The sequence below is a fragment of the Bradyrhizobium sp. DN3 genome (assembly GCF_041357655.1).
Lineage (GTDB): Bacteria > Pseudomonadota > Alphaproteobacteria > Rhizobiales > Xanthobacteraceae > Bradyrhizobium.
In genome coordinates this window covers 170,009-225,575 of record NZ_JAULLN010000011.1, presented here as the reverse complement: position 1 = coordinate 225,575, position 55,567 = coordinate 170,009, and the positions used below count along the sequence as shown (strand labels likewise).

57 protein-coding genes and 3 pseudogenes (2 of these 60 cut by a window edge) are annotated in these 55,567 nt (G+C 64.4%); 41 read left to right on the top strand and 19 right to left on the bottom strand.

Annotated features, from left to right (window positions below; all coding sequences use genetic code 11):
* The 8 genes from AAE027_RS18680 to AAE027_RS18645 all read left to right on the top strand — a co-directional run.
* On the top strand, positions 1-549 hold the 3' portion of the coding sequence (locus AAE027_RS18680) for a flagellar motor protein MotB (RefSeq protein WP_370986728.1). It extends 282 nt beyond the left edge of the window; only the last 549 of its 831 coding nucleotides appear in the window; its start codon lies beyond the left edge, outside the window; it ends in the stop codon at positions 547-549.
* A 172-nt stretch (positions 550-721) separates the two neighbouring features.
* The gene (locus AAE027_RS18675) at positions 722-2,620 is read left to right on the top strand and encodes a potassium transporter Kup (RefSeq protein ID WP_370986729.1); all 1,899 of its coding nucleotides are present in this window, start codon (positions 722-724) and stop codon (positions 2,618-2,620) included.
* A 139-nt stretch (positions 2,621-2,759) separates the two neighbouring features.
* Positions 2,760-4,688: a potassium transporter Kup gene (locus AAE027_RS18670; protein WP_370986731.1), complete on the top strand. Its 1,929-nt coding sequence runs from the start codon at positions 2,760-2,762 to the stop codon at positions 4,686-4,688.
* Positions 4,689-5,028: 340 nt separating this feature from the next.
* Positions 5,029-5,355, top strand: a complete 327-nt coding sequence (locus AAE027_RS18665) for a rhodanese-like domain-containing protein (RefSeq protein WP_027571677.1) — start codon at positions 5,029-5,031, stop codon at positions 5,353-5,355.
* 8 nt (positions 5,356-5,363) lie between these two features.
* Positions 5,364-6,542 (top strand): aminotransferase, encoded by a 1,179-nt coding sequence (locus AAE027_RS18660; RefSeq protein ID WP_370986732.1) that lies wholly within the window; start codon positions 5,364-5,366, stop codon positions 6,540-6,542.
* Between the two features lie 7 nt (positions 6,543-6,549).
* The gene (locus AAE027_RS18655; RefSeq protein ID WP_370986733.1) at positions 6,550-7,662 is read left to right on the top strand and encodes a polyamine ABC transporter substrate-binding protein; all 1,113 of its coding nucleotides are present in this window, start codon (positions 6,550-6,552) and stop codon (positions 7,660-7,662) included.
* A gap of 82 nt (positions 7,663-7,744) precedes the next feature.
* The gene (locus tag AAE027_RS18650) at positions 7,745-7,975 is read left to right on the top strand and encodes a DUF433 domain-containing protein (RefSeq protein ID WP_091888676.1); all 231 of its coding nucleotides are present in this window, start codon (positions 7,745-7,747) and stop codon (positions 7,973-7,975) included.
* Positions 7,944-8,333, top strand: coding sequence for a DUF5615 family PIN-like protein (locus AAE027_RS18645; protein ID WP_244551153.1), 390 nt, complete (start codon positions 7,944-7,946; stop codon positions 8,331-8,333). Before AAE027_RS18650 ends, AAE027_RS18645 begins: the two co-directional genes overlap by 32 nt.
* 9 nt (positions 8,334-8,342) lie before the next feature.
* On the opposite strand, the gene AAE027_RS18640 is transcribed toward AAE027_RS18645, so the two are convergent.
* From AAE027_RS18640 to AAE027_RS18615, 6 genes are all read right to left on the bottom strand, one after another.
* The gene (locus AAE027_RS18640; RefSeq protein WP_370986734.1) at positions 8,343-9,275 is read right to left on the bottom strand and encodes a lipid A biosynthesis lauroyl acyltransferase; all 933 of its coding nucleotides are present in this window, start codon (positions 9,273-9,275) and stop codon (positions 8,343-8,345) included.
* Between the two features lie 8 nt (positions 9,276-9,283).
* Positions 9,284-10,561, bottom strand: a complete 1,278-nt coding sequence (locus AAE027_RS18635; protein WP_128934463.1) for a beta-ketoacyl-ACP synthase — start codon at positions 10,559-10,561, stop codon at positions 9,284-9,286.
* 17 nt (positions 10,562-10,578) lie between these two features.
* Positions 10,579-11,784: a beta-ketoacyl-ACP synthase gene (locus AAE027_RS18630; protein WP_370986735.1), complete on the bottom strand. Its 1,206-nt coding sequence runs from the start codon at positions 11,782-11,784 to the stop codon at positions 10,579-10,581.
* Complete coding sequence (locus AAE027_RS18625) at positions 11,781-12,251, bottom strand: 3-hydroxyacyl-ACP dehydratase FabZ family protein (protein ID WP_370986736.1); 471 nt, start codon at positions 12,249-12,251, stop codon at positions 11,781-11,783. The genes AAE027_RS18630 and AAE027_RS18625 overlap by 4 nt, the downstream gene beginning before the upstream one ends.
* Before the next feature lie 10 nt (positions 12,252-12,261).
* Positions 12,262-12,549, bottom strand: a complete 288-nt coding sequence (locus AAE027_RS18620) for an acyl carrier protein (RefSeq protein ID WP_007592476.1) — start codon at positions 12,547-12,549, stop codon at positions 12,262-12,264.
* 221 nt (positions 12,550-12,770) lie between these two features.
* Positions 12,771-13,109, bottom strand: a complete 339-nt coding sequence (locus tag AAE027_RS18615) for a hypothetical protein (RefSeq protein ID WP_091888663.1) — start codon at positions 13,107-13,109, stop codon at positions 12,771-12,773.
* Positions 13,110-13,413: 304 nt separating this feature from the next.
* On the opposite strand from AAE027_RS18615, the gene AAE027_RS18610 reads away from it, so the two are divergent.
* From AAE027_RS18610 to AAE027_RS18600, 3 genes are all read left to right on the top strand, one after another.
* Complete coding sequence (locus tag AAE027_RS18610) at positions 13,414-14,037, top strand: ParB-like protein (RefSeq protein WP_091888661.1); 624 nt, start codon at positions 13,414-13,416, stop codon at positions 14,035-14,037.
* Positions 14,038-14,180: 143 nt separating this feature from the next.
* Entirely contained in the window at positions 14,181-14,324 is a 144-nt protein-coding gene (locus AAE027_RS18605; protein ID WP_164934455.1) for a hypothetical protein, read from the top strand.
* A gap of 253 nt (positions 14,325-14,577) precedes the next feature.
* Positions 14,578-14,745 (top strand): hypothetical protein, encoded by a 168-nt coding sequence (locus AAE027_RS18600; RefSeq protein WP_164934456.1) that lies wholly within the window; start codon positions 14,578-14,580, stop codon positions 14,743-14,745.
* Between the two features lie 34 nt (positions 14,746-14,779).
* On the opposite strand, the gene AAE027_RS18595 is transcribed toward AAE027_RS18600, so the two are convergent.
* The 3 genes and pseudogenes from AAE027_RS18595 to AAE027_RS18585 all read right to left on the bottom strand — a co-directional run bounded on the left by AAE027_RS18595 (position 14,780) and on the right by AAE027_RS18585 (position 17,364).
* Positions 14,780-15,277 carry an MgtC/SapB family protein gene (locus tag AAE027_RS18595; protein WP_370986737.1) on the bottom strand — a complete coding sequence of 166 codons (498 nt, stop codon included), beginning with the start codon at positions 15,275-15,277 and terminating at the stop codon, positions 14,780-14,782.
* A gap of 10 nt (positions 15,278-15,287) precedes the next feature.
* Positions 15,288-15,371 (bottom strand): annotated as a pseudogene (locus AAE027_RS18590) (peroxidase-related enzyme); the annotation flags it as partial.
* 253 nt (positions 15,372-15,624) lie between these two features.
* Positions 15,625-17,364, bottom strand: coding sequence for an ATP-binding protein (locus tag AAE027_RS18585; RefSeq protein ID WP_370986738.1), 1,740 nt, complete (start codon positions 17,362-17,364; stop codon positions 15,625-15,627).
* A gap of 418 nt (positions 17,365-17,782) precedes the next feature.
* Here AAE027_RS18585 and AAE027_RS18580 point away from each other — a divergent pair, with 418 nt between their 5' ends.
* Positions 17,783-18,751 carry a catechol 2,3-dioxygenase gene (locus AAE027_RS18580; RefSeq protein WP_370986739.1) on the top strand — a complete coding sequence of 323 codons (969 nt, stop codon included), beginning with the start codon at positions 17,783-17,785 and terminating at the stop codon, positions 18,749-18,751.
* Here AAE027_RS18580 and AAE027_RS18575 read toward each other — a convergent pair.
* Positions 18,748-22,278, bottom strand: coding sequence for a molybdopterin cofactor-binding domain-containing protein (locus tag AAE027_RS18575; RefSeq protein WP_370986740.1), 3,531 nt, complete (start codon positions 22,276-22,278; stop codon positions 18,748-18,750). The genes AAE027_RS18580 and AAE027_RS18575 overlap by 4 nt on opposite strands.
* Positions 22,278-22,760 carry a (2Fe-2S)-binding protein gene (locus AAE027_RS18570; protein ID WP_091888651.1) on the bottom strand — a complete coding sequence of 161 codons (483 nt, stop codon included), beginning with the start codon at positions 22,758-22,760 and terminating at the stop codon, positions 22,278-22,280. The genes AAE027_RS18575 and AAE027_RS18570 overlap by 1 nt, the downstream gene beginning before the upstream one ends.
* Positions 22,761-23,004: 244 nt before the next feature.
* On the opposite strand from AAE027_RS18570, the gene AAE027_RS18565 reads away from it, so the two are divergent.
* The 8 genes from AAE027_RS18565 (at position 23,005) to AAE027_RS18530 (ending at position 31,178) form a co-directional block, all read left to right on the top strand.
* Complete coding sequence (locus tag AAE027_RS18565) at positions 23,005-24,462, top strand: 6-hydroxynicotinate reductase (protein WP_370986741.1); 1,458 nt, start codon at positions 23,005-23,007, stop codon at positions 24,460-24,462.
* A complete protein-coding gene (locus AAE027_RS18560; RefSeq protein ID WP_370986742.1) occupies positions 24,459-25,355 on the top strand; it encodes a UPF0280 family protein in 897 nt (298 codons plus the stop codon). Before AAE027_RS18565 ends, AAE027_RS18560 begins: the two co-directional genes overlap by 4 nt.
* Before the next feature lie 26 nt (positions 25,356-25,381).
* The gene (locus AAE027_RS18555) at positions 25,382-25,966 is read left to right on the top strand and encodes an amino acid synthesis family protein (protein ID WP_370986743.1); all 585 of its coding nucleotides are present in this window, start codon (positions 25,382-25,384) and stop codon (positions 25,964-25,966) included.
* 79 nt (positions 25,967-26,045) lie between these two features.
* Positions 26,046-27,248: an ABC transporter substrate-binding protein gene (locus AAE027_RS18550; RefSeq protein ID WP_370986744.1), complete on the top strand. Its 1,203-nt coding sequence runs from the start codon at positions 26,046-26,048 to the stop codon at positions 27,246-27,248.
* Positions 27,249-27,318: 70 nt separating this feature from the next.
* On the top strand, positions 27,319-29,208 hold the full coding sequence (locus AAE027_RS18545) for an ABC transporter permease (RefSeq protein WP_370986745.1): 1,890 nt from the start codon (positions 27,319-27,321) through the stop codon (positions 29,206-29,208).
* Entirely contained in the window at positions 29,205-29,996 is a 792-nt protein-coding gene (locus tag AAE027_RS18540; protein ID WP_128938569.1) for an ABC transporter ATP-binding protein, read from the top strand. The genes AAE027_RS18545 and AAE027_RS18540 overlap by 4 nt, the downstream gene beginning before the upstream one ends.
* Positions 29,993-30,697, top strand: coding sequence for an ABC transporter ATP-binding protein (locus AAE027_RS18535; RefSeq protein WP_370986746.1), 705 nt, complete (start codon positions 29,993-29,995; stop codon positions 30,695-30,697). The genes AAE027_RS18540 and AAE027_RS18535 overlap by 4 nt, the downstream gene beginning before the upstream one ends.
* A 25-nt stretch (positions 30,698-30,722) precedes the next feature.
* Positions 30,723-31,178: a MarR family winged helix-turn-helix transcriptional regulator gene (locus AAE027_RS18530; protein ID WP_370986747.1), complete on the top strand. Its 456-nt coding sequence runs from the start codon at positions 30,723-30,725 to the stop codon at positions 31,176-31,178.
* A 275-nt stretch (positions 31,179-31,453) separates the two neighbouring features.
* Here the strand turns inward: AAE027_RS18530 and AAE027_RS18525 are convergent, their stop codons facing one another.
* Entirely contained in the window at positions 31,454-32,650 is a 1,197-nt protein-coding gene (locus AAE027_RS18525) for an amidohydrolase family protein (RefSeq protein WP_091888636.1), read from the bottom strand.
* A 157-nt stretch (positions 32,651-32,807) separates the two neighbouring features.
* Here AAE027_RS18525 and AAE027_RS18520 point away from each other — a divergent pair, with 157 nt between their 5' ends.
* The 8 genes from AAE027_RS18520 (at position 32,808) to AAE027_RS18485 (ending at position 36,823) form a co-directional block, all read left to right on the top strand.
* Positions 32,808-33,581: a ferredoxin--NADP reductase gene (locus AAE027_RS18520; RefSeq protein WP_370986748.1), complete on the top strand. Its 774-nt coding sequence runs from the start codon at positions 32,808-32,810 to the stop codon at positions 33,579-33,581.
* A 208-nt stretch (positions 33,582-33,789) separates the two neighbouring features.
* Positions 33,790-34,116, top strand: coding sequence for a hypothetical protein (locus AAE027_RS18515; RefSeq protein ID WP_128946495.1), 327 nt, complete (start codon positions 33,790-33,792; stop codon positions 34,114-34,116).
* 102 nt (positions 34,117-34,218) lie between these two features.
* Positions 34,219-35,487: a cytochrome P450 gene (locus AAE027_RS18510; RefSeq protein ID WP_370986749.1), complete on the top strand. Its 1,269-nt coding sequence runs from the start codon at positions 34,219-34,221 to the stop codon at positions 35,485-35,487.
* A gap of 144 nt (positions 35,488-35,631) precedes the next feature.
* Positions 35,632-35,817: a hypothetical protein gene (locus tag AAE027_RS18505; RefSeq protein ID WP_091888822.1), complete on the top strand. Its 186-nt coding sequence runs from the start codon at positions 35,632-35,634 to the stop codon at positions 35,815-35,817.
* 14 nt (positions 35,818-35,831) lie between these two features.
* Positions 35,832-36,032 carry a hypothetical protein gene (locus AAE027_RS18500; protein WP_091888628.1) on the top strand — a complete coding sequence of 67 codons (201 nt, stop codon included), beginning with the start codon at positions 35,832-35,834 and terminating at the stop codon, positions 36,030-36,032.
* A gap of 48 nt (positions 36,033-36,080) precedes the next feature.
* Entirely contained in the window at positions 36,081-36,263 is a 183-nt protein-coding gene (locus AAE027_RS18495) for a hypothetical protein (RefSeq protein ID WP_245471220.1), read from the top strand.
* A gap of 15 nt (positions 36,264-36,278) precedes the next feature.
* Positions 36,279-36,542, top strand: coding sequence for a hypothetical protein (locus tag AAE027_RS18490; protein WP_370986750.1), 264 nt, complete (start codon positions 36,279-36,281; stop codon positions 36,540-36,542).
* 38 nt (positions 36,543-36,580) lie between these two features.
* The gene (locus tag AAE027_RS18485) at positions 36,581-36,823 is read left to right on the top strand and encodes a hypothetical protein (RefSeq protein WP_370986751.1); all 243 of its coding nucleotides are present in this window, start codon (positions 36,581-36,583) and stop codon (positions 36,821-36,823) included.
* Between the two features lie 38 nt (positions 36,824-36,861).
* Here AAE027_RS18485 and AAE027_RS18480 read toward each other — a convergent pair whose 3' ends face one another.
* Positions 36,862-38,106 carry a DUF763 domain-containing protein gene (locus AAE027_RS18480; RefSeq protein WP_370986752.1) on the bottom strand — a complete coding sequence of 415 codons (1,245 nt, stop codon included), beginning with the start codon at positions 38,104-38,106 and terminating at the stop codon, positions 36,862-36,864.
* Positions 38,107-38,233: 127 nt separating this feature from the next.
* On the opposite strand from AAE027_RS18480, the pseudogene AAE027_RS18475 reads away from it, so the two are divergent.
* Positions 38,234-39,372: pseudogene (locus AAE027_RS18475) on the top strand (mechanosensitive ion channel family protein).
* Positions 39,373-39,378: 6 nt separating this feature from the next.
* Here the strand turns inward: AAE027_RS18475 and AAE027_RS18470 are convergent.
* From AAE027_RS18470 to AAE027_RS18460, 3 genes are all read right to left on the bottom strand, one after another.
* Complete coding sequence (locus tag AAE027_RS18470) at positions 39,379-40,302, bottom strand: PepSY domain-containing protein (RefSeq protein WP_370986753.1); 924 nt, start codon at positions 40,300-40,302, stop codon at positions 39,379-39,381.
* A 190-nt stretch (positions 40,303-40,492) separates the two neighbouring features.
* Positions 40,493-40,933, bottom strand: a complete 441-nt coding sequence (locus AAE027_RS18465; protein ID WP_370986754.1) for a type 2 periplasmic-binding domain-containing protein — start codon at positions 40,931-40,933, stop codon at positions 40,493-40,495.
* A 22-nt stretch (positions 40,934-40,955) separates the two neighbouring features.
* Entirely contained in the window at positions 40,956-41,936 is a 981-nt protein-coding gene (locus AAE027_RS18460) for a tripartite tricarboxylate transporter substrate binding protein (protein ID WP_370986755.1), read from the bottom strand.
* A gap of 116 nt (positions 41,937-42,052) precedes the next feature.
* Between AAE027_RS18460 and AAE027_RS18455 the strand changes: the two genes are divergently transcribed.
* From AAE027_RS18455 to AAE027_RS18420, 8 genes are all read left to right on the top strand, one after another.
* The gene (locus tag AAE027_RS18455; RefSeq protein ID WP_370986756.1) at positions 42,053-42,763 is read left to right on the top strand and encodes a TetR/AcrR family transcriptional regulator; all 711 of its coding nucleotides are present in this window, start codon (positions 42,053-42,055) and stop codon (positions 42,761-42,763) included.
* Positions 42,764-42,834: 71 nt separating this feature from the next.
* Positions 42,835-43,794 carry an amidohydrolase family protein gene (locus tag AAE027_RS18450; RefSeq protein WP_370986757.1) on the top strand — a complete coding sequence of 320 codons (960 nt, stop codon included), beginning with the start codon at positions 42,835-42,837 and terminating at the stop codon, positions 43,792-43,794.
* Between the two features lie 4 nt (positions 43,795-43,798).
* On the top strand, positions 43,799-44,677 hold the full coding sequence (locus AAE027_RS18445) for an amidohydrolase family protein (protein WP_370986758.1): 879 nt from the start codon (positions 43,799-43,801) through the stop codon (positions 44,675-44,677).
* Complete coding sequence (gene dctA, locus AAE027_RS18440) at positions 44,674-45,975, top strand: C4-dicarboxylate transporter DctA (protein ID WP_370986759.1); 1,302 nt, start codon at positions 44,674-44,676, stop codon at positions 45,973-45,975. The genes AAE027_RS18445 and dctA overlap by 4 nt, the downstream gene beginning before the upstream one ends.
* A 67-nt stretch (positions 45,976-46,042) precedes the next feature.
* Complete coding sequence (locus AAE027_RS18435; RefSeq protein WP_027517331.1) at positions 46,043-46,756, top strand: PIG-L deacetylase family protein; 714 nt, start codon at positions 46,043-46,045, stop codon at positions 46,754-46,756.
* Positions 46,753-47,436, top strand: a complete 684-nt coding sequence (locus AAE027_RS18430) for a 4-carboxy-4-hydroxy-2-oxoadipate aldolase/oxaloacetate decarboxylase (protein ID WP_370986760.1) — start codon at positions 46,753-46,755, stop codon at positions 47,434-47,436. Before AAE027_RS18435 ends, AAE027_RS18430 begins: the two co-directional genes overlap by 4 nt.
* A gap of 21 nt (positions 47,437-47,457) precedes the next feature.
* Positions 47,458-48,327, top strand: a complete 870-nt coding sequence (locus tag AAE027_RS18425) for a substrate-binding domain-containing protein (protein WP_370986761.1) — start codon at positions 47,458-47,460, stop codon at positions 48,325-48,327.
* On the top strand, positions 48,324-49,247 hold the full coding sequence (locus AAE027_RS18420) for a DUF1932 domain-containing protein (protein WP_370986896.1): 924 nt from the start codon (positions 48,324-48,326) through the stop codon (positions 49,245-49,247). Before AAE027_RS18425 ends, AAE027_RS18420 begins: the two co-directional genes overlap by 4 nt.
* Here AAE027_RS18420 and AAE027_RS18415 read toward each other — a convergent pair whose 3' ends face one another.
* The 3 genes from AAE027_RS18415 to AAE027_RS18405 form a co-directional block, all read right to left on the bottom strand.
* Positions 49,248-49,568, bottom strand: coding sequence for a hypothetical protein (locus AAE027_RS18415; RefSeq protein WP_370986762.1), 321 nt, complete (start codon positions 49,566-49,568; stop codon positions 49,248-49,250). It abuts the gene before it with no gap.
* Between the two features lie 240 nt (positions 49,569-49,808).
* Complete coding sequence (locus tag AAE027_RS18410; RefSeq protein WP_370986763.1) at positions 49,809-51,050, bottom strand: amidohydrolase family protein; 1,242 nt, start codon at positions 51,048-51,050, stop codon at positions 49,809-49,811.
* 336 nt (positions 51,051-51,386) lie between these two features.
* On the bottom strand, positions 51,387-52,739 hold the full coding sequence (locus tag AAE027_RS18405) for an MFS transporter (protein ID WP_370986764.1): 1,353 nt from the start codon (positions 52,737-52,739) through the stop codon (positions 51,387-51,389).
* 129 nt (positions 52,740-52,868) lie between these two features.
* Here AAE027_RS18405 and AAE027_RS18400 point away from each other — a divergent pair, with 129 nt between their 5' ends.
* The 4 genes and pseudogenes from AAE027_RS18400 to AAE027_RS18385 all read left to right on the top strand — a co-directional run.
* Complete coding sequence (locus AAE027_RS18400; protein WP_370986765.1) at positions 52,869-53,783, top strand: LysR family transcriptional regulator; 915 nt, start codon at positions 52,869-52,871, stop codon at positions 53,781-53,783.
* A 69-nt stretch (positions 53,784-53,852) separates the two neighbouring features.
* A pseudogene (locus AAE027_RS18395) lies at positions 53,853-54,053 on the top strand (transposase); the annotation flags it as partial.
* A gap of 192 nt (positions 54,054-54,245) precedes the next feature.
* The gene (locus tag AAE027_RS18390) at positions 54,246-54,665 is read left to right on the top strand and encodes a nuclear transport factor 2-like protein (protein WP_370986766.1); all 420 of its coding nucleotides are present in this window, start codon (positions 54,246-54,248) and stop codon (positions 54,663-54,665) included.
* A 176-nt stretch (positions 54,666-54,841) separates the two neighbouring features.
* A protein-coding gene (locus AAE027_RS18385) for an amino acid ABC transporter substrate-binding protein (RefSeq protein ID WP_370986767.1) crosses the window boundary here: on the top strand, positions 54,842-55,567 show its 5' portion. It continues 183 nt past the right edge of the window; 726 of the gene's 909 nt are visible here — the first part of the coding sequence; the start codon lies at positions 54,842-54,844; the stop codon falls past the right edge of the window.

Genomic DNA, 55,567 nt, shown 5'->3' with positions numbered 1-55,567 from the left:
ACGCCCGACCACGAGGACCGCGACCGAACCTCGGGGGCGAAGATCAAGGTCGACCGCAATTTCGCGCTCGCTGCGGCCTCGCTGCGCCAGGCGTTGCAGGACATGCCGGAACTGACCGAGATGTCCAAGCACATCATGTTCGAGGAGACCAAGCAGGGCCTCAACCTTGAGATCGTCGACCAGGACGGCCGCTCGATGTTCGCCGACGGCTCCAAGGTGCCGTATGACCGCACCCGCCGCCTGGTCGAGAAGCTCGCTGTCCCGCTCAAGGCGACGCCGCTGCGCGTCTCCATCGCCGGCCACACCGCGGCGGGTTTCGTGCCGGTCCGCAGCGACTACGGCGCTTTCGATCTGTCGGCCGATCGCGCCAATGCCGTGCGCCAGATCCTCGAACGCGAGGGCCTGCCGCCGTCGCACATCTTCGCTGTTTCCGGCAAGGCGGACACCCAGCCGCTGTTTCCGGACGATCCCTCGCTCGCAGCCAACCGGCGGGTGACCATCACCCTGATGCGCGAAGATCCGCCACTGCCGCCGAATCTGAAGCCGTAGGCCCCTTGCGCTACCATCTTACCTGAGGCATGTCGTTGCGCAGGTGACGGCGTGGCCGCGCCGTCACAGCATCCGCCCCGGCGCCTGCTAAGGTGGGGTGCCGATTGACAGGCACGCCGGAAGCGTCAAAAGGCGCCGGATCAAATTCAGGGACGAAGCGTTTTCCACCCTCATGACGGCGAGCATCACATCGGCTGAGACCCAGGAAGGGCCGGTCACCGCGGGCTTTTGGTCCCTCACGCTCGGGAGCATCGGCGTCGTCTTCGGCGACATCGGCACCTCGCCGCTCTACGCATTCCATGAGGCCGTCAGGGGCGCGGCCCATGGCGAGCCGGTCTCACGGGTCATGGTGCTCGGCGTACTCTCGCTGATCCTGTGGGCGCTGCTGATTGTCGTCACTGCCAAATATGTCCTGCTGCTGCTGCGCGCCGACAACAACGGGGAGGGCGGCACGCTCTCGCTGATGGCGCTCGGCCAGCGCGCGCTGGGGCGACGGAGCTGGTTCCTGCTCGCGCTCGGCGTGGTCGGCGCCTCCATGTTCATCGGCGATTCCATGATCACGCCGGCGATATCGGTGCTCTCGGCGGTCGAGGGCCTCAAGCTCGCAACCCCTGCGTTCGAGCACTATGTCGTGCCGCTCACTGTTCTCATCCTGGCGCTGCTGTTCGCGGTCCAGAGAAGGGGTACAGCGCTGGTGGCCTCCGCCTTCGGGCCGGTGATGGTGGTCTGGTTCACCTGCCTTGCGGTGATGGGCGCCGTCCACATCGCCGACGATCCCTCGGTGCTGGCAGCGATCAATCCCTACTACGCGCTGCAATTCCTGCTGTCGCACGGCACGATTGGCCTTGTGACGCTCGGCGCCGTGTTCCTGGCGGTGACCGGCGGCGAGGCGCTCTATGCCGATCTCGGGCATTTCGGCCGCAAGCCGATCCAGTCGGCCTGGATGTTCTTCGTGCTGCCCGCGCTCTTGATCAACTATTTCGGGCAGGGCGCGCTGGTGCTGTCCGATCCCAGCGCGATCGAGCATTCCTTCTATCGCATGGTGCCTGAAGGTCTGGTGCTGCCGCTGGTCGGGCTTGCGACCGCCGCCACGGTGATCGCGAGCCAGGCGGTGATCACCGGCGCCTATTCGCTGGTCTATCAGGCGGTGCAGCTCGGCCTGCTGCCACGCTTCGAGGTGCGCTACACCTCCGAGACTCACGCTGGCCAGATCTATCTGCCGCGCGTGAATCGGTTGCTGCTGATCGGCGTGATGCTGCTGGTGCTGCTGTTCCACACCCCCAGCAATCTGGCTTCGGCCTATGGCATCGCGGTCTCCACCACCATGGTCGCCGACGGCATCATGGGCTTCATCGTGATCTGGAAATTGTGGAACTGGCGCGCCGCCACTGCCGCTGCCGTCATCGTGCCCTTCGTCGTCGTCGATATGAGCTTCTTCAGCGCCAACCTGCTCAAGCTGCTCGAAGGCGCCTGGGTGCCGCTGCTGTTCGGCGTGCTCATGGCGGGGACGATCTGGACCTGGCGGCGCGGCTCGGGAATCCTGATCCAGAAGACGCGCCGGATCGAGGTGCCGCTGGACGATCTGATCCGGAGCCTGGAGAAGCGGCCGCCGCACATCGTCAAGGGCACCGCGGTGTTCCTGACCAGCGACCCTGCCTTCGTGCCGACCGCGCTGCTGCACAATCTCAAGCACAACAAGGTGCTGCACGAGCACAACGTGATCCTGACCATCGAGACCGCGCATACGCCGCGGGTCGACCTGTCGGAGCGGTTCCGCATGGAGAAGATCAGCGACAAATTCTCGAAGGTCCGCCTGCGCTTCGGCTTCATGGAGCAGCCGAACGTGCCCAAGGCGCTCGCGATCGCGCGCAAGCAGGGTTGGCAGTTCGACATCATGTCGACGTCGTTCTTCGTGTCGCGGAGGTCGCTGAAGGCCTCGGCGCAATCGGGCATGCCGCTCTGGCAGGACCATCTCTTCATTGCGCTGAGCCGGTCCGCCAATGACGCTACCGACTATTTCCAAATTCCCACCGGGCGGGTGGTTGAAGTCGGCACCCAAGTCACCATTTGACCGCAATTGGCGGACCTATGCTAATTTGCATGGTAAGGGCCCAGAATCGGGCTAGGCTATGCCAGCAGCGCAGGACTATAAGCCCGCGCGCTCTTCCGCCGTTGTGCAGTGAAGCATTTTGAGGCCATCGGGCTCTCCCATGACCAGTGACGTAGCAGTTCCCGCCCCGGAGACGGCGGCGGCCAACGGGCATGGCGACGCCCACACCACAGCCGGCTTCGGCGCGCTGACGCTTGGCAGCATCGGCGTCGTCTATGGCGACATCGGCACCAGCCCGCTCTACGCATTCCGCGAGGCGGTGATGGCCGCCTCAGGCGCGGAGGGGGTGCCGACGCCTGCGGCGGTGCTCGGCGTGCTCTCGCTGATCCTGTGGGCGCTCATCATCGTGGTGACGCTCAAATATGTCGTGATCCTGCTCCGCGCCGACAACAATGGCGAGGGCGGCACGCTCGCGCTGATGGCACTGGCCCAGCGCGCGGTCGGCACGGGCGGGGCGACCATTGTCCTACTCGGCATCATCTCCGGCGCCCTGTTCTACGGCGATGCCGTGATCACACCAGCGCTCTCGGTGCTGTCGGCGATCGAAGGCATGAAGGACGTCACCCTGACGTTCGAGCCTTACATCGTTCCGCTGACCGTCGTGATCCTGGTTTGTCTGTTCGCCGTGCAGTCACGCGGCACGGCGCGCGTTGCGGCGTTCTTCGGGCCGATCATGTGCGTCTGGTTCGCAGTCCTCGCGGCGGCGGCGATCCATCCGATTATCCAGCAGCCGCAGGTGCTGCTCGCGTTGAACCCCCTCTACGCCGTGTCATTCATGCTGCACCATGGCATCATCGGCTTCATCACGCTGGGTGCGGTGTTTCTGGCTGTGACCGGCGCCGAGGCGCTCTATGCCGACCTTGGCCATTTCGGCAAGCGACCGATCCAGACCGCCTGGCTGTTCATCGTGCTGCCGTCGCTGGCACTGAACTATCTGGGGCAGGGCGCTCTCGTGCTCGGCGATCCCGGCGCGATCGTCAGCCCGTTCTTCCAGCTGTTTCCGCAAGGCTTTTTCCGCGGCAGCATGGTCGTGCTGGCCACCATGGCGACCGTGATCGCGAGCCAGGCGGTGATCACCGGTGCCTATTCGCTGACGCGCCAGGCGATCCAGCTTGGGCTGCTGCCGCGCTTCGAAATTCGCCATACGTCGGAAGCCCATTCCGGCCAGATCTTCATCCCGCGCATCAACCAGTTGCTGCTGGTCGCGGTGGTGCTGCTGGTGCTCCTGTTCCGCTCCTCCAGCGCGCTGGCGTCGGCCTACGGCATCTCCGTTACCGGCACCATGGTGGTCACCGCGATGATGGGCTTTGTGGTGATCTGGAAGGGGTGGCGGTGGTCGTCGCTCGCCGCTGGCGCGCTGATCGCGCCGTTCTTGTTCCTCGATCTGACCTTCCTGACTGCGAACCTCTTGAAGGTGTTCGAGGGCGGCTGGGTGCCGCTGGCGCTCGGCGCGCTCATGATCCTCCTGATGTATACGTGGCGGCGCGGCAGCCGGCTGCTGTTCGATAAGTCACGCAAGCTCGAGTTCCCGCTTGCCGACCTCGTGGCAATGCTGGAGAAGCGGCCGCCCCAGCGCGTGCCGGGCACCGCCGTGTTCCTGACCTCGGACCCGCTCAGCGCGCCGACCGCGCTGATGCATAGTCTGAAGCACTACAAGGTGCTGCACGAGAAGAACGTCATTCTCACCATCGAGACCGCGCAGACCCCGCGCATCGACCCGGCCGAGCGGGTGAGGCTGGAGCAGATCTCGCCGACCTTCTCCAAGGTGACGCTGAAGTTCGGCTTCATGGAATCGCCCAACGTGCCCAAGGCGCTGGCGATCGCCCGCAAGCTCGGCTGGCAGTTCGACATCATGTCGACCTCGTTCTTCCTGTCGCGGAGGGCGCTGAAGCCCGCCGCGCATTCCGGTATGCCGCGCTGGCAGGACCGGCTGTTCATTTCGCTGAGCCGCTCGGCGAACGATGCCACTGACTATTTCCAGATCCCCTCAGGCCGCGTGGTCGAGGTCGGCACGCAGGTGACGATCTAGCGTCTGAGCTGGCGCCTCGTCCGCGCTGTCATCGCCCAGCCTTGTGCGCACTTGCGCACTGGACCGGGCGATCCAGTATTCCAGAGACGGTGCGGCTAGAACCGAGGAGCCGCGGCGTACTGGATTCCCCGCCTTCGCGGGGAATGACACCGAATGCGTGGCGGCAGTTGAAGCAGGAGCTTCCAGCATCTGAAACCCGCACTTCAAGTCGCTGCGATTTAGCTTTAACTTGCGCCGCGCGGCTCAAGCCTTTGTAGCGCTTGATTTTCGCGTCCCGAGAGGCGAGGTTGCCCGCCGGCCGGGGGCGCCCCGGTATATGCCTGCGACGTTGGAGGATGATGTGGCAAATCAGGTACAGGATCTGACCCCGGACGAGGTCTCCAAAGGTGTCGCGGAAGGGCGCTATCTGCTTGTCGATGTCCGTGAGCCGAACGAGGTTCAGGCCGAAGCCTATCCCTATGGCGTCGTGGTTCCGCTCTCGACCTTCGATCCCAAGGCGATCCCTGATCCGCAAGGCAAGGAGGTCGTGTTCGCCTGCCGCTCGGGCAAACGCTCGGTGACGGCCTCGCTGGCCGCGCAGGCGGCGGGCCTGCCTTACGACAAGCATCTGGCCGGCGGCATGCTGGGCTGGAAGGCGGCCGGTCTTCCCAGCAAGGTCGGTGGCTAACCCACCCGATGACCAAGAGCTCTTCGCTGAACAAGGTCTTCGCCGACCTTCCCGTCACCATCTTCGAGGCGATGTCGCAGGCCGCGCGCGACAATGCCGCCATCAATCTCGGCCAGGGCTTTCCTGACGATCCCGGCCCCGAGGACATCCGCCGCGCCGCGGCCGAGGCCTCGCTGAACGGCTACAATCAGTACCCCTCGATGATGGGCCTGCCGGAGCTGCGCCAGGCGATCGCGACCCATTACGGCCATTGGCACGGGCTCAAGCTCGATCCGATGAGCGAGGTGATGGTGACCTCCGGCGGCACCGAGGCGCTGACCTCGGCGATTCTCGCGGTGGTCCAGCCTGGCGACGAGGTGGTCTGCTTCCAGCCGGTCTATGATTCCTATTTGCCGATCATCCGCCAGGCCGGCGGCATTCCGCGCCTCGTCCGCCTCGAGCCGCCGCATTGGCGGTTGAATGAGGACATGCTGAAAAGCGTCTTCAATTCAAAGACCAAGGCGGTGCTGTTCAACAACCCCTTGAATCCCTCCGCGGTGGTGTATCCGCGCGAGGACCTCGAACTGCTGGCGCGCTACTGCCAGGAGTTCGACGTCATCGCGATCTGCGACGAAGTCTGGGAGCACGTCACCTTCGACGAGCACAAGCACATCCCGCTGATCACCATTCCCGGCATGCGCGAGCGCACCATCAAGGTCGGCTCGGCCGGCAAGATCTTCTCGCTGACGGGCTGGAAGATCGGCTTCGTCTGCGCCGCGCCGCCCCTGTTGCGCGTCGCTGCCAAGGTGCACCAGTTCCTGACCTTCACCACCGCGCCGAACCTGCAGGCCGCCGTCGCCTACGGCCTCGGCAAATCCGACGACTACTTCCTGTCGATGCGCAAGGATTTGACGCGGAGCAGGGACCGTCTGACCAGGGGGCTGGAGAGCCTCGGCTTCCCCGTGCTGAAGTCGCAAGGCACCTACTTCCTCACCGTCGACCTGTCGCCGCTCGGACTCAACGAGAGCGACACCGAGTTCTGCTGGCGGATCGTCAGGGATTACAAGGTGGCGGCGATCCCGGTCTCGGCCTTCTACGAGCAGGACCCGGTGACATCCGTGGTGCGCTTCTGTTTTGCCAAGAAGGACGAGACCCTCGACACCGCACTGGAGCGGCTGTCGGACGCGGTGCGCGGCCGCAAGAGGTAGATTTGAGATGACAAACGTCGGCCGCTCCAGGCTTTGCCTCGGTCTTGCAATCGCCGCAGCGCTGACGTTGCTCTCCGCTCCCGCCAAGGCCGAGGAGCGGGTCGTCAACTTCTACAACTGGTCCAACTACATGGCGCCGGATGTCCTTGAGGCCTTCACCAAGGAGACAGGCATCAAGGTGGTCTACGACACCTTCGATGCCAACGAGACGCTGGAGACACGCCTGATGGCCGGCAAGTCCGGCTATGACGTCGTGGTGCCCACCGCCTATTTCCTGCAGCGCCAGATCAAGGCCAACATCTTCCAGAAGCTCGACAAGTCGAAGCTGCCGAACCTCGCCAATGCCTGGCCGATGGTGACCAAGCATCTTGCGACCTACGATCCCGGCAATGTCTACGCCGCCAACTACATGTGGGGCACGACGGGCATCGGCTACAACGTCGCCAAGGTGAAGCAGATCCTGGGACCGGACGCGAAGATCGACAGCTGGGACATCGTCTTCAAGCCGGAGAACCTCGCCAAATTCAAAGACTGTGGCGTGCACATGCTCGACTCCGCCGACGACATCTTTCCGGCGGCGCTGAACTATCTCGGGCTCGATCCGAACTCGACCAAGCAGGCCGACCTCGAGAAGGCCGCCGACGCCGTCGCCAAGGTCCGCCCGTCCGTGCGCAAGTTCCACTCCTCCGAATATCTAAGCGCACTCGCCACCGGCGAGATCTGCTTCGTGGTCGGCTGGTCCGGCGACATCATGCAGGCCCGCGCCCGCGCCGCCGAAGCCAAGAGCGGCGTCGAGATCGGCTATGCGATCCCGAAGGAGGGCGCGCAGATGTTTTTCGATAATTTTGCGATCCCCGCGGATGCCAAGAACATCAATGAGGCCTACGCGCTGATCAACTATCTCTACCGGCCCGACGTCGCCGCCAAGAACTCGGACTTCCTGTCCTACGCCAACGGCAACCTCGCCAGCCAGAAGCTGGTCGATCCGAAGATCCTGAACGACAAGAACATCTATCCGGACGAGGCGACGCTCTCAAAACTGTTCGTCATCACGGCGCGCGAGCCGGCGACCCAGCGCATCATCAATAGGCTCTGGACCAAGGTGAAGACGGGAAGGTAGATCGAAAGGCAGGTTCCAAATTCGCTATCCCGCCCGAATTGGTGTATTATCTGCCTCAGCTGAACAGACTAGGCCTTGAGCAATGACGGATCATCCTCGCATCTCGCTTGCGCCTGATGTGCTTGCCGGCAAGCCGGTGATCACCGGGACGCGCATTGCGGTGGAGTTCATCATTGGGTTGATGGCGGACGGCTGGAGCGAGGCCGACATCTTGGCCAATTACCCCGGCATTTCACGCGACGACATTCTTGCGTGCCTGGCTTACGCACGCGATTCGCTGAGTGTCGAAAGGGTTCATCCAAGCGCTGCCTGAGATGCGCTTCCTGGCCGATGAGAATTTTCCTGGTTCCGCAGTAGCCGCACTTCGTGCGTCTGGTCATGATGTCGTCTGGATCAGGACGTCTGCACCCGGCAGCAGCGACCACGAAGTGTTGGCGCAAGCGTCGAAAGAAAGACGAATCTTGCTCACCTTCGACAAGGATTTTGGGGAGCTGGCGAAAGCGTCTTCGCTTCCCTCCACATGCGGCATCGTGCTCTTGCGTGTTCCTCCGCCTGCTCCTGGGCGGATCGGCAAAGTGATCGCCGATCTGGTCTTGGGTCGTGACGATTGGGCGGGACATTTCTCGGTGATCGAGCCCGGTCGAGTCCGAATGCGACCTCTTGCCAAGTAACGTCCGCGCCTACCGCCACCTTCTATGCAACCACAGCCACTGCTCGGGATGCTCGCGCACCCAGCTTTCCACGACGCTCGTGATCGCCTGCGTCGTACCCTGGATGTCGATCTTGCCGTCAGCATCGCGGACCGGTTTGATCTCCTCGGTCAGCTCGCCGCGAAAGCGGCCACCGGGCAGGCGTATGATGCGGACGCCGTGGATCGGGCATTCGATCTGGCGCAGCAGGCGGGCCAGCATCGGGTTGGCGCGGGTCTTGCGCCCGAAGAAGGTGACCTCGACGCCGGCGGTGAGGTACTGGTCGATCAGCATGGCGACGTGCTTGCCGTCCTTCAGCGCCTGCGCAAGGCGAAGCGGCGCGTCGCGCCCCGCAGGGATCAGCGTGCCCATGTTGACCTGACGCATCTCCTGGATGATGCGGTCGGCAGAGGCGATGTTCGGCCGGCGATAGAGGATCGCGGTATCCAGCCCATGCGCGACGGCGGCGAGCGCCGGCAATTCCCAGTTGGCGAGATGCGCGGCGAAGATCAGCGCAGGCTTGCCGTCGTCGCGGATCTGGTCGAACAACTCGATGCTGCGCGGCGACAATTCGATCCGGCTCTTTTCCGGGTGATCGCGGTCATAATCCCAGACATGGTCGATATGGGCGAACTCGGCGCCGACGCGGCCGAGATTGTCCCACACGCCCATCAGGATATTTTCGATCTCTTCCGGCGACTTCTCGGGGAAGGCCGCGGTGAGGTTGGCGCGGCCGATGCGATGCTCGCGCAGGCGCGGCCCGATCATTTTCACGACGCGTGCGAAAAAATCCGAGGTCTTGGCCGGATCGAAATAGCGCGTGGTGCGCAGCAGGCCGACCGTGGCGGCGCCGATCAGGCTGCCTCCGATCGATTTGGCAGCCTCCCGCGCGCGGGCTTTCGTCCTCGCAGTCAGCAGCGCCATGCGTCCGGTCAGGCCGGTTCGCGAGTCAGGATCAGCGAGGCGTTCTGGCCGCCGAAGCCAAACGAGTTCGACATCACCGCAGTGACGCGGGCATCGCGCGCCTTGTTGCCGACGACGTTGAACAGGATTGTCGGATCCGGGGTCTCGTAGTTGATCGTCGGCGGGATGCGCTGGTGCTCGAGCGTGAGCAGCGAGAAGATCGCCTCGACCGCGCCTGCCGCCGAGATGGTGTGGCCGACCATCGACTTGTTGGAGGTGACCGGAATCTTCTGCGCGAGCTCGCCGAACACGGCCGATGTCGTGTTGAACTCCATCTTGTCGTTTTCGGGTGTCGAGGTGCCGTGCGCGTTGATGTGGTCGATCTGGTCCGGCGTCATGCCGGCATCGGCCAGCGTCTTGTTCATGCAGCCGATGATCGGCTTGCCGTCGGGCGAGGAGCGGGTGCGATGGAAGGAATCGGTGAGCTCGCCGCAGCCGGCGATCACGCCGAGGATCTTTGCGCCGCGCGCAGTCGCCGCCTCGTAGCTTTCGAGCACCAGGGCGCCGGCGCCTTCGGCCATCACAAAACCATCGCGGTTCTTGGAGAAGGGGCGGGAGGCCGCCTGCGGCGGATCGTTCTGGGTCGACAGCGCCGAAAGCAGCGAGAAGCGCACCAGCGCTTCCGGGTTCACGGTACCGTCGGTCGCGACGCACAGCGCGGCGTCTGTCTCGCCGCGGCGGATCGCCTCGACGCCGAGCTGGATCGAGGTCGCGCCCGAGGCGCAGGCCGTCGACAGCGAGATCGGCGAGCCCTTGGTGCCGAACGTCTCGGCGAGATGCGCGGCGACAGAGCCGAACATGAAGCGATGATGGTAGGCGCTGTACTTGCCGCCGCCGGAAATGCGCAGCAGATCGTCATAGGTGATGTCGAGCTGGCCGACGGCGCGACCGAGTTCGCGACGCTGCGGCCATTCGACCTCGACCGGTGCAACCGCGAGGAAGAGGGGACCAGGGAAATCCGCCTTGGCGCCGATGCCGGCCTGCTCGAGCGCTTCCTCCGTCACCAGCTCGGCCATCCGCTCCGAGAGCGCGGTGGAGGAGAACGGATCGACGCTGACGAAATCCACCGTACCGGCCATCGTGGTCCTGAGGCCGTCGATCGGAAAGCGCGTGATGGTGCGAATACCGGATTCGCCGGCGACCAGCTTCGCCCAATTGTCGGCCTTGCCGGCGCCGAGCGAGGTCATGATGCCCATGCCGGTGACGACGACGACGGGACGCCCGAATTTGTCGCGTGGTGCAGTCATGTCGTTCCCCGCTTCAGCTAGCTCACTGCCTCGACCAGCGCCATGCCTTCGCCGCGCCAGTGTCCGGCCCCTACCACCACGATCTGGGTGGGTGCGCCCTGCATTTCAATCTCGGTCCCCGTCGAATCATTCGGCGGGAACAGCGCGCCGCGCGAGATCGACAGTGCGGCGAGGGCAATGCCGAGCGGGAATTGCGTTTCCATGGTGTGACCGAACATCGTGCCGGTCGAGCGCACCGGGAGCTCGGCATGGTTCTTCAGGAAGCTGCGCTCTTCCGAGGTCGCGGGCTCGGCGCCGGTCGCGCCCGATATGATCGCGCCCTTGCCCGCGCGCTTGGGCAGCTTTTCCCAAAGCTTCTCCAGCGTCGCAGTCATGTCGCCACCCTGCTTGCGCCGGGCGAGGTCGGCAACGACGCTCGACAGCTTCGCGAACGGCTTGGCGCCGCGCGCCTCTGCATGCGCCCGCGATTCCAGCACCAGGAAGGCGCCGGCCGAACCGAGCGCGAAGCCGGGATGGTCCTTGCGCGCCCAAACCGGAGCGAACTTGTCCTTCAGGTTGAAGTCGCCGAATTCGTAGAGAACCAGCAGGTCCTTGCGCTCGCCATTGTGCGAGCCGCCGACCAACGCGATGTCGCTCTCGCCCGAGGCAATGCGCGCGAGCGCAATGCGGGCGGCGTCGGCGCCGGCGACCTCTTCACCCATGAAGGTGCGCGAGGTGCCGCCGAGACCATGGACGATGGCGATGTTGCCGGCGAGTAGGTTGGAAAGCTGGGCCAGGAACAGGGTGGGGCGCAGATCGCTCATCAGCCGCTCGTTGAGGAAGCCGGGCGCGTTGGCGCCCTTGGCCTCGGCCGTGAGCACGCCGGTGTCGACGTTGAGGTCGCGCTCGCCGCCGCCGGCGGCGATCACCATGTCGATCTTCGACAGGATGTCCTTGTTGCCCTTGATCCCGGCGGAATCGAGCGCAAGGCCCGCGGCATAGGTGCCGATACGCTGCCAGGCTTCCATCTGGCGCTGGTCGCCCTTCTTCGGAATCTGGCTGTCGAAAGAGACCGGCATCAAGGGATGCACGATGTAGGGCGCAAAGCCCTTCTCGTCGACATTGATGCGCTTCTCCTGGAGCGCGGCCCAGTTGGCGTCGAGCCCTTCGCCGAGCGAGGTGGCAAGGCCAATGCCGGTGATCCAGACTTCCGTCTGGGTGGGCTTCGAAGCAGTCTCAGTCATGGCGATACAGTCTGTTGCGGAAAGCCGATGCGCTTGGCGAACGCGTCCATGTAGCTGCGCATATCCGCATTGGGGAAGGGGATCAGTGTGAAGGTGAGTGCCGAGTTTGCGCGCAGCTTGCCGCCGACCCTGATCTTGGCTTCGGTCATGGCATAGCCCGAGCCTTCATGGGTAAGGCTCGCTTCGATGCTCATGAGATCGCCCGGGTAGACCGAACCGCGGACCTTGGCCTCCTTCACGGCGGCCAGGATCGGCATGCGCTCGAACTTGAACACGCCGAGCTGAAGCCAGCCGGAGGCTTGCGCCATCGATTCGATCAGGAGCACGCCGGGCATCAAGGGATAACCTGGGAAGTGCCCCTCGAAGACGGTGCTCTCCTTCGGGACTTGGGCCTCGACGACGATCGTCTTTTCGTCGACCTTGAGGTCGACGATACGATCGATCATGTGGAAGTATTCGAGTTGCATGGCCGCGCGCTTAGGCGCTCGCGCCCTTGGCCGCGACGAGCTCGTCGATGCGCGCGCACAGGTTCTTCAGCACGAAATACTGCTCAGTGGTCGCCTTGCCGTCGTTGACCTCCTGGGTCCACTTTTCCAGCGGCAGCTTGATGCCGAACTGCTTGTCGATTGCGAAGGCGATATCAAGGAAATCGAGGCTGTCGATGCCGAGATCATCGATGGCATGACTATCCGGCGTGATCGTGTCGCGCGGGATGTCGCAGGTTTCAGCGATGATCGTGGCGACCTGATCGAATGTGGAAGACATCACTAAGCCTTTGATATATTGCAGGTATTTGTCAGATTTCCAGAGTGGCGCGGTGGGTGGGCATCGCGCCCCTGATGACGCCCTCAAACCCCCCTCTGGCCGGGTCGAAAGCCCGTATATCGGAGCGCCGCCCTGAGTTCAATGGAGCCGGGTAGGCGAGCAGACAGGGCTGGGGATGCCCGCCACAGCCCGTCCGCCGAGGGATGGGCGGCGAGCCGGGCCTAGATGTGCGGCGTCGTGATCTTGACGCAGTCGCGGCGGCCCATCAGCACGCAATCCTGGGTCCGGCGCAGGTCGGCGATGCTCACGGCGAGCCAGATCCCGATCGCGGTCAGCGCAATGGTGAAGGCGAGCGCTGCGATATTGGCGAGCATGCGGTGGCGGAAATCGTCCGGCTCTGTGCGGGGCTGCTCGTAGCGGGTCAGGTCGAGTGGCTCGGGTGCGCGCAATTGCTGCACGGTGCCGTTGCCCCGGCGAACCACCGGGGAAGGCGAGGTGCGCGGCCTGAACTGGAGCACCCGGTGCTCGTCATCAGAGCTTATGGGCCGCTGGGTTGTCATGGGGCGGGGGATCACTCCGAAGCAGCGATTTTTAGATAGCACACACGACGAACCTGTTGCAGAAAATCTTCTCAACGCGTAGCTGCATTTCCTGTTCGCACTATTCTGCATAGGCGCTGTCAAAAAGCCGGCCGCGACGCGGTCAGGAATGCGCGGATTGCGTTGCAACAACGGCCACGGAGCTCATGCCCGCGTCCACATCGGCTTGTGATCTCCGCCTGCAGCCCGACGCATTTTGCCTCCCCACGGACCATGGCATAGTCCAGGGAACCTGTTTCCACCAATTGCAAGGGACCGTTCGACCATGACCAATACGCGCGAGCCGAGAGTGCATCCAGTCCCGATCCTGTCGCTTCGGCCGACGCAGATGACGGTCGGCATGCGCGAGGTCAAGGAGAAGCGCAAGCGCTGGCGCCAGCGCGACAGCAACAAGCAGGCCGACCTGCTCGGCAAGCACATGATCCCCGTCGTCTACGGTCCGGACCTGCGCTATTACGTGATCGACCATCATCATCTCGGCCGCGCGCTGCATGACGAGGGCGTCAAGGACGTGCTGGTGACCATCGTTGGCGACCTCAGAATGGTCGAGCGCGAGGCCTTCTGGGGCGTCATGGACAACAAGCGCTGGGTCTATCCGTATGACGCCAAGGGCGAAAGGCGGCCGTTCCGCGACCTGCCGAAATCGGTGGCCGACCTCAAGGATGACCCGTTCCGCAGCCTCGCCGGCGAGCTCCGCCGCATCGGCGGCTTCGCCAAGGATACGACGCCGTTCTCCGAATTCCTGTGGGCCGACTATCTGCGCCGAAAACTCTCGCGCAAGGTGATCGATGCCGATTTCGACAAGGCGCTCGAGAAGGCCCTGTCCTCGGCGAGAAGCAAGGATGCGATCTATCTGCCCGGCTGGTGCGGGCCGGCGGACGATGATTAGGCGCGCATCTGTACCGCATGAGGTACCGCAATCCGGACCTCATCACAGCCTCTTGAGCGAAATCATTTTCCGCCCGCATGAAGCGCTCCTGAAACAGAGCCGTCCCATTTTTTGAGGCAATCGGGCTCACACAGGAGGCAGGAATGCGCCGTCTGTTTTTCGCTGTTGCCTTGCTCGCCCTCGCGTCAGCAGGGGTTTCGGCCTCGTTTGCCGCAGTTCACCACGCCAAGACATTGACGTTCGCCGAGCGCTTTGCTCCGGCACTCGAGTTGATGGCAAAGCACTAGCGGCATAGCGCTTCGCAGCCGCACGCAACGCATCGGTCGCGCGATCAGTTCGGGCCTCGCGCGCTGGAGAGCGGCGGCGAGCCGCATCCGCGGGTCCTTAGTCCTGCGTCCTGACGGCGCGCGGGTCCTTGATATGTCGCAAATCCTGTCTGGCGCAGGCCGCTAGGGTCACGATGCATGAGGGGCGAACACGCATTGTGTCCAATGCGCAAGGCTAGTGGGCTCCGGATCATGCCGACCCGGAGACGCGGCGATGAGCCTGATCCTTCGCATTCTGTTTGTTGTCGCCGGAGCCATCACCGCGCTGTTCGTCGCGCGGGATGCGCTGAACTTCACCATCATCCAGACCTTCGTCGCCATCCTGCTCGTGACCGCCGTCCTGCTCGCCGGGAGTCTCTGGAGCCTGCGGCGCAAGACCTGAGCGGCGCGGAGAGTGCGAGGTTAGCCGGAGCCGCCTAAGCGCTGCGTTCAGGCCCCTGCTCTGAGGCCGCTTCGTGCGACTCGTCCTTGCCACCGAGGATCCGGTGCAGCCAGCTCTCGACGGGGCGGCCGACCGTCAGCAGAACGAAGGCGAGCGCCAGCGCGGCTGCGACGATCTTCCATTGTCCGGCGCCGCAGATAATGCCGAGGCAGGCGGCGAGGAACGTGCAGGCCGCACTGGTCAGGCCACTCACGCGAAAACCTTTGCTCTCGTGGACAATGACGCCGGCGCCGAGGAAGCCGATCCCCGTCAGGATGCCCTGGATCACCCGACTTGCCGCATCGTTGATCCTGCCGGGCTCGGCGAACTCGACGGCGAGCAGCACGACGGCCGCGGTGGAGAGCCCGACGATGCCGAGCGTCTTCAGTCCGATCGGCTTACCTTGCAGATCGCGATTCAGGCCGATCGCGCTGCCAGCGAGCGTGGCGCTGCCGAGACGCAGCAGGATTTCGGGCCAGTCGAGTTCGGTCATAGCCGGTCGGTCACTTCTTCGGCAGTCGTCCCATCAGATAGAACTCCTCGTTCGGTCGCATGCCCGTGAAATTCGCCAGCCGGGTCGACAGCGCGGCTTGGTCCGGCAAACATAATCGATGCGGGCGGCCGTCTCAACGTGCCACATCCTGGCTGTCATCGCTCGATTTAATCGGGCGATCCAGTATTCCAGAGGCGGGTGTGATTGAACCGAGAAGCTGCGGCGTACGGGATGCCCCGCCTGCCGCCTACGCTAAAGCTTCGGCGCCCCTAGACCACAACCTCGGCGAAGCCTTGGCGTAGCCGGGTCGCGGGGCATGGCAGTGTGCTTGAAGCGCGAGCGCGGCCTTACCGCAACGGCTTCTTCAGCAGCGAGAAGCGGTCGGGATCGAGGCCCATCGATGGTTGCAGCATCGGGGCTTCGAGGCTGGACATCGTCTTGGCAGGCGGTGCCGCGAAAACCGGATCGTTCGGCACGTCACGCTGCGAGGTGGCGCCGCGCCAGCGTTCGAGCACGGCGCTGACGAAATGCATGTCGTGACCGGAGGTGACCGAGGGCACGCTCGAGATGGTGGCTTCGCCGCGCGGCAATTGGTGCGGCGGCACCTCCTTGAAGCGCAGCCGCGTCGGCAGCGCGACGCCTTCGCCGAACGCCAGCACCTCGCGGGTGCCGAGGGAGGGCACGAAGGACAGGAGGTTCGCGGCCGCGTCCGACACGGCGGCGCGGAGCAGCGCCTGGTCGCGGTCGTTGGCAAGACGCATCGTGAACAGCGTGTTGCACTGGGAGATGATGGTGGCGTCGAGCTCTGCGGGGCGCTGCGTGATGAGGCCGAGATAGACGCCGTATTTGCGGCCCTCCTTGGCGATGCGCGACACCGCCTTGCGGGTCGGGCCGAAGCCGATGTTGCGGTCGGCGGAGGCGTAGCGGTGCGCTTCCTCGCAGACGAACAGCAGCGGCGAGACGCCGTCGCTCCACAGGCCGAAGTCGAAAGCCATGCGGCACAGCACCGAGACGACGGAATCGATGACCTCGGCCGGGAAGCCGGCGAGCTGCATCACCGTCATCGGCTTGCCGTTGGCGGGCAGGCGGAACAGATGGCTGATCACCTCCGCCATGGTGTCGCCGCCGACATTGGCGTTGTCGAACATGAAGGCGTAGCGCGGGTCGTTGCGGACGGCCTCGATGCGCGAGATCAGCTTGTGATAGATGATGCGCGAGGAGCGGTTCTCGAGCTTGCCCATGCGTTCGTCGATCAGCGACAGCAGGTCGACCAGGCGATAGGGCACCGGCGTGTCGACGGTGTAGCCGATCTGCTTGGGATCGATCCGCTTGAGACCGATGCGGTCGGCGTTCTGGTACTGGGTGTAGACGCCCTTGGCGAGCGGGATCACCTCGGCGAGGATGTCGAGCTCCTCGGGCACGCCGGCGCGGCCGCCGAACAGCACGTCGACGATTTCCTCGAAGTTGAACAGCCAGAACGGCAGCTTCAGGTTTCGTGGGTTGAGCACCAGCGCGCGATCGCCGAAGCAGCGGCCATATTCGTTGTGCACGTCGAGCAGGAAGATGCGCAGGTTCGGGCGCGCCTTCAAGATCTCGTTGAGCAGGAGCGAGACGCCGGTCGATTTGCCGACGCCGGTCGATCCAAGCACCGCGAAGTGCTTGGACAGCATTTCCTCGACGTCGACATAGGCGACGACCGAGCGGTCCTGCTGGAGGAAGCCGACATTGATTTGGTCCGACCCGGTCGGCGCGTAGATCGTCCGCAGCTCCTGGCTCGTGATGAGGTCAGCGGCATCGCCGATGGTCGGATAGTTGGTCACGCCGCGCTGGAATTTGGCCTTGTCGGCGGCGTTGAGGATCTCGCCGAGCAGGTCGACCGAGGCGATCGCGATGTAATTGTCGGTGCTCGACAGGTTTTCGCAGGAGACCTCGGTGATCATCGCGACGATGACCGAGCTGGCGCAGCGGATACTGACGAAACGGCCGACGGTCGCCCGAACCTCCGAGATCGGCATCCGGCCTTCCGCCAGAAGCCCGACCCGGGCGAGCGATCCGCGAACCGAAATCACGCGTCCAAAGGATGTCACGATCAATGAACCTGGCAAGAGCAAGGGATTTGATCCGGACTATGCGTGGCCGTCGCTGCACAAACGGTTAAGCCGCAGGCGCGGCCGCTTCGTTAAATCCACCGTAATTCGGCCGGGAGCCGTGTCGCCAATACATAGTTGTGGGCGGAAGCCTCGGGAAAATGCTGTAATTTCTAAGTTCGTTGGGATGGCGCCGCGGTCTTAGGGAATATTTTACCATTCGGGCATCAGGCGCGACGCGCGGGGAACAATTGTCATCCTGCGCGTCGGGTCATCCGGTTCGACTCAGATTTGTTGACGAGACCTAATCATTTGTACATTAGTACAAATAGGCCGTCCCCAGCGCTCCGGGCGCGCCATTTGCGTCGCGCGCGCCGCGGATCGCAGCCACGCTTGGCGGCCACGTTTGGAGGAAAGCATGCAGCCCGAACCGATCCTCGATCTCGCCCATCTCGGCCACATGGAGCTCTTGACGCCCAAGCCTGACGAAAGCCTGAAGTTCTTCGTCGATGTCATGGGCATGACCGTCAGCGGGCAGAAGGGCGAGTCGGTCTATTTGCGCGGCTGGGACGATTACGAGCGCTATTCGCTCAAGCTCACGGCGTCGAAGACGTCGGGCATGGAGCACATGGCGCTGCGCGCGCGCAGCCAGCAAGCGCTGGAGCGCCGCGTCGCCGCGCTGAAGGGCTCCGGCTTCGACATCGGCTGGATCGATGGCGACATGGGGCAGGGGCCGACCTTTCGCTGCCGCGATCCTGATGGCCACATCGTCGAGCTCTATTACGAAACCGGATGGTACCAGGCGCCGCCGGAACTGAAGCCCGCGTTGAAAAACCAGGCGCAGCGTTTTCCGGCGCGCGGTGTCAACGTCCGCCGGCTCGACCATCTCAACTGCCTCGCCGTCGATATCAAGGCCAACCGCGAGTTCTTCGAGAATTATCTCGGCTGCCGTCTCACCGAGCAGATCGTGCTCAACGACGGCCGTGAAGCCGCAATGTGGCTGACGATGTCGAACAAGAGCTACGACTTCGCCTATTCACTCGATCATTCCGGCACGCCCGGTCGCTTCCACCACGTCACCTACGCGCTCGACAGCCGCGAGGAGATTCTTCGCGCGGCAGATATCTTCCTGGAGAACGGGGTGCATATCGAGACCGGCCCGCACAAGCACGCGATCCAGCAGACCTTCTTCCTCTATGTCTACGAACCCGGCGGCAACCGCGTCGAGGTCGCCAATGCCGGGGCACGTCTCATCCTCGCGCCGGACTGGAAGCCGATCGTGTGGACCGAGGAGGAGCGCAAGAAAGGCCAAGCCTGGGGCCTGAAGACGATCGAGTCGTTCCACACCCACGGCACGCCGCCGGTGGAGATCAAGAAGCACGGCTAATTTGCGGATGCGCGTGCGCGCGCGATCGTCTCGCGCACGCCGGTCCAGGCCGCCTTGTCCGGCGCGAACTGCTTGCGCAGGAAGGTGACGAGCTCCTCGATCTGCGCGTCGCTCATGCTGCCCTTGAAGGCAGGCATGTAGCCGAGATCGCTGGAGACGGGTTCGGTGATGCCGTGCAGGATGACCTGCACGAGATTGTCCGCGGTCGCGCTGTGCAGATTGCTGTTGAGCGCGAGCGAGGGCCTGCTGCCGAACAGCGGCAGGCCGCCGACCTCGTGGCAGACGGCGCAGGCGCCCTGATAGAGCCGCGCGCCGGTGGAGGCGGCCACGGTGACTTGCGTCGCGTTCTCGAGTTTCGTTGCGAGCGCATCTTGCGTTTCTCGGTCGCTCGCGGTGTCATTGAACGAATTGAGATAGACCGCCATCGCGCGGATGTCCTGGTCAGGCAGGGCCTTGAGGTCCCGGACGATCGGCGCCATTGGGCCGGCCGCGACGCCATGATAGCGGGAATGGCCGGTGCGCAAGTACGCGAACAGCTCGTCCTCGCTCCACGGGATCGGTGCGCGGGAGAGCGAGGTCAGCGCCGGCGCTTCCCAGCCCTCGGCAAAGCCGCCGGCGAGATAGGCCCCGCGCTGCTCGGCACCGAGCGCATTGCGCGGCGAATGGCAGGCGCTGCAATGGCCGAGGCTTTCGATCAGATAGGCGCCGCGATTCCAAAGCCCCGACTTCACGGGATCGGGCTTGAATTCACCCGCCTCATGAAACAGCGCGTTCCATCCCGCGAGCAGTGGCCGAAGATTGAAAGGGAGGGCGAGCGTGTTCGCAGGCTGTGTCGCGCGCACCGCAGGCTGCGCCATCAGGTAGGCATAGAGCGCCTGCAGGTCGGCCTCGCTGGTCTTCGAAAAATGCGTGTAGGGGAAGGCAGGATAGAGCTGCCGTCCGTCGCGATGCAGCCCGTCGCGCATCGCGCGCTCGAAGGCGGGGTAGGACCAGGCGCCGATGCCGGTCTCGACATCGGGCGTGATGTTGGTCGAGTAGATCGTGCCGAACGGCGTTTGCAGCGCACGACCGCCGGCATTGAGCGCGCCTCGAACCGTGGTGTGGCACTCCGCGCAATTGCCGAGCGCCGCCAATTGTTGGCCGCGGGCGATTGTTGCCGCCGAATAGACCGATGCGTCGGGTCGCGCGATGGGCGCGATCGCGCGCGCCGGGAGCAGCGCTGCGCCGACGCCGATTGCGGCGGTGCAGATGGCCGCGATTGTCGCGAAGATGCCGGCGCGTTTGGCGAACGGGTTCTCCCAGATGCGTGATGGCGGCGGGGCGGCGGGCGCGGGCAGCGCCTGCGGCGTCGCCGGCGCATCGCCGTGCAATCCCCTGAGAATGCGCTCCGGCGTGAATGGCGGCTCGCGAAAACGCACGCCGGTGGCATCGAAGATCGCGTTGGCGATCGCCGCCGCGCTCGGCACCGAGGCGGACTCGCCGACGCCGAGCGGCGGCTGGTTCTGACGCGGCAGCATCAACACGTCGATCTTGGGCACGTCGGGGAAGGGGATGATCGGGTAGGCGCCCCATTCGCGCGCCGCCACCGCGCCGCGCTCGAACGAGACCTCCTCCATCAGCGCGCGGCTGGTGGACTGGATGACGTTGCCCTGGATCTGGTGGCGCACGCCGTCCGGATTGATCATCAGGCCGGAGTCCTGCCCGGCGACCACGCGCGTGACGCTGACGTCGCCGGTGGTCTTGTTCACCGCGACGTCGGCGATCCAGGCCGACCACGCCGCGCCATAGCCGGGGAACTTGCTGTGGACATAGAGCGCATAGGCAAAGCCACGCCCATTCACGATCTCGCCGTCTTTCTCCTCGCGGACCGGTCGTGGCGTCCAGCCAGCGCGCTCGGCGACCGCATTGACGAGATCGATCGCGCGCTGGTCCTTCAGATAACGCAGGCGATACTCGATCGGGTCGACACCGGCCTCGGTCGCGGCCTCGTCGATGTAGGATTCATGCGCAAAGGTGTTCGGCAGTGCCGAGACGCCGCGGAACCAGGACGCGCGCACGATCGGCGGCATGTCGTCGGCGACCACACGCATGTTGTCGTAGTCGTAAGGCGGGATCGCGGTGCGATCGCCCATCTGGAGCACGGCGGGCTCGGGCGAGATCCGCCCCGTCAGCAGCAGCGCCAGCGTCGGCGCCGCGTTGGAGGGGTAGCGCGTGGCGAGATCGTAGGCAGCAACGCCGCCGTCTGCATTCAGCCCGCCATTGACATCGATGAGCTGCGCAGTGCCCTTGGGCTCCCAGGCGTGCTCCTGCTCGCGCGTCAATTGCACGCGCACGGGCCGGCCGACCGCACGCGACAGCAGCAGCGCGTCGGCCGTGACGTCGTCGGCACAGTTGCGGCCGTAGCAGCCGGCGGCCTCCAGCCTGATGACCTCGATCTCGCTCTCGGGACGCTCGAGGAGGAGTGCAAGGTCGCTGCGCAGCACATGCGGGTTCTGCGTCCCGGACCAGACGCGGATGTTGCCGTCCTGAAAATCGGCGACGGCGCAGGACGGGCCGATCGAGGCGTGCATCTGATACGGCCAGACATAAGTGCGCTGCATCGGTTTGGCCGCGCCTGATATCGCCGCATCGACGTCGCCCTTGTCGATCAGCGTACGTGGCGTCGATGGATTGGCGCGCAGCGCGGTCTCGACATCGGCGAGATCGGTCAGCGTGGGCGTCGGCTTCCAGCTCACCTTGAGCTGTTCTGCCGCACGGATCGCGTTCTCCTCGCGCTCGGCGACCACGCCGACGAAATCGCCGATCCGCACCACGGCCACCAGGCCGGGAATGTCGCGCACCGACGCCTCATCGACGGCGATCAGGCTGGTGCCGACGAACGGACCGGCATCGACGCCGGCATAGGGCGGACGCACCACGCGGCCGTGCAGCATGCCTGACACCCGGACGTCGTGTACGAAAGTCAGCTCGCCCGTGGCCTTGGCCGGCACGTCGACCCGCGGCATCGACTGGCCGACGATGGCATAATCGCTGGCCGCCTTGACCGCGACGTCGTCCGCAAGCTCGAGGCTGATCGTCTCGTCGCCGATCAGTTCGCCATAGCTGACGCTGCGATTGTCGGGCCCGCGGACGAGCCCGTCGTCGATCTTAAGGTCGGCCTCCGATAGTTCGAGCCGCTCCGCCGCACGTGCGATCAAGAAGTGCCGCGCCTGGGCTGCGGCCTTGCGCAAGGGCACGGCCGTAATCTGGATCGTCTCGCTTGCGATCGTCGCGCCCTGGTTCGGCACCAATGCGGTATCGCCGAGCACGACGACGACGCGCGCAAAGGACACATCCAACTCCTCGGCGACGATCTGGCCCAGCGCCGTGCGGATGCCGGTGCCGAGATCGACATGGCCGTTATAAGCCGTGACTGCGCCGTCGGCGGTGACGCGGACGTAGGTCTCGGTTGTGACCTCGTCCACAGTGCTGATGACGACGAGCGAACCGGATAGCCGCTCAGCTTCGTTCGGATGCGGGGAGGCCATCAATCAACGGCCTCGGTGAGCTGGCCGGAGGCGCGCATCACGGCGCGCAGGATTTCGACATGCGTGCCGCAGCGGCAGAGATTGTAGCGCAGCGCCGCCAGCGCCTCCTGCTCGGTCGGACGCGGGTTGATCGCGAGCAGCGCCTTGGTGGTCATGATCATGCCGTTGAGGCAGTAGCCGCATTGCGCGGCCTGCTCGTCGATGAAGGCCTGTTGCACGACATCAGGCTTGTCGCGCGTACCGAGGCCTTCGAGCGTCACGATGTCGCGGCCGGCGCAGCCGCTTACGGGAATCACGCAGGACCGCGCCGCGGCCCCGTCGATCAGGACAGTACAGGTGCCGCATTCACCGAGACCGCAGCCATATTTCGGCCCGTTGAGCGCGAGGTCGTTGCGCAGCACGTAGAGCAGAGGCGTGTCCCGCGCCGCAGTGACCTCGTGGATCCTGCCGTTCACGGTGAGGCGGATCGGTGTCTGCGTCATCCTCGTTCCCAAGCCCTGTCATCACGCGATTTGTAAGTCGCGACGATACCGTTTGTACACAAACGTGCAAGCCGTCATGCCGCACTGCAGCGCGACTGCCTTCTTTGTGGACAGAGCGGATAGGCATATGAGGTTTTATGCGGCAGGCGCATCTTTTGCGCCGCACCGCCGCTTGACAGCTATCGGGACCGCGCGCAACATCGTTCGTATACGAATGATAACCGCGGTCTCCGCTGGCTCTGACATGGTGATGGAAACAACGAGCGCTGCCGTCGACAAGATCCGCTGCGATGCCTGTCCGGTGATGTGCTACATCAAGCCGGGCGCGGCGGGCGCCTGCGACCGTTACGCCAACCACGACGGCAAGCTCGTTCGCGTCGATCCGCACGTGATCCTGGAGCGCACCGTCTCGCATGGCGGCAAGCTCGTCCCGTTCAGCCGCACGGAAGACTGGGACGGCAAGATCGTCCACGAGCCTTCAACCTTTGTGACGGCGATCGGAGCGGGCACGACCTATCCCGACTACAAGCCGGCGCCGTTCATCGTCTCCGCGGAGGTCGACGGCGTCGACATGGTGACTGTGGTCACCGAGGGCATCTTCTCCTATTGCGGCATCAAGGTGAAGATCGACACCGACCGCTATCTTGGGCCCGAGACCGCGACCGTTCGCGCGCAGGGCGAGGCGGTGGGCCACGTCACCACCAGCGAATATGGCTCGCAGATGCTCTCGCTCGGCGGCGTGCATCATCTCACCGGCGGCTCCAAGAAAGAGGGGCGCGTCACCTGCGACACGCTGATGGATCTTGCCAATTGCAAGGCGGTCGAGCTGACCATCGACGGTGGTGCGAGCGTGGTGGTGCAGGCCGGCCAGCCGCCGATCGTCAACGGCGCGAAGGAAGAGCGCATGCGAGTCGGCTGTGGCTCGGCGACGATCGGCATGTTCGCCAAGCAGTGGCATGGCAAGGTCGACGAAGTCGTCGTGGTCGACGACCACATCACCGGCGTACTCTCGGAACATCAGGCCGGCAAGCTGCTCGACATCGCCGATACCGGCATCAAGATGAAGGGCCGCCGTTCGACGCCCGGCCGCTATTTCCAGGTCGCCGATCCCGGCACGGGCTGGGGCGGCACCAATATCTCGGATCCGCTCTCGATCCTCGGCCCATTTGATGCCAAGGAAGCCAAGCCCGGTCTGACCATGCTGATGGTCTCCACCACCGGCGAGCATTCGTCCTATTATGTGCTCGACGAGGCCTTGAAGCCGGTTGAGACCGAGATGCCTGATGACCTGAAGTTTTCGGTCGAGCGCATCCAGGAGAACTGCGAGCCGGCGCTGTGCACGGTGCTGTTCATGGCGGGCGCCGGCGGCTCGCTGCGCGCTGGCGTCACCGACAATCCGGTGCGGCTGACGCGCTCGGTGAAGGACGCGCTGACGCGCGTCACCAGCGGCGGCGCGCCGGTCTATGTCTGGCCTGGCGGCGGCATCACCTACATGGTCGACGTAACGCAGATGCCGGCGGGCGCCTTTGGCTACGTGCCGACGCCGGCGCTGGTCGCGCCGATCGAGTTCACGATGAAGCTGTCGGACTATGCTGCGCTCGGCGGGCACATGGATTATGTGAAGCCGCTCTCGGAGGTGAAGGGCGGTGACGATGTCCGCCAGCTGCCCTGGCAGAACCCGATTCCGGGACGTCGGGCATGACACGGTGTCCGCAAATCGCATTGCTGTCTGATAGCCGGCGGCTGCATTTGCAGGATGGACCGATTGATTTGATCGTGGAGGCGAGGGCGCGTGCGGACGAGGTGCGTGCCGCCTATGAGGCGGCCGCGCGGCGGTTCACCGGACTGCTCGACGAACTCTGCGCGGAATTGCCGGAGCTGCGGATGGCCGCTGTGGGGCGGACTTCGCTGAAGGGCGTGGTCGCGCGGCGGATGCGTGCCGCCGTCGCGCCCTATGCCGCTGATTGCTTCATCACGCCGATGGCCGCGGTGGCCGGCAGCGTAGCGGAAGAGATCCTTGGCGCAATGCTCGGAGCCGCAACCCTCAATCAAACCTACGTCAACAATGGCGGCGATATCGCGCTTCATCTCGGCGAAGGCGAGCATTTCTCGGTCGGTCTGATGGATCGGCCCGATCGCTCCGGCGTGATGCGGACCCTGAGGGTCGATTCAGCCGACCCCGTACGCGGGATCGCGACCAGTGGACGCCACGGTCGCAGTTTTTCGCTCGGGATCGCGGACGCAGTGACGGTGTTGGCTGCAACGGCATCGCAGGCCGATGCGGCGGCCACGATCATCGCCAACGCGGTGGATCTGCCGGGACATCCGGCCATCATCCGCAAGCCCGCCAACGAGCTTCAGCCCGACAGCGATCTCGGAGTGCGCCTTGTCACCCGCGAGGTCGGCCAGTTATCGCACAATGAGATCGCGGCCGCGCTGGAATCTGGCGCGGAATGTGCACGGCAATTATTCGATCGCGGATTGATCGAGGGTGCCGTGTTGCAGCTTTGTGGTGATATGCTTGTCATCGGACCGAAAGATATTGAACGGCAACGATCGCGCCCGCCTATGCTGGAGAACGCGGTTCATGCCTGAACAGGGAAGAGACTGAGGAAGCAATCATGAGCGCGATCATCCGCAAGATCGTCACCGTCGTCGAAGAGACCCAGATGGAGATGGGGCGTCAGGTGTCGCCGCCGACCCGGCGCGCCGCGGCGATCGCCGTGATCGAGAATCCCTTTGCGGGGAAATATGTCGAAGACCTTTCCCCGCTGATCGCGATCGGCGAGGAGCTGGGCGAGCTGCTGTCGAGGCGCGCGGTGGCGGCGCTCGGCATCGATGGCGCGAAGGCGCAGAGCTACGGCAAGGCCGCAGCCGTCGGCGAGAACGGCGAGCTGGAGCATGCCGCCGCGATCCTGCATCCGAAGATGGGGGCGCCCGTGCGCAAAGTGCTGAGCAAGGGCGCGGCGCTGATCCCGTCGTCGAAAAAGCGCAGCGGTCCCGGCACGACGCTGGACATCCCTCTGGGGCACAAGGACGCAGCCTTCGTACGCAGCCATTTCGACGGCATGGAAGTACAGATCAACGATGCGCCGCGCGCCAACGAGATCATGGTCGCGGTTGCCGTCACCGACAGCGGCCGTCCGCTGCCGCGCGTCGGCGGGCTGACGGTTGCGGAGATCAAGGGCGAGGACGGTTTGAGATAACGCGATCCGGAGAGCCGGGCACGGGTTCTCCGATCAAATCGTGTGCGAACAACAGAGAAGTTCAAAACTGGAGGTTGGGATGCGAGCAAGAAACGTTTTTGTCGGCGCGGCCTTCGCGCTTCTGGCCGGCGGCATGGCCCATTCGGCCCTGGCGCAGGACATCAAGATCGGCGAGATCAACAGCTATTCGCTGCTGCCGGCCTTCACCGAGCCTTATCGCAAGGGATGGCAGCTCGCGGTCGAACAGATCAACGCGACCGGTGGCATCAACGGCAAGAAGCTCGTCGTCATCTCCAAGGACGATGGCGGCAAGCCGGCGGATGCGCAGACCGCGGCCAATGAGCTCGTCTCGAGCGAGGGCGTTGCGATGCTCACGGGCACGTTCCTGTCGAACATCGGCCTCGCCGTCAGCGACTTCGCCAACCAGAAGAAGGTGTTCTTCCTCGCGGCCGAGCCGCTCACGGACGCGATCACCTGGTCGAAGGGCAACAAATACACCTTCCGCCTGCGTCCCTCCAACTATATGCAGGCAGCGATGCTGGTGGAGGCAGCCAGCAAGCTGCCGGCGAAACGCTGGGCGACGATCGCGCCGAACTACGAATACGGCCAATCGGCGGTCGCGGTGTTCAAGAAGCTGATGTCGGAGAAGCGCCCGGACATCCAGTGGGTCGACGAGCAATGGCCGCCGCAGGGCAAAATCGACGCGGGCCCGGTGGTGCAGGCGGTGGCCGCGGCCAACCCGGAAGCGATCCTCAACGTCACCTTCGGCGCCGATCTCGTCAAGCTTGTGCGCGAAGGCAACACCCGCGGCCTGTTCAAGGGACGCGAGGTCGTCTCCTTCCTGACCGGCGAGCCCGAATATCTCGATCCGCTGAAGGACGAGACGCCGGAGGGTTGGATCGTCACCGGCTATCCCTGGTACTCGATCAAGACGCCCGAGCATGACGCGTTCCTGAAGGCCTACCAGGCCAAGTACAACGACTATCCGCGCCTCGGCTCGATCGTCGGCTATCAGACTATCAAGTCGGCGGCCGCCATTCTCGCCAAGGCCGGCTCGACCGATCCGGAGAAGCTGATCGCCGCGGCCGAAGGCCTGTCGATGCCGTCGCCGTTCGGCGAGATCACCTTCCGCAAGATCGACCATCAGTCGACGCTCGGTGCCTATGTCGGCAAGACCGTGCTGAAGGACGGCAAGGGTGTGATGGTGGACTCGTCCTACAAGAAGGGCGCGGACTATCTGCCTGGCGACGCCGAAGTTGAGAAGCTGCGTCCGAAGGATTGATCTCTCTTTATCCCCTACCTCTCCCCGCAAGAGCGGGGAGAGGTGACTTCAAACCTAACCCGGACCGCCGATGGCCTTTTATGTCGTACAGTTTCTGACCGGTCTCGCCAGCGCAGCGTCGCTGTTTCTGGTGGCCTCGGGCCTGTCGATCATCTTCGGCGTGACGCGGATCGTGAATTTCGCGCATGGCGCCTTCTACATGATCGGTGCCTACATCGCCTTCACGCTCACCGAGCGGCTGTCGGGTGCGTTCGGATTCTGGGGCGGGATCGTGCTGGCGGCGCTGGCGGTGGCGCTGATCGGCGTTATCGTCGAGATGGTGCTGCTGCGGCGCATCTATCACGCGCCCGAATTGTTCCAGCTGCTCGCGACCTTTGGCCTGACCCTGATGGTCGAAGATCTCGTGGTGCTGATCTGGGGGCCTGACGACCTCGTCGGCCGCCGCGCGCCCGGCTTCAAAGGCGCGATCGATTTCTTCGGCCAGAACATTCCGAGCTATGATCTGTTCCTGATCGTGCTCGGACCCGTCGTGCTCGGGATTCTCTGGCTGCTGTTCCAGCGCACGCGCTGGGGCGTCCTGGTGCGCGCCGCGACGCAGGACCGCGACATGGTCGCCGCGCTCGGCGTGAACCAGAAGTGGCTGTTCACGAGCGTGTTCGCGGTCGGCGTCTTCCTCGCCGCGCTCGGCGGCGCGCTCCAGATCCCGCGCGATGCCGTGCATCACGCCATGGATCTTCGGATCATCGTGGAAGTGTTCGTCGTGGTCGTGATCGGCGGTCTCGGCAGCATCGTCGGCGCGTTCGTTGCAGCGGTGCTGGTGTCCGAGCTCAATGCCTTCGGCATCCTGATCTTTCCGAAGATCTCCATCATCCTGGTCTTCCTGGTGATGGCGGTGGTGCTGATCGTGCGGCCCTGGGGCCTGTTCGGCAAGCCCGAGGCGGCCGCGCGCAAGACGCCTGGTCTCACCGTCAATCCCTGGCGCCCGTTGACGTCGAACGAGCGGCTGGCTGCGCTTGCCGCGCTCGTCATCGCAGCGACGCTGCCGCTGTTTGCCGGCAATTACGCGCTGACGGTCGGCTCGGAGATCGCGATCTTCGTCATCTTCGCCGTCAGTCTGCACTTCCTGATGTCGGTCGGCGGGCTCGCCTCGTTCGGCCATGCGGCCTATTTCGGGCTTGGTGCCTACGGCATCGCCTTCCTCGCCAAGATGGCGGGGCTGCCGATGATCGTGTGTCTGTTGCTCGGCCCGCTGCTCGGCTGCATGGGCGCGGCCGTGTTCGGCTTCTTCGCAGTGCAACTCTCCGGCGTCTATTTCGCCATGCTGACGCTCGCCTTCGCGCAGATCGTGTGGTCGATCGCATTCCAGTGGGTGAACGTGACAGGCGGTGACAACGGCATTCTGGGCCTTTGGCCGTCGAGCTGGGCCGCGAGCCCATCGCATTTCTATTGGCTCGCGCTCGGCGTCGCGGCACTCGTCACTATCGCGCTACGGGCCATGGTGTTCTCGCCGTTCGGCTATGCGCTCCGGGCGACGCGTGACTCTGCGCTGCGCAGCGAGGCGATTGGTATCGACGCAAAGCGCATCCAGTGGACGGCATTCGTGATCGCAGGAACCACTGCCGGTATCGGCGGCGCGCTGTTCGCCTACCTCAAGGGCAGCGTCTTCCCTGACAATCTCGGCATCTCGCTGTCGGTCGATGCGCTGGTCATGGTGCTGCTCGGCGGCGTCGAAACTGTATCGGGCGCGGTGATTGGCGCCATCGTCTACAAGGCTTTGAACATCTGGCTGGTCAGCCAGACCGACCTGTCGAAGCTCGTGCTCGGCGGCTTCATCATGCTGATCGTCGTCGTCTTCCCCAAGGGCATCGTCGGCATGCTGGAGCTGCTGGCGCAGCGCCGCAAGAAAGCATCGCCGCCGGGATCCCCTTTGCTTGCCAAGCCGATCGAGTCTGCCGAATGAGCGTCGCACCTCCACTTCTCGCGGTCGAAGGCCTGACCAAATCCTATGGCGGCATCCATGCCGTGCGCGGCGTCTCGTTCTCGCTGCGCGCCGGCGAGATCCTGGCGCTGATCGGGCCGAATGGCGCCGGCAAGAGCACCTGCTTCGACATGCTCAACGGCCAGAACAAGCCGGATTCCGGCCATGTCCGTCTGCTCGGCGAAGAGATCACCGGCAGGAAGCCGCGCGATGTCTGGCGCCTCGGCGTCGGGCGCACGTTTCAGATCACCGCGACCTTCGCTACCATGACCGTGCGCGAGAACGTGCAGGTCGCGCTGATCTCGCACGGGAAGCAGCTGTTCAATCTGTTCGGCTCGGCGCCGAAGTTCGACCGCGGCGAGGCCGGCCGTCTGCTCGAGCTGGTCGGCATGAGCGGCTACGCGGATCGGCCCTGCGGCGAGCTCGCCTATGGCGACCTCAAGCGGCTCGAGCTTGCGGTCGCGCTTGCCAACCAGCCAAAGCTGCTCCTGATGGACGAGCCGACCGCGGGCATGGCGCCGCGCGAGCGAGTCGATTTGATGCGGCTGACCGCGCAGATCGCGCGGGAGAAATCGATCGGTGTGCTCTTCACCGAGCACGACATGGACGTGGTGTTCGAGCATGCCGACCGCATCATCGTGCTCAACCGCGGCACGCTGATCGCCGAGGGCTCGCCGGCCGAGGTGCGCGGCAATCCGCAGGTGCAGGCGGTCTATCTCGGCGAGGGCCTCGTCTACGATGCCCGCCATCGCGAGGGAGCCTCGGCATGAAGCTGACGGTCGAAGCGCTCAACAGCCATTATGGCCCGGCGCATATCCTGTTCGACATCGGCTTCGAGGTCGGCGAGGGCGAGGTCGTTGCGCTGCTCGGGCGCAACGGCGCCGGCAAGTCGACGACGTTCCGCTCCATTGTCGGTCTCGTCGCGCAGCGAACCGGCCGCATCACGTTCGAAGGGAAGGACGTCTCGGCGCGCCCGACCCATGAGATCGTGCGCGAGGGGCTCGGCTATGTGCCGGAGGAGCGGCGCATCTTTACGGACCTGACCGTCGAGGAGAATCTCGAGGTCGGCCGCCAGCCCAAGCGTCCGAACGCGCCGCACTGGACGCGCGAAAAACTGTTCGCGCTGTTTCCAAACCTGGGTGAGATGAAGAATCGTCCGGGCGGGCGCATGAGCGGCGGCGAGCAGCAGATGCTCACCATCGCGCGCACGCTGATGGGCAATCCGTCGCTGGTGCTGCTGGATGAGCCTTCGGAGGGCCTGTCGCCGAAGATCGTGGAGCAGATGGTCGATGCCATCCTGACCATGAAGAAGGAAGGCGTCAGCATCGTCGTCTCCGAGCAGAATCTGCATTTCGCGCGGCTGATTTCCGATCGCGCCTACATCATCGAGCGCGGCCGCATCTGCTTCGGCGGCACCATGGCCGAGCTCGACGCACGTCCGGATATCCGCGACGCGCATCTGTCGTTGTGAGGGAAAAGGGAAGGGCAGCGAACGGATGGCGAGAAGCGTTGCGGCAAAGAAGAACGCCAAACCGGCAAAACCGCCTTACGTGCTCGACGAGCAGGTCGGCTTCATCCTGCGCCAGGTGTGGCAGCGCCACAGCTCGATCTTCTCCCGTGACATCGGCACCAATTTGACGCCGACGCAATGGGCGGCGCTGTCGAAGCTCGCCGAGACCGGGCCGTGCTCGCAGAACCAGCTCGGACGTCTCACGGCGATGGACGTTGCGACCATCAAGGGCGTGATCGACCGCCTGACGGCGCGCGGCCTGACGGAAACGAGCCAGGATCCCGAGGACGGGCGGCGCTTGCTGGTCAGCCTGACGCGCGTTGGTCAGCAGCTTGCCGAGAAGCTGGCGCCGAACGCGCTCGCGATCACCCGCGAGACACTGGCGCCGCTCGACGCGAAAGAGCGCGAGACGCTGATGGCGCTGCTCAATAAGCTCCGGTGAGGAAGGTGCCGTAGGGTGGGCAAAGGCGCAACGCGCCGTGCCCACCATCTTCATCGCATTTGCAGGCGCAATGGTGGGCACGCTTCGCTTTGCCCACCCTACGATACCGAGCAAGGTGCCTCACCGTCACCCTGAGGTGGCCGCTTCTTCAGCGGCCCTCGAAAGGGCGACGGCCCCGCTGCGTCAGCTCGGCCGTTCATCCTTCGAGGCTCGCACACGGCGCCTTCGCGCCGTGCACTCGCACCTCAGGATGACGGTTTGGTGTTTTCGCGAGCCTACTTCGCTACCACTTCCGGTACCTTGCCCGCCGGCGGCGTGTTGCGGCTGCGCTGGGTGCGGACGATGCCGTCGATGATGGTCATGCCGATGCCGGGGAGATCGCCGAGCTGAACGCTCTCCAAAATGGTCTTGCCCGGCGAGTGCTGCGCCTTGTCCATGATGACGAAGTCGGCGGAGCGGCCGACCTCGATCAGGCCGCAATCGAGCTCGCGCATCCGCGCAGTGTTGCCGGTGGCAAGGCAGAAGGCGATCTCGGCCGGCAGCTCGCCGAGCGAGGACAGCATCGACACCATGCGCAAGATGCCGAGCGGCTGCACGCCGGAGCCGGCCGGCGCGTCGGTGCCGAGGATGACGCGGTGCAGATCGCCCATCTCGCGCGCGGTGCGCAGCGTGAACAGGGCCGAGCGCTCGTTGCCGTTGTGCACGAGCTCGAGGCCGCGCTTGCAGCCTTCGCAGATGCAGCGGATCTGGTCGTCGGGGAGCGCCGTGTGGCCGCCATTGATGTGGCCGACCACGTCGGTATCGGCCTCCAGCACCACGTCCTTGTCGATCAGGCCTGAGCCGGGGATCGAGGGCCCGCCGGTGTGGATGGTGCTCTGGATGCCGTATTTACGCGCCCAGCCGACCATCTTGCGTGCGGTCGGGCCGTCCTTGACGCCACCGAGACCGACTTCGCCGAGCAGCTTGACGCCGTTGGCGGCCATCTCCTTGAAATCCTCCTCGACCATCTCGCATTCGATCACCGGCGCGCCGGCGTGAACCTTCACGCCGCCGGGGCGCAAGGTCCAGAACGCACGCTGGGCGTATACGGCCATGGCCTTGAGACCGACGACGTCGCGGGGGCGGCCGGGCATGTGCACTTCGCCGGCCGAGATCATGGTGGTGACGCCGCCGTGGAGGTAGCTGTCGATCCAGTTGATCTGGTTCTGCCGCGGCGTCCAGTCGCCGGCAACGGGATGGACGTGGCTGTCGATCAGGCCCGGCGCGACCGTGGTGCCGTGGGCGTCGACGATGGTGGTCGCGCCTTCGGTATCGACGTCCTTGAAGCGGCCGATCGCGGTGATCTTGCCGTTCTCGGCAACGATGGTGTCGCCGTCCAGGATCGGCTTTTCCAGGGCGCCGGACAGGATCAGGCCGATATTCCGGATCACGAGCTTCGAGGGTCCGGTGGCCTGGGGTGCATCATGCGCCATGGAAGGGGCTCCTTATTCCTAACTGCAACGCTTCCGATCTTGGGCAGCCTTGACCGCGGGATCAAGCCGGATTATTCATTAGTATACGAATGATCGTGTACAAACGACGCATAGCTGCCCGCCTCGGAACCGCATTGGAAGCGACAGGGAAGGTGAGATGAGCAATTTCAATCAGGAAAGCGTTTTGAGCGTCCACCACTGGACCGACACGCTGTTCTCCTTCAAAACCACCCGCAGCCCGACCTTCCGTTTCCGCAACGGCGAGTTCACCATGATCGGGCTCAAGGTCGGCGAGAAGCCGCTGCTGCGGGCCTACAGCGTCGCCAGCGCAAATTACGAGGACACGCTGGAGTTCTTCTCGATCAAGGTGCCGGATGGTCCGCTGACCTCACGGCTTCAGCACCTGAAGGAAGGCGACGAGATCATCGTCAGCCGCAAGGCCACTGGCACGCTGGTGATCGACAATCTGGAAGAGGGCCGCAACCTCTACCTCATCGGCACCGGCACCGGCCTTGCGCCGTTCCTGAGCGTGATCAAGGACCCCGAGACCTACGAGCGCTTCGAGAAGGTGGTGCTGCTGCACGGCTGCCGGCACGTCAAGGAGCTCGCCTATGGCGAGATGATCACCGAGACGCTGCCCAAGGACGAATTGATCGGCGAGTACATCCGGGGTCAGCTCGTCTACTACCCGACCGTGACGCGCGATCCCTTCCGCAATCGCGGCCGCATCACCGACCTCATCACGTCAGGTAAGCTGTTCACCGACATCGGCCTGCCGGCCCTGGAAGCCGCCCACGACCGCGTCATGATCTGCGGCAGTCCGGCCCTGGTCGCGGACACCCGCGTGCTGCTGGGCGAACGCGGCTTCATCGAGGGCAATCACGGCGAGCCGGCCCAGTTCGTGGTCGAAAAGGCCTTTGCCGAACGCTGAGTCATTTCCCTTCCGATGAGTCGGAACGGGGGGCTCTGGATTCTCATTTTGACGCGTTTTCTTTACGCGAACCGATGTCCGCTTCGCTCGAAAACGCTATAGGCCCGTAATTCCTGCCCAATAAGGTCGCATTTTCGCCGCCGGGCGCCCGTTGCGGCGCCGATTCGGCGCACGATACTATATGGGAGCGAATCAGCGGAGTTCCCACATGGTTGCGGACAGCGACAGCAACATCGCCTGGCACCGGGTCCAGTTGAAGAAGAATCGCGCCGAGTTGAAGGCGCTGGAGACTGCGCGCTTCACGATGGGCGAGATCGCCTCGTCGAAGCGGAACGGCCACACCCAGAAGACCATCGCGGAACTCAAGCGCAAGATCGCGCAGTCCGAGCGGGTGATCGCCGATCACGACAAGCGCACGCGCCGACCGCTCGCGACCGACCTGCAAAGCCTGAGCAATGGCAGCTGGAGCCATTGGGACGCCTACACCAGCCAGCAGCAGCGCAAGACCGGGCAGCGACCTCCGGGACGCGGATAGGTCTTTCGACGTCTGCGGCCGAAGCGGGTGCACGTTCCGCCCTTGCACCGGCCGCGCCGCGCACCATCTGGTTGAGACGCCAGCAATCACTCCGGTGAACCCATGACAGCGCGCCTCGATTTCACCAGCGAGGCCTTCTTTCGCGATCCGCCCAAGGCGATCGCGACGCTGCGCATGTCAGGCCCCGTGGTGGCGACGCGATTTCCTCTCATCGGCGACGTCTGGATCACCACGACCCATGACGCCACCGCGCACGTCCTGAAGGACAGCACCACCTTCACGCTGCGAAAGGAGGATGGCGACGTCGCCGGTCTGCGCTGGTGGATGCCGAGATACGTCAGGACCATCGCCAACAACATGCTGACGATGGACGAGCCGGATCACACCAGGCTGCGCAGCATCGTGGACGAGGCTTTTCGTCGGCGCGCCATCGTCGCGATGGAGCCGCGCATCCGCGCCATCGCCGACGATCTCGCCGGCGAGCTCTTTGCGAACGGAAACCCGGCCGATCTCGTCCAGCGCTACGCGCGTATCCTGCCGCTTGCGGTGATCTCCGAGCTCCTGGGCCTGCCTCCGGCGGACCGTCCGCGATTCATCGCTTGGGCCAACGCGATGTCCTCGCTGACCAATGTCGTCAGCTTCTTCCGCTTGCTGTTCGCGTTCCGCAAGATGCGCGCTTACCTCGAACGGCAGTTGCAAATCGCGCGTTTACAGGGCGGCGAAGGCCTGATCGCGGAGCTGGTCCAGGTCGAGCGCGAGGGCGGCCAGATCACGCCGGATGAAATGGTCTCGATGGTGTTTCTGCTGCTTGCGGCCGGCTCGGAGACGACCACGCATCTCATCAGCGGTTCGGCTTACGAACTGCTCAGGAATCCTGGGTTGCGCGATTGGCTCGAAGAGGACTGGAGCCGCGTCGGCCTCGCCGTCGAGGAGTTCCTGCGCTTTGTCTCGCCAGTGCAATTCTCCAAGCCGCGCTATGTGCGGCGGGATGTCGAGGTCGACGGCGTGCGCCTGAAGAAGGGCGATCGCGTCATGGTGATGCTCGCCGCGGCGAACATGGATCCCACGGTGCACGATGATCCCGAGAAGCTCGATCTCGAACGCAAGCCTAACCGCCACCTCTCGTTCGGAACAGGAATCCATTTCTGCCTTGGCCACCAGCTCGCGCGCATCGAGGCGGCGTGCGCGTTGGAAGCGCTGTTCGTGCGATGGCCGAAGCTTGGCTTGGCCGTCGATCCCGCCGCGGTCCGCTGGCGCAGGCGGCCGGGTTTGCGCGCGATTGCAAATCTTCCCGTCTCGACTGAGGGTCGCGGAACACCGGCGGCGCGCGCGGAAGCGATGATTGATCGTTCCCTCACCGCGGCGGGCTGAGATCAGCTCCTTTCGGAAAATCTTGGTCGAGCGCTGTCAGTCAGGAACGGTGAGCCGTTGGTCCTGTTGTCATTAGGACGTCGGAGACGACGGGAGTTCCTTGGCCGCATGTCGCAGATCGACGTCTTAACGGGAGACAAGATCATGGCCAGCAAGATGCCGCCTGTTCCGCCGGAAAATCAGAGCCCGAAGGGAACCGGCGATACCAAGCAAGAGTCGCCCAATCAGACCCCGCGCGGTCAACAGCGCGTGGAAAATCCGGATCAGCAGGGACAGCAGGGCAACATCAAGCAGAACACGACCAATCAAGGCTATCAGCAAGATCGCTGAGGAGGGCGACATTCATGTCGACATCCACCAAGACACCGAACAGCATTCGTCAGGGCGGACCTGGCGCTTCGCATGAGAATGCGAAGGCCCCGTTGGAGGTGAAGAAGCCGCCGGCGGACGATTTGCAGCGCAGCCATAGCCGGATCTCCGGCGGAGGCGGCGAGCGCGATTCTCATCACAGTCACGATGAAGCCGGAAAGGGCGGAGGCAGGTAGTTCATGAGCAGCAAGCAACCCAAATTGTACAGGCCGAGCGAAAGGGACATGCGTGACAATCCTCTGATCGGAGGATCAAAGGGGGCCACCATGGCGGGCGTGTCACCCGACGATCTCGAAGATGCTCTCGGCGAGAACACGATCGAAGGCGATCGCGAGAACGATGTCGGCATCGGCGGCGGCATCGACAAGGACGTCGCACATGGCGGCGCGCACCGAAGAGGTCGGTAGCTTCGGAGAACGAGCATGCAAGGCAAAAAGACCCACGAGCAGCAGGTTCGCATCCTCGAGCGCAAGCCCGATGTTCCGAACGCGCGCGAGCTCGATCAGGCGATCGGTCGCAAGTCCGGGGACGCTGCCATCCATCACGCGCGTCCGGACGCCAGGCACAGCGAATACGCGGTAAGTCGCGGCGGCCTCAATCAGGAGAGCGACCACAACAAGCACAACGATCCCGGCCAGAGCGGCCACAAGCCGCCGAAGCCAATGCCGGCACAACAGAAACACTGAGCGTTCAAAGGGGGCGATCACTGCAAGAGGAGAAACCGATGCCAGCTGGGCGCGGCAGCAAGACGCACTTCAGATCGGGCGTGCATGGCAAGGGCGACGGCACCGGTGCCATGGCCGATATTCTCAAGGACAAGATCGGCGACAACATGGTGCTGTCCAATCGCGACAAGACGCAGCATTCGGACATTCGCGGCATGGATGGCAAGTTCATCCAGACCGAGCAGTATCAGGATCACGCAGCCAACCGGCTCGACGAGGAGCCAGGGACTGACGAGACCTGATAGGGGGCGTTCCTCCCGACCAACTGGCGGACCGGTGTTCAGCCGGTTCGCTTTTTTGTCGGCGCGAGATCGCGCTCCCAGCCGAACACGGAGCGGCCGTCGAGATCGGGCGAGGCGGCGCGCTCGCCGGCGATGTAGGCTTCGACCGAGGGGCCTTGTGCGGTCCGCTCCAGCCGCCGCGCCTGGTCGTCGAGGCGCTTGATGGCCTGCATCTCTTCTTCGCGCCCGAGCTTGGCGTTCTGGATCGCGCCCTTCAGCACGCGGATGGTCTCGTCATAGACCTTGATCGGAACGGGGTAGGGATGCCGGTCCTTGCCGCCATGGGCGAGCGAAAAGCGCGCGGGATCTTTGAAACGATAGGGCGCGCCGTGCACGACCTCGGCGACCATCGCAAGTGAGCGTACGGTGCGCGCACCGACGCCGGGCGTCAGCAACAGCTCCGGGAAATCGACCGGGCCGCGCTCGGCCGCAGCAGCGAGGGTGCCGTGCAGGCGGCGTGCGAACACGTCCTTGGGACGGACGTCGTGATGCGCGGGCATGATCAGGTGCGGCAGCATGGCTTGCGCCGGCGCGAGGCCGGTGAGCCGTTCGAACTCGGAGACAATGCGATCCGGGCCGAGGCCGCTCAACAGCTCGAGCTGCGCGGTGCGCGAGACATCGGCGCGATGGTCGGTGAGATTGACGATCTCGCCTTGCTGCGGACCGTCGATCGCACTGTGCGGCGTATCGACAAAACTCTTCAGCGCCTCGGAATGCCAGTGATAGCGGCGGGCCTGCCGCTTGTCGCCGTTCATGCCCTGCTGCACCACGGTCCATTTGGCGTCCGCGGTAACGAAGAAGCCGTGGAGATAGAGGTCGAAGCCGTCCTGCACAGCCGCGCTGTCGACTTTCGCCACCAGGCGGCTGGCACGCGTCAGCTTGGCGCCGTCGATGCCGACGCGCTCGCCGAGCTGCAGCAGCTCGTCCGGCGTCTTGCGCGAATGCTGGCCGCGGCCGCCACAGACATAGATGCCGAGCTCGTCCTGGAGCGGTCCGAGTCCACGCTTCAGCGCGCCGATCACGGAGGTCGTGATGCCCGAGGAGTGCCAGTCCATCCCCATCACGGCGCCAAATGATTGAAACCAGAACGGATGCGACAGCCGCTGAAGAAACGCATCACGGCCGTAATGATGAACGATCGCCTCGGTGACGATCGCGCCGAGCGAAGCCATGCGGCTCGCAAGCCACGGCGGAACCCGCCCGGTGTGGAGAGGAAGATCGGCGCTGCCGGTACGTCGAGTCATGAGCATCTCAAGTTAGCGCAATTCGGCAACGGTTGCATCAGCGGAATGATGCGTTGCACTGGATGGGGGAGCCAAGCTGACCGGCAGGCGTTGAGCGGGCTACGCGAATGCAGTGATGGGGACAACAATGAGTTGGCAGGCCCTCATGGCCGACATCGACGGGATGTTCGGCTGGATACCGTCTTGGTTTGTCGGCCTCAGCCTGGTTGCCGGCGCGATCCTGCTTGCCCTTTCTATCGGTTCGCGGCCTGGCTGCTCAAGCGCGCCTTCGGAACTCGTCTGCCGCTTCTGAGCGTATTCATCGACCGGACCGCCGGTCCGGCCCAACTCGCCCTTTGCCTCGCCGCCGTCGCGCTGGTGCTGCCGCTTGCGCCACTCGACGACATGATCCGAACGCCGCTGATGCGGCTGTTCGTCGTCGCCGTCATCGCGCTGATCGGCTGGATCTCGATCCGGATCGTCGACATGAGTGCGGCGCGCTATCTCCAGAACTTTCGCGACGTCACCGAGAACTTCATCGCGCGCAAGCACGTCACGCAGGTGCGCGTGTTCAAGCGCGTCACCGACACCATCATCGTCATCATCACGGTGTCCGCCGCGTTGATGACGTTCGATTCGGTGAAGCAATATGGCGTCAGCCTGTTCGCCTCCGCCGGTGCCGCCGGTATCATCGTCGGTCTCGCCGCACGGCCGCTGCTGAGCAATCTGATCGCAGGCTTGCAGATCGCCATCACCCAGCCGATCCGCATCGAGGATGCCGTGATCATCGAGAACGAGTGGGGATGGGTCGAGGACATCGCCGCGACCTATGTCGTGATCCGGCTATGGGACTGGCGCCGCATGGTGGTGCCGCTCTCCTATTTCATCGAAAAGCCGTTCCAGAACTGGACCCGCGACACCGCCTCCCTGATCGGCGTCATCGCGCTCCATGTCGATTACCGTGCCGATGTGGCGCGCATCCGTGGCTGGCTGGAGGAGGCGGTGAAGCACTCCAAGCTCTGGGATGGTGCCGTGGTCAATCTCCAGGTAATCGACGCGGATTCGCGCACCATCGAGCTTCGCGCGCTGGTCAGCGCGGGCAATGCGCCGCAATCCTGGGACCTCCGCTGCGAGATCAGGGAAAAGCTCGTGGCCTTCATCCGCGACGAGATGCCGGAGGCGCTGCCGCGCGATCGCGCGATCCTGATCCCGTCGGCCGACGATGACGGCGATCTTCTCCAGCGCGTCGCGCCACCGGAGAAGATGCGGGCGAGTGCACGCAACTGAAGCCGATCAGCCGGCACCAACCACGGCCGCGTCGGTTTGCCGCTCGGAGCGCGGTCGCCGCTTACGCAATTTCCGCCGCGCCCAGATCAGGAGGCCGGTCGAGAGCAGCGTGAGCAGTGCGATCGACGTCACGACGTTGAGCGGCGAGGCGATCAGCGCCGACCAGTTTCCCTCATGGATCAGGCGCGGCCAGTTGCGCGGCAGCGGTGTGACGTCGGACGAGCTCACGGCATAGGCGCGCAACTCTCCGCCGTCATAAAGTCTCGCCATGATGCGGCCGCCGCGTGTACCGATCGAGATTATATGCGACAGCTCATGCGAGGCTGCGACCAGGCGTATCGCGTCGGGCAGGGGAAGAGGACGGCCGGCGTCGGCCGGCGCGGTCGCGCTCTGAAAGGTGAGGCCGAAGGCCATGCACAGGCCGGTCAGCGGGCTCAAGAGGACGAGCGGCAGCGCGAACCAGGCCGTGCCCTTGTGCCATCCGGACAGCGTGTTGCGCAGCCGCGGCAGCCCCATGAGGATGCCGAGCACCATCAAGGCCACCATGGCTATGGTCGAACTCGTCACCAGCCACGCCTGGCCGAGCAGCCGCTCATGCGTGATCCGCGCCCACAGGAAGAGATCGCTGAGGCCGGAGCTGGCGGCGGCAGGCGCGCCGGTCACGAGGTCGATTGCCGGCGTGCCGGTGCCCTGCAGCGTCATCCGCTGACCGGCCGCATTGATCGAAAGCCCGCGCGCCTTGCTGTCCGGATCGTACCTCTTCACCAGCTCGACGACGCGTCCGGGATCGATCTCCGGACCGCCGATGCCACTGACTTGCACCACGGGCTCGAAGGCCAGGATCAGGCCGGTGGCGATGATCGCGAACAGGGGAAGCGCAAAGACCAGCGTGATCCAGCGATGGAGTGTCAACAATAAAGGCTTGCTCATTCTCTGTCTCCGGCGATGCCAGGTTTTGGTCGCCTAACGCAGGCCCGAAGACAAATGACGCTTTGTCCATGTTGCAGCGTTGATCTGCAGCAAATGGAGCCGAGGCTATCGGCGATGCTGCGATCGCCAATCGTTCGCATATTTTCGACAGGCTGCAGCAGCCGCGTCGTGCGTTCGAGATCGGCGACACCTACTCGCGCGTCGCCCCAGTCGCGCCGCGCAAGCCGGCCTGCCGCTGGATCGTGTCGAGCGCGCCGGATGACTGCTCGTCCGCCACGAAGCGGTTGAGCAGCGGGAGCGCGTCCTCGCGCCCTTTGGGAATTGCGATCGCCATATGCTCGGCGCCCCAATTGCCGTCGAGAATCCTTGCGCCCGGCATTTGGTCGGACATCTCGAACAGCGTCGGCTTGTTGGTCGCGTAGAGATCGATCTCGCCACGGCCGAACATGCCGACGGCCACCTTGACGCTTTCGGCGGAAACGATGGTCGCGTTTTTGAACTTGGCCGGCAGCGTGCGCTCGGAGGTCGAACCCTTGGTGACGCCGATCTTCACGCCGGGCTTGTCGATGTCCTCCACCTTGCCGATCGGCGAATTGGCCGGGACGAGAAAGCCGAGCTCGATCGCCAGCACCGGTTGGCTCGTGAGGCGAGCCTCACTGGGCGCGGATGTTGGCGGCCTTCAGCACCGGCTCCCACTTCGTCGCCTCGGCATGCATATAGGCGTCGAAGTCCTTGGCGGAGGAGCCGACTGGGGTGGCGCCGATCTTGCTGAGCGTCGACAGCACGCTTGGATCCTGCAACGCCGCCTTGAGGTCGGTTTCGAGCTTGGCGACGATCTCCGGCGGCATCTTCGCCGGACCAAGCACACCCCACCAGACCGAGACGTCGTAGCCGGGCACGCCGGCTTCCGCGACGGTCGGAACATCCGGCAACGCCTTGGAGCGCTGGGCCGAGGTCACCGCGAGTGCGCGCACCGGGCCGCCTTCGAGCTGGCCGATCGCTTCCGCGAGCGGATTGATGCTGAGCGGAATTTCGCCGGCGATCACCGCCGTGAGCGCCGGAGCGCCGCCCTTGTAGGGGATCGCCACGATCTTGCTGCCCGACATGTATTTGAGCAGCTCGCCGGCGAGATGCGCCGAGGTGCCGTTGCCGGACATGCCGTAGGAGAGCTTGTCCGGCTCCTTCTTCGCCGCAGCCAGGAGATCGCCAAGCGTCTTGTACGGGCTATCCTTGGCCACGACGATCGCGAGCGGCGAGGAGGCGACCTCGGTGATCCCAGTGAAATCCTTGAAGGTGTCGTAGGGCACGCTCGGATAGATGAACTGGTTGAGCGGATGGCCACTCGCGACCAGGATCAGCGTGTAGCCGTCGGGTGCGGCCTGCGTCAGCGCTTGCGAGGCAACGATGCCGCCGGCGCCGGGGCGGTTGTCGATCACCGGCTGCCGGCCCCAGGTCTTGGCCAGCGCCTGACCCAGCGTGCGTGCGAGCACGTCGACCGCGCCGCCGGCGGCGTAGGGGACCAGAATGTGGACCGGCTTGTTCGGGTAACTTTCGGCGGCCTGCGCGGCGCCGCCCGCCAGCAGCAGACCGGCACCCAGCATCATAGCGCCGATCTTCTTGTTCAAACCCAGCATTTCCCAGCACTCCTTGAGGACATTCGCGCGCCTGCCGGCGGACTTCAGGCCATTGCGGACGCCGCCCGTGGTTTTTGTTGACGAGACCTGATCTTTTGTACGATAGTACAAATCACATGGTACGCAAGTCCACCAGCAAGGAAACGATCCGCAAGCCGAACATGCGCGAGGCGATCCTCGCCGCGGCCGAGGAGCTGTTCGCCACCAACGGCTTCAATGCCGTCTCGGTACGCGACATCGCGCAGGCTGCCGGGGCCAATCCCGGCAGCGTGACCTATCATTTCAAGACCAAGGACGGCCTGCTGCTGGAGATCTACCGGCGCCATTGCGGGCCGATGAATTTGCGCCGATCCGAGCTGCTCGCGGCCGCCAAGCGCGTGCGCGATCTCCAGGATCGGCTGGAGGCGATCGTGCGCGCTTATGTGGTGCCGGCCTTCACCTCGGGCAGCGATCTCGCCGGCGGCGGGGCACGCTTCACGCGCCTGCGCGCCGTGATGTCGGCCGAAGGCAATGAGGTCGCGCGAAAGATCATCGCGCAGACTTTTGACGACACCAGCCACGCCTTCATCGACGCGATCCACGAAAGCTTGCCGCATATCCCGCGCACCGACATCGTCTGGCGCAGCCACTTCCTGCTCGGCGCACTTTATTATTCGCTGGTGACGCCCGAGCGCGTCTCGCGCCTGTCGCGCGGTGAGGCCGACGGCGGCGACGCCGCCAATGCCATCGAGCAACTGGTGCAGGCCACCGTTGCCGCGTTCCAGGCACCCGCGCTGGATCAAGCCGCGCCGGCGCGGCGGCGGCCGGTCGTCAGCAGCAAGACTTGAAAGACGCCGCCCGAGCGGAGGCGCCTCGCGCTTCCGCTCGCAAACGGACCATGTGATGGGGTGTTGAGGATATGAACAGGCGGGAGTGCTTGCATCTCTTGACCGGACTGGCCGGCGCAGCGCTCGCGAGCGAAGCGCGCGCGCAAGGCGGCGAGCAGAGATCGATTCCGACCATTGAGCCGCCGGATCCAAGTCCGAAAACGCCATCGTTCAAGCTGCCGGCAAAATCCTGTGACAGCCATACCCACATTTTCGGTCCGGCGTCTCGCTATCCGTTCTCCGAGAAGCGCCCCTACAACACGGCCGATGCGCCGCTGGAGGCATTCCGCAGCGTGCACGAGAAGATCGGCGTCGAGCGCTGCGTCATCGTCAATGCCACCGTTCACGGCACCGACAATCGCGTCGTCACCGATGCCATCGCCCAGAGCGAGGGCGCCTATAAGGGCATCGCCAACGTCAATGACGAGATGACCGAGAAGGAACTGGCGGCGCTCGACAAGGCCGGCATCTGCGGTTGCCGCTTCGCCTTCCTCAAGCGCCTCGGCGGCGTCGGCGACATGGGAAAATTCCAGCGCATCGTGCATCGGGTCGCCGAGCTCGGCTGGCATATCGACGTCTATTTCGAGCCGGGTACGATCGCCGAATTCGCGCCCATCCTCTCGGCGCTGCCGACGCGTTACGTGATCGATCATATGGGCACGGTGCAGGCGGGGAATGGCCTCGACGATCCGGGCTTCACGGCCTTGCTCGACCTCCAGAGGAAGGACGAGAAGTGCTGGGTCAAGATCACCGGCCTCGAACGTGCGTCGTCGGCCGGCAAGCCGTTCCACGACGCCGTGCCATTCGCCAAAGCGCTGATCGACAATGCGCCCGATCGCGTGCTGTGGGGCACCGATTGGCCGCATCCCAATGTCAAGGTCATGCCGAATGACGGCGAGATCGTCGACCTGATCCCGCTCTACGCGGCCAACGCAAAGCTCCAGCAGAAGCTGCTGGTCGACAATCCCGCGCGCCTGTTCAAGTTCACCTGAGACGATGATGTACAAGCCGACCATTCCGCCGCCCGACCCGAACACGCGCACGCCGAAATTCAGGCTGCCGAAGCTTTCGTGTGACGCGCATTGCCACATCTTCGGTCCCGGCGCGAAATACCCGTACGCGCCTGACCGTTCCTACACGCCGCCGGATGCGCCGCTGGAGGATTTCCGCGCGCTGCATGCCAAGCTCGGCGTCGAGCGCGCCGTCATCGTCAATGCCAGCGTGCACGGAACGGACAATACGGTGGCGCTCGATGCTATCGCGCAAAGCAACGGCGCCTATCGGGCCGTCGCAAACATCGACGACACCATCACCGAGCGGGGCCTGCGCGATCTGCATGACGGCGGCTTCCGCGGCTGCCGTTTCAATTTCGTCCGCCACCTCGGCGGCGTCCCAGATAAGGGCGTGTTCGACCGCATCATCGCCATGGTCGCACCGCTCGGCTGGCATATCGATCTGCATTTCGATGCAATCGATCTGCCTGAATATGCCGACATGCTGACAAGGCTGCCGCTGAGCTACACCATCGACCACATGGGACGAGTGAAGGCCTCCGATGGGCTCGACCAGCTTCCGTTCAGGATTTTGATCGAGCTGATGCAGCGCGACGAGAAATGCTGGGTCAAGATCTGCGGCTCGGAGCGTGTGTCCTCGGCCGGTCCGCCGTTCACGGATGCGGTGCCGTTCGCGCGTGAGATCGTCGAGACCGCGCCCGACCGCGTCATCTGGGGCACGGACTGGCCGCATCCCAATGTCAAGGTGATGCCGAATGACGGCGATCTCGTCGATCTGATCCCGCTGTTCGCGCCCGAGCCGGAGTTTCAGCAGAAGATCCTGGTCGACAATCCCGCGCGCCTGTTCGGGTTCGACCAATGACGGCGCTCGCGATCGACAAGCCGCGCGGCCGCGCCTGGTGGAAGGAGCTCTGGATCCAGGTGCTCATCGCCATGGCAGCCGGCATCGCGCTTGGGATCGCCAGCCCCGAGGCGGGCGCCAAGATGCAGCCGCTGGGCGATGCCTTCATCAAGGCGATCCGGATGCTGATCGCGCCGATCATCTTCTGCACCGTCGTGCATGGCATCGCGCATATGGCCGACATGGCGCGCGTCGGACGTGTCGCAGTAAAGGCGATCGTCTATTTCGAGATCATGACGACGATCGCGCTGATCATCGGCCTCGTCGCGGTGAACCTGCTCAAGCCCGGCGTCGGCATGAACATCGATCCCGCCAGCATCAATGCCAGCGCGATCGAGCCTTACGTCAAGCAGACCGGTGCGATCGGCTTCGTGCCGTTCCTGATGAACATCGTGCCCGCGACGTTCGTCGGCGCCTTTGCCGAGGGCAATATCCTCCAGGTGCTGTTTATCTCCGTACTGTGCGGTTTCGCGCTGGTACAGCTCGGCGAGCGTGCCGCGCCGCTGGTGCATCTGATCGACATTGCCGCCAAGATGGTGTTCGCCGTCGTCGGCTTCGTGATGTGGGCGGCGCCGATCGGCGCGTTCGGCGCCATCGCGTTTACGGTCGGCAAGTTCGGCGTGGGCTCGCTGGCCTCGCTCGGCAAGCTGCTGGGTGGCTTCTATCTCACCTGCGTAGTCTTTATCATCGTGGCGCTGGGCCCCGTCGCGCGTCTCTGCGGCTTCTCGCTGCTCAAGCTGATCCGCTACATCTGGGAAGAGCTGCTGATCTGCATCGCCACCACATCGTCCGAGACGGTGTTGCCGCGGATGCTGACGAAGCTGGAAAGGGCCGGCTGCGAGAAGAGCGTCGTGGGGCTCGTGATCCCGACCGGCTATTCCTTCAATCTCGACGGTACCTGTCTCTACCTCGCCGCGGCCTCGGTTTTCCTGGCGCAGGCAACCAACACGCCGTTCGGCCTTGCCGAGCAGATCGAGCTGCTGCTGATCCTGCTCGTGACCTCCAAGGGTGCGGCGGGAATTGCCGGCGCGGCCTTCGTCGTGCTGGCGGCGACGCTATCGGCCACCGGCACCATTCCGGTGACGAGCGTTGCGCTGGTGCTCGGCATTCATCGCCTGATGTCGCAGGGGTTGACGCCGACCAATCTGATCGGGAACGCGGTTGCGACGATCGCTATTGCCAAATGGGAAGGCGCGCTCGACAGCGAGCGTCTCCGGCGTGTGCTCGACCGCGAGGAACAAGCGGCCGCCGTGGCGTGATGAACCGGCTTCCTGCCTGAGGCAGGCGGCCTATGATGCGTACGAACGAAAGAGGGGAGTTTGTCCCATGAAAACCGGTCTCGTGATCACCGCCCATCCCGGCGATTTCGTCTGGCGCGCCGGCGGCGCCATCGCCCTGCATGCGAAGAAAGGCTATCGCATGAAGATCGTGTGCATGTCCTTCGGCGAGCGCGGCGAGAGCCAGTTCGCCTGGAAGGAGAAGGGGGCGACGCTGGAATCGGTCAAGGCCGGTCGCAAGGACGAGGCGGAGCGGGCCGCAAAGCTGTTAGGTGCCGAGATCGAGTTCTTCGATTGCGGCGACTATCCGTTGAAACTCACCGAGGCGCATTTCGACCGCATGGTCGACATTTACCGCGAGCTCAATCCGAGCTTCGTGCTGACCCACGCACTGGAAGACCCCTATAATTTCGACCATCCGAATGCCGCGCATTTCGCGCAGGAGACCCGCGTGGTCGCGCAGGCGATGGGCCACAAGCCCGGTGCGCAGTACAAATATTCGGCGCCGCCGGTGTTCCTGTTCGAGCCGCACCAGCCGGAGCAGTGCAATTACAAGCCGGACCTGCTCCTCAAGATCGACGAGGTCTGGAAGGAGAAGTACGAGGCGTTCCAGATCCTGGCCGCGCAGAAGCATCTGTGGGGCTATTACGAGCGCGTCGCGCTCAACCGCGGCATCCAGGGCAGCCGCAACACCGGCGTGCCCATGACCTATGGCGAGGCCTATCAACGTCTGTTTCCGACCGTTGCGGAGGAACTCGCATGAAGCCGGTCGTCGTTCGCAACATCAAGCGTGCCGATCCCGCCGGAATGGCGGAGTACGGCGTCTCGACCGTGCACGAGGCCTATGGCCGCATTGGGCTGATGAAGCCATATTTGCGGCCGGTCTGGCCGGGCGCGGCGATTGCCGGCCCCGCGGTCACCGTGCTCGCGCAGCCCGGTGACAATTGGATGATCCATGTCGCGGTCGAGCAGTGCAAGAAGGGCGATATCCTCGTCGTCGGCTGCACCACCGACAATACTGACGGAATGTTCGGCGAGCTGCTCGCGACTTCGCTCCAGGCTCGCGGCGTGCAGGGATTGATCATCGATGCCGGTTGTCGCGACGTCAAAGCGCTGCACGAGATGAAATTTCCGGTGTGGTCGCGCGCGGTCTCGGCCAAGGGCACGGTGAAGGCCACGCTCGGCTCGGTCAATGTCCCCGTGGTCTGCGCCGGCGTCAATGTCGACCCCGGCGACATCATCGTGGCCGACGACGACGGCGTCGTCGTGGTGCCGAAGCGGTACGCGGCCGAAGTCGCCGAGAAGGCGAAGAAGCGCAATGCGGATGAAGGCGGCAAGCGTAAGCGCCTGGCTTCGGGCGAGCTCGGTCTCGACATGTACGGCATGCGCGAGGCGCTGGCGAAAGCCGGGCTCGTCTATGTCGACAATCCCGAGGACGTCTGAGGCAACGGCGGGAGCGGGCGGATGGATCGTCTCAAGCTGAAGGCCGTGCTCGGCAGTCACCCCCATGTCCAGGCGGTGAAGAGCGGCGAATTCCGCTCCGACCTTTTCGACCTCGACTTCATCGAATACGCGCCGACCAACACGGCCTTCAAGCCGATGGTGCGCGAGCAGGCGTTCGACGTCTGCGAGATGGCAATCGTCACCTATCTGATGGCGAAGGCGCACGGCAAGCCGTTGGTGCTGCTGCCTGCGACTATGCTCGGCCGCTTCCAGCATGCCTATGCGCTCTACAATCCCGCACGCGGAACGCTCGGCCCATCCGACCTCGAAGGCAAGCGCGTCGGCATCCGCTCCTTCACGACCACGACCGGCGCCTGGATCAGGGGCATCCTCGCCAACGACTACGGCGTCAATCTCGACAATATCCGCTGGGTGACGTTCGAGGATCCGCACGTTGCCGAATATGTCGACACCACCGAGCGCGCGCCGAAGGACAAGAAGGTCCTCCAGATGCTGCTCGACGGCGAGCTCGATGCCGTCCTCGGCGAGACCTCTGATAATCCCAAGCTGAAGCCGCTATTCCCTGATCCCGCCGCGGAAGCCGCCAAATGGTACGCCCGGCGCGGCGTCGTGCCGGTTAATCATCTCGTGGTCGTGACCGAGCAGCTCGCCAAATCACGCCCCGACGTGGTCGCAGGCGTCTATGATCTGCTCAAGCGAAACAAGGAACAGATGGGCGCCGCGGCCTCGCCGGACCTCATTCCGTTTGGCATCGAAGCGAACAGGAAGCCGCTGGAGCTGATCGTCGACTACGCGTTCCAGCAGGCGCTGATCCCGCGCCGCTACGCGGTCGAGGAGCTCTTCGATGAAACGACATGGGGATTGAACTGATGGCGGATCCGAGGCGATGGCAGATCGGGCTGGTCGGCTATGGCGAGGTCGGCAGGATCTTGGCCGAGGATTTGCGCCAGCAGGACATCAGGGTCGCCGCCTACGACATCAAGCTCGGAGGCGAGCAGGGCGCTTCGCTGCAGGCGCATGCGGCGAAATTCGGTGTGGTGCTTGCAGGCTCTCATGCCGAGCTGACCGCGAAGTCGGATTTCATCGTGTCCGCAGTCACGGCAAGCCAGGCTGTTCCGGTGGCACAAGCCTGCGCGGCCGCGATCAACCAGGGCACCTGGTTCCTGGATTTCAATTCGGCCTCACCGGGCGCCAAGCAGCGCGCTGCTGCGCTGATCGATGCAGCTGCCGGCCGCTATGTCGAGGGCGCGGTGATGACCTCGGTGCCGCCGTACCGCATCAAGGTGCCGCTACTGCTCGGCGGTCCCGGTGCGAGAGAGCTCGAGCCGCTTCTGAACGCGATCGGCTTTGCCGCGAAGGTCGCCAGCGACAAGCTCGGTGTGTCCTCGGCGGTGAAGATGTGCCGCAGCATCATGATCAAGGGCCTGGAAGCCATGGTCATCGAAAGTTTCACCACGGCGCGCGCCTATGGCGTGGAAGATGCCGTGCTGGCGTCGCTTGCGGAAACTTTTCCCGGAATCGACTGGGAGAAGCAGGGCGCCTATTTCTTCCAGCGCGTGATCGAGCACGGCCGCCGCCGCGCCGAGGAAGTGCGCGAGGTCGCCGAGACCGTGCGCGAGGCGGGCCTGACGCCCTGGTCGGCGCAGGGCACGGCCGAGCGGCAGGCCTGGGTGGCGGATCTCGCCGATGACGGGCTGTTCGGCACCAAGGGCACCAGGGAATTCGCTCGCAGCGCTAACTGGCGCACCGAGGCGGACCGGATCCTCGCGAAGATCAATCGCACAAAATAATCAGCCTACGACCGCATCGCCGGTCTGGAAGCTCACGACCTGATCGCGGGCGCGTTCGATCAAGTCGATGAGATTTCTTGCTTTGCGGGCGAGCTGCTCCGTGGCCGGTTGCGTGCGGAATTCGGCCAGCACCGCGCGAACGCATTTGTTGGCGGCGTCGAGCGTCCAGAGCGTACGGCTGACGTCGTCCTGCGTCTGGATCCCCGAGATATCGAGATCCGATAGAACAAGGCCGATGCCGTCTAGCCGCTTCACCGCGCGATCGGTGGGCGTTCTGGCCTGGATGGAATGATAGTCGATGCTGCTGAATGCGCTGAACATATCCATACTTTCCCGATCGCACGCAAATGATCAGTGCAAAGTCCTAGTTATGGTCAGCGCGGTGGGCCTTGCAACGCGTGGGGCTACGGTCCGGGATTCTACTGGACTCGGATAGGGCTGGATCGGCGGTATAATTGAACGGAAGCCGTCAATAGCCGGGCATGTATCCCGACAATCTTACCGCTGGAAGCGGCGGGCCGGCCTTGCCGGTGAATGGTGCGACCCTGCGGCGTCGCGACGTCAGCTCCGCGGGCGGAACAGATTCGGCCGCTGCCGCTCAAATGTCTGTCGGCCCGCCTTGAAGCCCATCACCACGTCAGGCAGCTCCGCGATGGCGAAGCGGCTGTCTCGCGTATCGAGCACGACGAGATCGGCGGGGTTGCCGATCTTGATGCCGTAATCGCCAAGGTTCATCAGCCGTGCTGGCAGCTCGGTCACGAGATCGAGGCAGGTGTCGAAATCGCTCACGGAGGCGTGCGCGACGTTGGCATAGAAGTTCGCCATCCGCAGCAGCGAGGCGTCGCCGAACGGCGTGAACGGATTGAGCACATTGTTGGTGGCGACCGAGCACAACACGCCGTCGCCTGCGAGCTTGTGGGCGAGCGTCAGTCCCCGCGGCGCGTTGTGGGTGGCCTCGCGCCCCATCAGATAGAGATCGGTCGCGGGCAGCACGGTGACGGCAACGCCTGACGTCGCCAGCTGCGCGGTGGCAGCCTTCATTCGCTCCGGCGGTAGTGCCGAAAGCTTGGTGGCGTGACCGATCGCTACACGCCCCCCATAGCTGCGCCGCTCGGTCTGGCGGCAGACCTCATCGAGGTGCCACCAGGATGGGTCGAGATCGAAGTCGAGATGGAGGTCGACGTCGACGTCGAATTCTTGCGCGAGATCGAAGATGCGTTCGAGATGGGCGGTCGGGTCGGTGTCCGTATAGGGGCAGCCGCCGATGACCTCGCCGCCGTCGCGAAGCGCCTGGATCAGCAACTCCTCAGCTCCGGGATCGTTGGTCAGGCCTTCCTGCGGGAAGACGCAGAGCGATAGGTCGATCGCCCAGGCATAATCGCGCTTCAGCGCCTTGACCGCCTCGAAGCCGCGCAAGGCGATGCGCGGATCGATCTCGACATGGGTGCGCATGCGCGTCGTTCCGTGCACGATCGCACGTTCGAGCACCCGGGCACCGCGGGCATAGATGTCCTCGACCGTGAAATCGAGCTTCATCCCGGCAACGGCGCGGATGGCGTCCGAAACGCTGCCGTGATTGTGCCCACAGCGGCCGAGCAGGCAGGCCTTGTCCAGATGGATATGGCTATCGACGAAGCCGGGCAAAGCCAGGCGGCCGCCGAGATCAAGCTCGACCGCGTCGCAGACGAGCCGCGGTTCGATCGCGGCGATGCGGCCATCCTTCACGCCGATATCGACGGGTGCGGCGGATGATCGCAACAACGCGCGGCGAAGGATCAGGTCGAGGGCGGTCTGCGTGCTCATGGCAGCGACTTTTGCGGCGGGAGAATGCCGCAGTCAATCGCGACGCGGGACTCGGAGGGTCCTAGGCCGTGTACCCTATAAAACCCAGCGGCGTCACGTAATTGGTGACTAGGTCCGCTTTGTTCCAATAGCCACCAAGTACGTGCGGCAGCGCAGATCAAGGCAGCCAACGGTCAATATAGTGCAAGAAGCTACCGATCCGCAAACGCATCGGATACAAGAGCGACGCATAAGTTCGGGACATTGAGCCGGAAAGCATGTCATCTCTGGCGTCTACGAGCGCGGCAGCCCGATCGCCGACGGTCGCGGGTCAAACCAGACGCATATTTCATGCGCTCACCGATCGGCGGGAAGCAGGAAAATTGCTGCAAGAACGCCCAAGACTGCTGTTGACGCCGCGGTAGCAAAAATGGCCTCGAAGGCTTGCCCGCCACCAACTACGGCCAGCGCAGCGATCCCAAGCGCGAAGCCACCCTGCCGCGCCACGATCGTCATGGCAGAGGCCATGCCGGAACGGTCTGGCGGGGCGAGCGCAAGCAGGGCACCCGAAAGTTGCGGGTGGGAGAGCGCCGCGCCGCTGCCGATCGCTGCCATGCCCGCGAGCATAAGGCCGAGGGTCTCGGCCGTATCTGTACGCCAGAGGGATGCAAGTAAAAGGAGATTACCGACCGCGAGTATCGCGAGAGAATGCGCGAAGTGCCAGCGCCAACCGATGCGCATTACGAGGTGGCCGCCAATTGGCGGCACGATTAGCATCGGCGCCGTTGCAGCGAGCAGCGCGAAGCCAGTACGATTGGTGTGCCACCCGAATGCGCTCTGCATCGCTGGCGGCAGATAGACAAGGATGGACCAGTAGCTGACGGAGACCGCAATCAGCAGCAGGCCGACACCGATCATCGCGGGTGTCCCGAACACGGTCGGGTCGAGGAGCGGCACAGCGCGCCGACGCTGTTGAAGGGCGAAGCCTGCCAACAGCAGAAGCGCCGCGCCGCCGAGGCTCGCGGCACCGATCATGTCGGCACGTACGCGCAACGTCGCGTCAATCAGTAGCGCGAGTGCCATCGTCAACAGGGCGACGCCGACAATATCGAGCGAGCGCTTCTCCGCGGCTTGGCTCTCGGCGACGAACCGCGGCACCGCAATGGTCAGAGCCACGCAGAACGGCACGTTGATGAAGAAGATCCAGCGCCACCCGGTCCAAGCCGTGATCACGCCACCAAGCGTCGGCCCCACGGCCATCCCAACACCGGAGACGACGCCCATCAAGGCGAACACACGCGCTCTGACGGCGGCATCCGGGAACGCGCTGGCGACGAGCGCCAAGGCGCCTGTGACGACGAACGCTGCGCCAACGCCTTGCAGACCACGGGCGAGCCACAACGACGGACCGTCCCAGGCAAGGCCGCAGGCCAGGGAAGCGACAAGGAAGATCACATTGCCGGTCAGCAAAGCGCGGCGGCGACCGAAGCGATCGGCGATTGCCCCAGCTGCCAGCAGCATGCCCGTGAAAGCGAGCGAATACGCATCGATCACCCATGCCGTCGCCGCCATGCCGAAGTCGAGGGTATGCTCCATCGCAGGCAGCGCGACGACGACGGCAGTGACGTCGAGATTCGTGAAGAACGCACCGAGGCCGAGTGTCAGGGCAACGGAAAGATCACGAGCGCATAGGGAGGGTGCCGTCTTCACAAATCCTCTGCCGAACTGGGAAAGTGCCGCGCAGAAGAAGCGCTGCGATGCCCGCTAGTTATCATCGGTTTGCGCTCGTGGCGTATGCCGAGTGTTCAACTCAGCATGAATCTCCTTCATAATGCCGGCATGACCGCCCAACCTCCATTCGATGCCCTGATTGCCTTCGAAGCCGTGCACCGTCTCGGCAGCGTCACCGCCGCAGCAAGCGACCTCGGCGTGACGCAGAGCGCAGTGAGCCACCGGTTGCGCCGGCTGGAAGACTTTATGGGTTTGCCACTGCTGACGCGGACTTCGGGCGGCATGCGGCCGACGCCCGCGGGTGAAGCGCTTGCATCCGGCCTCGCGGAACTCCTCACCGGCCTCGGAGAGCTACGCGCGCGATGCCGCGCTGCGGCCAGCAGTGGCCCACTGCGCGTCGGCGTCAGCGCGGCGCTTGCAGACTATTGGCTCGTCGCACGCCTGCCGATGTTCAAGGCCCCATCGACGCCGATCGAACTGATCATCGTCGAGAGCACGGCGCAAGCGATCCACCTCGATCTCGACATCACGATCCATTGGCTCCTCGAGGGCGAGGCACGCGAGACCTCGACGCAGCGCGTGTTGTTCCGCGAGCAGGTCTTCCCCGTTTGCCACGCGCGACTATTGCCGTCCGCGCCGCTCGACGACCCGACGCGCATCGCCGCGCTGCCGCTGATCCATAAGGGGGCTGGCGAAGACGCGAACGCGGGAACCGAGTGGTCCTGGTCGACGTGGTTCGCGCGACTTGGCCTCAACGCGCCGCCGCCGGTTGGACTACGTTACGCCAACATGGCGACAGCGATCGGTGCCGCACTTCAAGGCAGCGGCGTCGTTCTAACGCGATCACTCCTCGCGCGCGACGCGCTCATCGACGGCCGCCTTGTGCGCGTGCTGCCTGAGACCTGGGATATGCCGTCGACGAAGGTACACCTCGTGCGCTGGCCCGCGGTCTTGGCAAGTGATGCTCGGGTGAAGGCATTCGTTGCATGGCTTTTGGACGAGGCCGACGAATGCGTCCAATAGGGAGGCCCGCCCGGAAGCGTTGCGTCTGGCCAGACCCTGTGTTCAAGCTTCCAAACTGGGGGCTCGAACATGCGCTACGAACTCGCTGATCATGAATGGATCGCCATCAAGCCCATGCTGTCGAACAAGCCGCGCGGCGTTCCTCGGGTGAACGACCGTCGTGTCCTCAATGGCATCTTTTGGGTCCTGCGATCTGGGGCACCTTGGCGGGATCTGCCGGAGACGTTTGGTCCGTATACCACATGCTACAACCGCTCCGTCCGTTGGCGGTGAGCTGGTGTCTGGGGCCGCATCATAGATGGACTTGCCGCTGCTCATGATGCCGCTATCGGATCGATGCTACTTGCCGACCGTGTCGCGCGTTATGAGTCCGGCCCTAGAGCAGCAGGGCAGATGTTCAAAATATATGCATGCATTCCGAGAGGCCGGCGATAGTATCCGCCAAAGCAAGGAGAATGCGCCATGTCCGTAACCGCCGAAGCCGAGACCGGATCGTTGTCGGACGCCGAGATCGTGAAAGCCTATCTCACGGCATCGATGATTCCCGATCCCGATGCCGCGGCAGCCTATGTCGCGCCGGGCACGATCATCACGTTCACGGGTGGCCGCGAGTTCGACCATCCCCGGGGGCCTACAACCTTCAACGCCAAACGCTACCGCTGGGTCAAGAAGAAGATGGACCGGTTCGACGTCTGTCCGGGGCATGGCGAGACCATCGTGTACAGCGTCGGAACGCTGTATGGCGAATGGAAGGACGGGACCGCCTTCGAAGGCAACCGCTACGTCGACCGCTTCGTGGTGCGGAACGGCAAGATCACGAAGATGGATGTCTGGAACGACAGCGCCGAGCGCATCCTGGTCCAGCGCGGCATCGACGCGTAAGGCCGTCTCGGGACCGAGGCGAAGCTCGCTTTCTGCCGAGCCGAACTGCCGCTCATCGTATCGAAAGCCGCGATAGCTGCTAGTCGCAAGCCCGTCTGGCGGCTGGCGTGTGCCTGCGCTATCAACGCTCGTGATTGCGCCCGGCATGGAGGCGCAAGCGTCTTGAGGAGCACCCGATGCGTCTACCCACTGTTGTCCTGACCCTGACATGTCTTGCGGGCGCAGCATCAGCCGAAGACCTGTCGGGCACGCTCCAGAAGATCAAGGAGACGAAGAAGATCACGCTGGGCTATCAGGAGGCCTCGGTCCCGTTCAGCTATCTCGACGGCAACCAGAAGCCGGTCGGCTTTGCCATGGATATCTGTCTCAGGATCGTCGACGCCGTGAAGAAGCAGCTCGGCATGCCCGACATCGCCATCGACACTCTCGCCGTGACGTCGTCGAACCGGATTCCGCTGATGGTCAACGGCACGCTCGATCTGCATTGCTCGGCGACCACCAACAATGCCGATCGCCAGAAGCAGGTCGCCTTCACCAACACGCACTTCCTCAGCGCGACGCGATTCGCGGCGAAGAAGGCCGCCAAGATCAATACCATCGACGATCTCAAGGGCAAGGCCGTCACGGCGGTGGCCGGCTCGGTCAACCTGACGCAACTCGCCAAGGTCAACACCGAGCGCAATCTCGGCATCAATGTGATGCCGGCCAAGGATCAGGCCGAGGCGTTCTTGTTGCTCGAGACCGACCGGGCCCAGGCCTATGCGCTCGATGACGTCCAGCTCGCGGTCGCGATCGCGCGATCGAAGGAGCCCCAGCTCTACATGATCAGCGAGGAGGCGTTCTCGAAGCCGGAGCCTTACGGGATCATGCTGCGGCGGGAGGATGCGCCGTTCAAGGCGCTC

Coding starts and splice junctions, on each gene's coding strand:
- AAE027_RS18675 (WP_370986729.1), top strand. CDS start 722: ATGACGGCGAGCATCACATCGGCTGAGACCCAGGAAGGGCCGGTCACC.
- AAE027_RS18670 (WP_370986731.1), top strand. CDS start 2,760: ATGACCAGTGACGTAGCAGTTCCCGCCCCGGAGACGGCGGCGGCCAAC.
- AAE027_RS18660 (WP_370986732.1), top strand. CDS start 5,364: ATGACCAAGAGCTCTTCGCTGAACAAGGTCTTCGCCGACCTTCCCGTC.
- AAE027_RS18655 (WP_370986733.1), top strand. CDS start 6,550: ATGACAAACGTCGGCCGCTCCAGGCTTTGCCTCGGTCTTGCAATCGCC.
- AAE027_RS18650 (WP_091888676.1), top strand. CDS start 7,745: ATGACGGATCATCCTCGCATCTCGCTTGCGCCTGATGTGCTTGCCGGC.
- AAE027_RS18640 (WP_370986734.1), bottom strand. CDS start 9,275: ATGGCGCTGCTGACTGCGAGGACGAAAGCCCGCGCGCGGGAGGCTGCC.
- AAE027_RS18635 (WP_128934463.1), bottom strand. CDS start 10,561: ATGACTGCACCACGCGACAAATTCGGGCGTCCCGTCGTCGTCGTCACC.
- AAE027_RS18630 (WP_370986735.1), bottom strand. CDS start 11,784: ATGACTGAGACTGCTTCGAAGCCCACCCAGACGGAAGTCTGGATCACC.
- AAE027_RS18625 (WP_370986736.1), bottom strand. CDS start 12,251: ATGCAACTCGAATACTTCCACATGATCGATCGTATCGTCGACCTCAAG.
- AAE027_RS18620 (WP_007592476.1), bottom strand. CDS start 12,549: ATGTCTTCCACATTCGATCAGGTCGCCACGATCATCGCTGAAACCTGC.
- AAE027_RS18615 (WP_091888663.1), bottom strand. CDS start 13,109: ATGACAACCCAGCGGCCCATAAGCTCTGATGACGAGCACCGGGTGCTC.
- AAE027_RS18610 (WP_091888661.1), top strand. CDS start 13,414: ATGACCAATACGCGCGAGCCGAGAGTGCATCCAGTCCCGATCCTGTCG.
- AAE027_RS18605 (WP_164934455.1), top strand. CDS start 14,181: ATGCGCCGTCTGTTTTTCGCTGTTGCCTTGCTCGCCCTCGCGTCAGCA.
- AAE027_RS18600 (WP_164934456.1), top strand. CDS start 14,578: ATGAGCCTGATCCTTCGCATTCTGTTTGTTGTCGCCGGAGCCATCACC.
- AAE027_RS18595 (WP_370986737.1), bottom strand. CDS start 15,277: ATGACCGAACTCGACTGGCCCGAAATCCTGCTGCGTCTCGGCAGCGCC.
- AAE027_RS18580 (WP_370986739.1), top strand. CDS start 17,783: ATGCAGCCCGAACCGATCCTCGATCTCGCCCATCTCGGCCACATGGAG.
- AAE027_RS18575 (WP_370986740.1), bottom strand. CDS start 22,278: ATGGCCTCCCCGCATCCGAACGAAGCTGAGCGGCTATCCGGTTCGCTC.
- AAE027_RS18570 (WP_091888651.1), bottom strand. CDS start 22,760: ATGACGCAGACACCGATCCGCCTCACCGTGAACGGCAGGATCCACGAG.
- AAE027_RS18565 (WP_370986741.1), top strand. CDS start 23,005: ATGGTGATGGAAACAACGAGCGCTGCCGTCGACAAGATCCGCTGCGAT.
- AAE027_RS18560 (WP_370986742.1), top strand. CDS start 24,459: ATGACACGGTGTCCGCAAATCGCATTGCTGTCTGATAGCCGGCGGCTG.
- AAE027_RS18555 (WP_370986743.1), top strand. CDS start 25,382: ATGAGCGCGATCATCCGCAAGATCGTCACCGTCGTCGAAGAGACCCAG.
- AAE027_RS18550 (WP_370986744.1), top strand. CDS start 26,046: ATGCGAGCAAGAAACGTTTTTGTCGGCGCGGCCTTCGCGCTTCTGGCC.
- AAE027_RS18545 (WP_370986745.1), top strand. CDS start 27,319: ATGGCCTTTTATGTCGTACAGTTTCTGACCGGTCTCGCCAGCGCAGCG.
- AAE027_RS18540 (WP_128938569.1), top strand. CDS start 29,205: ATGAGCGTCGCACCTCCACTTCTCGCGGTCGAAGGCCTGACCAAATCC.
- AAE027_RS18535 (WP_370986746.1), top strand. CDS start 29,993: ATGAAGCTGACGGTCGAAGCGCTCAACAGCCATTATGGCCCGGCGCAT.
- AAE027_RS18530 (WP_370986747.1), top strand. CDS start 30,723: ATGGCGAGAAGCGTTGCGGCAAAGAAGAACGCCAAACCGGCAAAACCG.
- AAE027_RS18525 (WP_091888636.1), bottom strand. CDS start 32,650: ATGGCGCATGATGCACCCCAGGCCACCGGACCCTCGAAGCTCGTGATC.
- AAE027_RS18520 (WP_370986748.1), top strand. CDS start 32,808: ATGAGCAATTTCAATCAGGAAAGCGTTTTGAGCGTCCACCACTGGACC.
- AAE027_RS18515 (WP_128946495.1), top strand. CDS start 33,790: ATGGTTGCGGACAGCGACAGCAACATCGCCTGGCACCGGGTCCAGTTG.
- AAE027_RS18510 (WP_370986749.1), top strand. CDS start 34,219: ATGACAGCGCGCCTCGATTTCACCAGCGAGGCCTTCTTTCGCGATCCG.
- AAE027_RS18505 (WP_091888822.1), top strand. CDS start 35,632: ATGGCCAGCAAGATGCCGCCTGTTCCGCCGGAAAATCAGAGCCCGAAG.
- AAE027_RS18500 (WP_091888628.1), top strand. CDS start 35,832: ATGTCGACATCCACCAAGACACCGAACAGCATTCGTCAGGGCGGACCT.
- AAE027_RS18495 (WP_245471220.1), top strand. CDS start 36,081: ATGCGTGACAATCCTCTGATCGGAGGATCAAAGGGGGCCACCATGGCG.
- AAE027_RS18490 (WP_370986750.1), top strand. CDS start 36,279: ATGCAAGGCAAAAAGACCCACGAGCAGCAGGTTCGCATCCTCGAGCGC.
- AAE027_RS18485 (WP_370986751.1), top strand. CDS start 36,581: ATGCCAGCTGGGCGCGGCAGCAAGACGCACTTCAGATCGGGCGTGCAT.
- AAE027_RS18480 (WP_370986752.1), bottom strand. CDS start 38,106: ATGACTCGACGTACCGGCAGCGCCGATCTTCCTCTCCACACCGGGCGG.
- AAE027_RS18470 (WP_370986753.1), bottom strand. CDS start 40,302: ATGAGCAAGCCTTTATTGTTGACACTCCATCGCTGGATCACGCTGGTC.
- AAE027_RS18460 (WP_370986755.1), bottom strand. CDS start 41,936: ATGCTGGGTTTGAACAAGAAGATCGGCGCTATGATGCTGGGTGCCGGT.
- AAE027_RS18455 (WP_370986756.1), top strand. CDS start 42,053: ATGGTACGCAAGTCCACCAGCAAGGAAACGATCCGCAAGCCGAACATG.
- AAE027_RS18450 (WP_370986757.1), top strand. CDS start 42,835: ATGAACAGGCGGGAGTGCTTGCATCTCTTGACCGGACTGGCCGGCGCA.
- AAE027_RS18445 (WP_370986758.1), top strand. CDS start 43,799: ATGATGTACAAGCCGACCATTCCGCCGCCCGACCCGAACACGCGCACG.
- dctA (WP_370986759.1), top strand. CDS start 44,674: ATGACGGCGCTCGCGATCGACAAGCCGCGCGGCCGCGCCTGGTGGAAG.
- AAE027_RS18435 (WP_027517331.1), top strand. CDS start 46,043: ATGAAAACCGGTCTCGTGATCACCGCCCATCCCGGCGATTTCGTCTGG.
- AAE027_RS18430 (WP_370986760.1), top strand. CDS start 46,753: ATGAAGCCGGTCGTCGTTCGCAACATCAAGCGTGCCGATCCCGCCGGA.
- AAE027_RS18425 (WP_370986761.1), top strand. CDS start 47,458: ATGGATCGTCTCAAGCTGAAGGCCGTGCTCGGCAGTCACCCCCATGTC.
- AAE027_RS18415 (WP_370986762.1), bottom strand. CDS start 49,568: ATGTTCAGCGCATTCAGCAGCATCGACTATCATTCCATCCAGGCCAGA.
- AAE027_RS18410 (WP_370986763.1), bottom strand. CDS start 51,050: ATGAGCACGCAGACCGCCCTCGACCTGATCCTTCGCCGCGCGTTGTTG.
- AAE027_RS18400 (WP_370986765.1), top strand. CDS start 52,869: ATGACCGCCCAACCTCCATTCGATGCCCTGATTGCCTTCGAAGCCGTG.
- AAE027_RS18390 (WP_370986766.1), top strand. CDS start 54,246: ATGTCCGTAACCGCCGAAGCCGAGACCGGATCGTTGTCGGACGCCGAG.